Here is a 55,932-nt window from a genome sequence, read left to right as displayed (position 1 = left end):
TGATCGTCCTGGAGATCAACACCCGTAAAGCCGCCGGTCGCACCGAGCGCGTGGACGACCTGGCCGAGGGCCTGGCGTTCGCACGGCTGCACTTCGCCGCCTCGTCCACGGCGTGATCTACTCGTCGCCATGAGCCATGAGGTGTTCGACCGCGTCGCCGAGTACTACGACGCGGCCAGGCCGGGCTACCCCGACGGGGTGTACGACGCGGTGGCTTCGCTGTGCGAGATGTCGCTGGAAGGCGCCGTGGTGGTCGATGTCGGCGCGGGCACCGGCATCTCGACCAGGGGTCTGCTCGCCAGGGGTGCGCGGGTGACGGCGATCGACCCGGGGGAGCGCATGCTGGCCCGGCTGGTGTCCCATGCGGCCCGGCCCGGTGTGGTCGTCGGGGACGGCAACATGCTGCCGTTGCGTGAAGGCGTCGCCGACCTGGTGTGTTACGCGCAGTCGTGGCACTGGCTGCGGCCCGCCGACTCGATCGCGGAGGCCGTGCGGGTGCTGCGGCCCGGCGGCGTGCTCGCGGCGTGGTGGAACACCGTCGATCTCGGCGCCACGCCGGACGACGCGCAGGGCACCGGCGCCGACTGGCTGGTGGCGTTCGAGCGGCGGCTCGCGGCGAGCTGTCCGGCGTACTGGGGTCCGGCGCTGCCGCAGTGGCGGGTGCCTCAGGTGGCACGTGCCATGGGGGAGGCGGGTCTGTCGGTCCAGGAGGCCTGGATCCACTGGGTGCGGCGGATCAGCGTGGACGACATGCTGCTCGACCTGCGTTCCCACGCGTTCGTGGCGTCGCTCGGCGACGAGGCGGCCACCGCCGTGGTGGTGCGCGAGCGCGACGAGCTGCGCAAGGCGGCCCCGGACGGTGAGCTGGAGGTTCCCATGCGCGTCTACCTCGCCATGGCCCGCACACCGGAGGACGGCGATGGCTGAGGGAGCGGAGCGCCGCCGGCCCGGCCGCCGTCCGGGGCTCACCGACACGCGCAACGAGATCATCGCCGCGGCCCGCAAGGTCTTCGCCGACAAGGGTTTCGACAAGGCGACGATCCGCGGCATCGCCAGGGAGGCCGGGGTGGACCCGGCGCTGGTCCACCACTATTTCTCCACCAAGGAAGGCATCTTCGTCGCGGCGCTCAGCCTGCCCGCCGACCCGTCCAAGGTGCTGCCGTTGATCCTGCAGGGCCCGCGTGAGGAGGTCGGCGAGCGCCTGGTGCGTTTCCTGCTCACCCTGACGGCCGACCCCGCGGCTCGCGAGCCCGTGCTGGCGCTGGTCCGTAGCGCCACCACCAACGAGCAGGTCGTCGCGATGACCCGGGAGTTCCTGGCGCGGGCGATCCTCGACACGGTGGTCGAGACGCTGGGCATCCCGCCGATCCGCATGGAGGCGGCCTTCGCGCAGATGTTCGGCGTGATCATGTTGCGGTACGTGCTGCGTGTGGAGCCGATCGCGTCGGTGGACGTCGAGGAGCTGGTGGAGCTGCTGGCCCCCACGATCCAGCGCTACCTGGGTGAGCCATGATCGGCCCTGCCGGGACGGCGACCAGAGCACTCTTCTAGTATCGGTTCCGGTGGTGGTCGACGCGGAGTGAACGGACTGGCACACCCATAAGTTACCCATGGGTAGTATGCGAGTGCCGGCCGTACGCGCGCCGGAAGGCCGGCGCCGGGAACAGTGCCGCGTGGACAGCGCCGTAGACAGGGAGGGCCTGTGCTCCTAGTAGCGATCATCGGGCTGGTCATGACCGCCGCCGCGCTGGCGCTCGCCGCGCGCCGGGTGAACTTTCTGCGGCGCCTCGCCATGAGCGGTCAGCCGGCGCCTGAGCGGGTGGCGTACGCCAGGCGGAACGCCGGTGCGGAGCTGAAGGCGCAGCTGGTGGAGGTGTTCGGTCAGCGCAAGCTGCTGAAGTGGACGCCGTCGGGTGTGGCGCATTTCGTGGTGTTCTGGGCTTTTGTGATCCTGGCGACGGTGTACCTGGAGGCGTATGGCGCGCTGATCCAGGGTGCGGTGACCGGGACGCCGGACTTCCACATCCCGCTGGTCGGCACCTGGCCGGTGCTGGGGTTCGCGCAAGACCTCATCGCGGTGGCGTGTGTGGCCGGTCTGGCGGCGTTCGCCGTGATCCGGGTCCAGAACGCGCCGAGGAAGCTGGGCCGTGCGTCGCGGTTCAGCGGGTCGCATCTGGGTGGTGCGTGGCTGATCCTGTTCATGATCTTCAATGTGATCTGGACGTTGTTCCTGTTCCGGGGTGCGGCGATCAACACCGGGAACTTCCCCTACGACAGCGGCGCGTTCGCCTCCCAGGGTGCGGCGGCGCTGCTGCGGCCTTTGGGGGAGGGTGCCAACGAGGTGCTGGAGCCGGTAGGGCTGCTGCTGCACCTGGGGGTGATGCTGGTGTTCTTGGTGATCGTGGTGAACTCCAAGCACCTGCACATCTTCACCGCGCCGCTGAACGTGCTGTTCTCCCGCCGTCCCGACGGTCTCGGCGCGGTCCCTCAGATGCGCAGCAACGGCGAGGTGCTGGACTTCGAGGAGGCCGACCCCGACACCGATGTGTTCGGCCGGGGGACGCTGCAGGACACCACGTTCAAGGGGTTCTTGGACTTCTACACCTGTACCGAGTGCGGCCGGTGCCAGTCGCAGTGCCCGGCCTGGAACACCGGCAAGCCGTTGTCACCCAAGATGCTCATCCTGGACCAGCGCGACCACGCCTTCGCCATCGCCCCCTACCTGCTGGCGTCCGAGGCCGAACGGGAGGACCTGCCGCAGGACGTGCTCGCGCTGGCCGGTAAGCCGCTGGTCGGGGAGCAAGGGGTGATCCACCCCGATGTGCTGTGGTCGTGCACCAACTGTGGTGCGTGTGTGGAGCAGTGCCCGGTCGACATCGAGCACATCGATCACATCATCGACATGCGCCGCTACCAGGTCATGATCGAGTCCAGCTTCCCCTCCGAGGCCGGGGTGATGCTGAAGAACCTGGAGAACAAGGGGAACCCGTGGGGGGTGCCGGAGGTCAAGCGGGCCGAGTGGATCGAGGAACTGGCCTCCCGGCAGGTGGATCCGATCGAGGTCACCTTGATCGAGGACACCGTCCCCGACGGCATGGAGTACCTGTTCTGGGTCGGCTGCGCCGGCGCGCTGGAGGACCGGGCCAAGAAGACCACCAAGGCGGTGGCCGAACTGCTGCACATGGCCGGGGTCCGGTTCGGGGTGCTCGGCCCGATGGAGGCCTGCACCGGCGACCCGGCGCGGCGGCTCGGCATGGAGTTCGTGTTCGACATGCTGGCCCGGCAGAACATCGAGACCCTCAACGAGGCGGGGGTGACGAAGATCGTGGCCACGTGTCCGCATTGCTTCAACACTCTGGCCAACGAGTACCCCCAGCTCGGGGGCACCTACGAGGTCGTGCACCACACCCAGTTGCTGGCCCGCCTGGTCGAGGAGGGCCGCCTGACGCCGGTCACCCCGATCGAGGAGAAGATCACCTACCACGACCCGTGTTTCCTGGGCCGGCACAACAAGGTGTACACCCAGCCGCGCGACATCATGGCCACCGTCCCCGGCGTCACCACCCAGGAGATGCACCGCTGCAAGGACCGCGGGTTCTGCTGCGGCGCCGGCGGCGCGCGCATGTGGATGGAAGAACGCATCGGCAAACGCATCAACACCGAACGCGTCGACGAGGCCCTGACCACCGACCCCGACCGCGTGTCCACCGCCTGCCCCTTCTGCCTGGTCATGCTCGGCGACGCCATCAACGAGAAGAAGAACACCGGCGAGGCCAAACCCACCCTCGAAGTCGTCGACGTCGCACAGCTTCTAGTGACGTCTGTGAAAGGTGGGACGACCTCGGCCTGAACGCACGACGGCGGGCCCGAAACCGTTTCTCCACATTGCGACTAAATAACGGTAACCTCAACGTCGCGGCTCAATCGACGGGGAGGGGGCGCCGGTGCGCGTCGTCGTTACCGATGCCGAGGTCACGATGGCCGACGTCCTCTCGCTTCGCCTTGCCATCGAGGAGCCCCTCCCCGAAGGCACGCGGCTGGTGTTACGGCGGCGTGGCGGCGGCCCGGAGAGCACGGTGGTGCTCGGCACGCCGGGGGCGGAGGCGCACGACGTCTCCGTGGCGGTCTCCCTGGGCCCGCTGGCGCTCGGCCCCGGCCGCTGGGACACCTACCTTGAGCAGGGAGAACAAGGCAAGGGGTCCCGCACCCGAGTGCAGTGTGTGGACCCCGGTTTCTCGCTCGACCGCCTGGACGCCTACGCGCTGAGCCGCCGCACCTTGGCGTACCGCGCCTACCGCACGCTCAACGGCTATCTCGCGCTGCGCGTCGCCTCGGCGGACCCGGTGGCGGACGTCCGCGCGGTGTGGCTGCGTGAGGGTCGTTTCGAGGTGACCGGCCTGCTGGCGTACACCGGGATCACCGACGACGACGCGCACCGGCCGGCCCGCCTGGCGCTGCGGCCCCCCGCCGGTCCGGACGGCGTGGTGACCACGGCGGCCACGGTGCAGGGTGTGCGGTTCCACGCCGCGCTGTCGCTGTGCGACGTGCTCGCCGCCACACCTCACTACGAGGGGTTGTGGGAACCGTCGCTCGAAGTGGACGGCCTGGCCGAGCCGCTGCCGCTCGGCGCGCGCATCGACGACGTGGACGGCAAACGCCGCAGGGTGCAGTACCCCGACACCGAGGTGGACGGCGTGCCGATGCGACCCTGCTACACCGCGGACGACGAGCTGCGTCTCGAGGTGGGGTGATGAGGATCTGTTTCCTGCTCGCCTCGGCGTACGGGATGCGCGGCGACACCAGGGCCGTGGTCAATCTCGCCGGCGAGCTGGCGACGCGGCACGAGGTGCAGATCGTCAGTGTCAGGAGGGTCAGGGAGACGCCGTTCTTCCCCGTCGACCCGCAGGTGGCGGTGCGCTGGCTGGTGGACGCGCGGCCCGGGGTGCGTCACCTGCTGCCGCGCGGCCAGATGCGCACCGAGATGGCTCTGTGGCGCACGCTGCGCGGCCTGCGGGCCGACGTGCTCGTCACCACCCGCGCGAGCCTCGGCGTGCAGGCCGCGAGGCATGTGCCACGTGACGTGCTGCGCATCGCGCGCGAGTGGGGCCGGCCGTCCATCCCCGGCGCGGTGCGACGGTTCTACCCCAAGCTCGACGCCGTCGTCGCGTCCACCGAGACCACCAGGGGAGAGTTCCAGCGGCTGCTCGACGACGACGGCGGCCCGCCGGTCGAGGTCATCCCCGACTCCTTGCCGCGCGGCCCGTGGCCGAGGTCGCGCATGGACAACCGGGTCGTGGCCGCGGGTGGCCGCTGGCTCCCCGGCAAGGCGTTCGACACGCTGATCCGCGCGTTCGCCATCGTGGCCGACAAGCGGCCCGACTGGCGGTTGCGCCTGTACGGCGGCGGGCCTGAGGAGAAGCGGCTGCGCGCGCTGGTCGGCGACCTCGGCCTGCACAACAACGTGTACTTCATGGGGACCACCCCCGACCTGCAGGGAGAGTTCGCCAAGGCGTCCATCGTGGCCGTCACCTCGCACGCCGAGACCCCCGGCATGACGGTGATCGAGGCGCTCGCCTGCGGCGTGCCGGTGGTGGGGTTCGAAGGCACCCGCGGGCCGGGGGAGTTCGTCACCGCGGGACGGGACAGCGTGCTGGTCTCCCGCGGTGAGCAGGAGCTCCAGGCGTACGCGTCGGCGTTGCTCGCGTTGATCGACGACGAGCGGCGCCGCATGATGCTGGCGGCCGGGGCCCGGGAGGCCGCGACCGCGCACGAGGCGTCCGCCGTCGGCGCGCGCTGGGAGGAACTGGCCGGACGTTTGCGCGTCCGCTGAGATACCCCGAAGAGGTATCGTGGAGAACATGCATGGGTACAGCGCCGACAAGCAGGCCTATCTCACGCGGCTGCGCCGGATCGAGGGCCAGATCCGGGGTCTTCAGCGCATGGTCGAAGAGGACGCCTACTGCATCGACGTGCTGACCCAGGTGTCGGCCGCCACCCGTGCCCTGCAGGCTGTGGCGCTCGGTCTGCTGGAGGACCACATCGGCCACTGCGTCACCGACGCGATCAACGCCGGCGGCCCGGAGGCCGAGGCGAAGGTCAAGGAGGCCTCGGCGGCGATCGCGAGGCTGGTGCGCTCCTAGCCGTGACTGGTCCGGGGGCCGGTCCGGTGGCTAGTTCGGTGCTGACACGGCGCTAGTCCGGCCGTAGGGTCCGCGTGCGGTCCGGCGGCCCGTACGGACTAGTCCGGGTGCGCGATGACGACCTCGACGCAAAACCGTCCCGAACTCCGGGGAGTCCGGGACCAGTTCTGCGAGCCTCTTCAGTGACTCACCGAAGTGCGCAATCCGAGCGCGTTGTCGAGTTCATCCAACGTCAGCTCTCGTTCGCTGACAGCGACGGCGCTGAGCACCTCCGCGTAGAGCGCGATCTCGTCCAACGCGACACGGTCATGGACTCGTGAGTCCAGATTGTCGTGCCCCACCGCGTCGTCCTTCCTTCCGCAGCCCACACCCACTTCGAGGTTACGACCGGTCGGCAACCGACGACATGGCCCATCGTGACCATTCGCCAGACCCTCCCGTGTCCCTGTGGAGACCATTTCCCGCTAGCGAGATCACAATTCCGTCAAAACGCCTGATAGTAGGGCGGGGAATGATATACGCGAAGTAAGTAAAAAATAGCCCAATAACCTGTTTGCCGAAGGCCGGGTTCGTCAGGAGTGACGTATCCATTCCACAGAGACATCTGGGACTGCAGGTAATGGGTCGGCGGGGTCGTCCCGCTCGTGGATCAGGCACCTGACCGTGGCGGCGGACACCGGGAAGCCGTGCGCCGGAGGCTCGGTGCCGGTCAGCCTGCACCACGCCAGGCCCGTGGCGTACCCCGCGCCGAGCAGCGCCGCCGCCGACGCGCGGTCAGGCGGCAGCAGATCAGGGGCCGGCTCGCCGGCGCGCGGCCAGCAGTCGCGCAGCGGATCGTCCGGCGCCGACAACGCCGTCCGGTAGGTGTGGCGCGTCTCGGCGTCCAGCCACGGGTCCAGCCGCACCGCCGCGGCAGGCGCGACGGTCTGCACGTCGGCCGCGAGCAGAGCCGCCGCCGTCGCACGGGGATCGCCGCCACGGCCGCCGACGAACGCGAGCGCCTGCACCAGGTCGTACAGCACATGCCTGAAGTGCTCACCCGGCGCGGTCTCCGGCAGCACGGAGGGGGCCAGGTGCGCGGGGCAGCGGGCCAGCCACGTGCGGTGCAGTGTGGTGGCGTCCCTGGCGTGGTGGTCCAGCCACGGCCGTGCCGCGAGCGGCTGCGCCATCGCGAGCAGGGCCTCGGCGCGCGGCGCGAAACGCGGGTCGGCGCGCAGCACCTTCGCCGTCGCCGCGGCGAGCCCCGCGAGGCGCAGCGCGGCCCCCTGCGCGCCTTTGGCCAGCGGTTCGGCGTACATCTCGATCAGCGCCGACAGCGGCACGGGTGGCAGCCACCGCACCCAGTCGTCACCGGGCAGCGGCCGGGACAGGAACTCGCCGAACATCGACAGCAGCACTTCGTTGCCGTCGAACGCCGGCGCGTAGGCGCACCACATGATCGTGCCCCACACCATCGCCACACCGGCGGGGACGTCGTTGTAGAACGACTCCTTCAGCGCACCCGACACCCCGAGGAACTCGCCGTCGCGGCCACGCTGCGCGTCGAGCAGCCCGCGGATGCCCTCCGTGACCGCGCGTGGCACGTCAGGCCCCACGAACGCCTGCACCGACCCCCGGTCGAAGGCGAGGTGCACGGCACGGGGCAGCAGGTGCTCCGGTACGGCGGGGGCCGGGTAGGCGGGCCGGGCCGCGGCGCGCGTGTCGACGGAGAACGGCGGGGCCGACAGGTGCCACAACCCGTCTGAGGCGTCGTGGCGGTACCACCGCGCGTGCGCGCCGAACAGCCAGCACGCGCCGTCCGGTGTGGTGAGCAGCCGTGCCGCCATGGCCTGTGCCTGCGTGGGAGCCGGGACGTCGGCCCACCGGGGGTCCGCCACCATGACACGGACGTCCCGTTCGATGGCGTCGAAAGGGTCCCACTGCACGGCGGCAATGTTACTGCCGGAGGGGCCGCCGATCCGGGTGCCGTGGCATGTGGCGGAGATGCCGGACATGCTGGAACATGTGCGCGGTGGTCAGTCGCCAGGCAGGGGCCGCGCCGTGCGGTGGAGCGCGGCCTTGGCCATGTAGTTGGCAGGAGTGTCCGCGAACGACGCGCGGTCGGCGTCGGTGAGCTCGCGCACGATCTTCCCCGGCACCCCGGCCACCAGCACACCCGCCGGGAACACCTTGCCAGGCGGCACCACGCAGCCGGCCGCGACCAGGGAGCCCGCGCCGATGCGCGCGCCGTTGAGCACGATGGCGCCGATGCCGACCAGAGCGCCGGTCTCGACGTGCGCGCCGTGCACCATGGCCCGGTGGCCGAGGCTGACGCGGTCCTCCAGCACGGCGGGCAGCCCCGGGTCGGCGTGCAGGCAGCACAGGTCCTGGATGTTGCACTCCTCGCCGACGTCGATGTCCTCGTCGTCGCCGCGCAGCACCGACCCGTACCAGACGCTGGTGGCGCGGCCGAGCCGCACCCGTCCCACGACCACGGCGGTCGGTGCCACGTAGGCCTCCGGGTGCACGGACGGCACGGCGGCGCCGAGCGCGGCGACGTACGGCACGGCGGGCCCGGCGGTCCCGGGAACGGTCGGCTCGGACACGCTCGTCATGATGTCACGAGGCCTCGGCGCCGCCGCCACGCGGTCTCATGCCACATGACTTGGCGGTACGTCGTGCGTTCAGGTTGCGGAGTGCGGCAGATGGCAGGAAAGTCGTGTCCTGACGTGAACACCCCCAGACACCCGCATCCAGAATCCCAGGGCTCAGCCATGACGAACCAGCACGACAGCTTTCCCGACATGATGCACGAGGACCTCGGCTTCGAGGTGGTGATGCGCGGATACAGCCGCCGCCAGGTCCACGACCACATGACCCGCATGCGCAACCAGATCCGCGACCTCGAGGAGCGTCTGGCACGTGCCATCGATCAGGCCGAGCAGGGCCGGGTGGAGCTGGCGGAGGCCCGCCGCCGTCTCGCCGAGGCCCCGCAGGACTACGACGAGATCGGTGAGCGGCTGAGCGCCATCCTCAAGCTCGGCGAGGAGGAGGCCCGCGCCAAGCGCCAGACCGCCGACGCCGACGCCGCCAAGGTGCGCGACGACGCCAACGCCGAGGCCGAGCGCATGCTGTCGGCCGCGCAGGCCGAGGCGGAGCACCGGGTGCACGAGGCCACCACCTCGGCCGAGCGCCTGCTGGCCCAGGCCGGCGCGGACGCCGAGGAGACCCTCGGCACGGCGCGCCAGGAGTCGGAGGAGACGCTGCGCGACGCGCGCGCCGAGGCCGAGCGCACCCTGACCACCGCGCAGCGCGACGCCGAGAAGCTTCTCGCCGACGCCAACGCGGAGGCCGAGTCCACGCTGGCCTCGGCGCGCGGCGAGGCGGAGTCCACGCTGAAGGCCGCCAAGGCCGAGGCGGCGGACATGCTGAGTTCCGCGCAGCGGCGTGCCGAGTCCCTGGACGAGCACACCGGCCGCCGGGTGACGTTCCTCACCGACACCCACACCGAGGTCATGCGGCGGCTCAACGAGATGGGTTCGGTGCTGACCGACCTGCTGCAGCGCGAGACCTCCGCGGGTCAGCTGATCGACGAGGCCTCCGTACTGCCGCCGCGGCCGGTCATCGGCACGGTCGACGACCCGGGTGACGAGGACGCCGCGGCGCGTGAGAAGGCCGCCGGCGCCGACGAGCCCGCCGACGAGGACCGCGGCAAGACCCCCGAGACCCCTGAGCCCGCCGAGACACCGGCGGACGCACCGGCCGGCGAGCAGGACGGCAAGCCCGCCGACGACCACTTCGGCGGTCTCACCGTGGACGAGCCGGACTTCGGCGAGCACGACCAGGTCCACGTGAACGACGCGCCGTCCCCCGCCGCCGGCACCCCGGCCGACTCGGTGGTCCGCGGCCCGTTCGAGTCGCTCGGCTCAGGCGACGACACCAGGGACGTCCGCGACTCCTTCTACGACACCCCGGTCACCCCGTCCGACTCGCACGGCCGGGTCCGGAGCTTCTTCGACAAGCCCGACCTGCCCGCGTCCGGCGACGGCACGCGTCCGTAGGCGGTTCCTCAGACGCCGAGGGCCCACGGGAAGACCCGTGGGCCCGCGGCGCCGCGGAAACCTTCGCCCCCGATCGGGTCGGAGGTTTACGCGCCTGCTCGTCCGCACACAGCGGCCGGCCAGGTTCAGGGAGGCGTCGCCGTGCCGTCCGGCACGGCGTCGTCGCCGGGCTGGTCCTCGTCCGTCCCGGCCACCCCCACGGCGGCCGGCCCGGTGACCGGCGGGGTGGGCGGCGGCGGACGGGACGTCTCGACGGCGGGCTCGGCAGGGGCCGGCTCGTGGTAGGCGGCCGCCATGCATTCCTGCTGTTCGAGCAGCCCGAGGCGCAGGCCCGCCGGGTCGTCGGCGTCGATGGTCATGGCGCAGCCGGACTTGCGCTCGGCGTCGGTGAGGGGACGATGCCGGGTGGCCCACCACCTTCCGGCATCGCTGCGCCAGATGGTCCAGTCAGGGAACTCCCGGGCGATTTCGGCGAGGTGCCGGTCGAACGACATCCCGTCCACCCTTCCCTAGGGCCTGGTTTGCACCGTTCCTCTCACGTTGCGGGACATCTCTAGAGAAATCAATGTTCGGGGTGGACAGGTCAACCTAACGCCTGGCCGACGACCTTGACTCAGGCGTCGAAGTCGTACTGAAGTACGTAGGACGCCGCATCCATGATCATCTTGTTGAGCTCCACGGCCGTGCCGCCGGCCGCGTACGCCGCGCGGCACACCACGATCACCGGTGTCCCCGCCGGCAGGCCGAGCTGCTCGGCCTCCTCCGGCGCCGGCATGCGGGCCCGCACCTCCTCGGTGAAGTGCGCCGGCGCGTGGCCGAGGTCGCGCAGCCGCGCGTACACGCCACCCGGGCCGGTGTCCGGCAGCACGATAGAGGTGTCGCGGACCAGCGGCGCGGGGAAGTGCGACGCCGCGAGCTGCACGGGACGGCCGTCCACCGAGTACCGGCGGCGGCGCACCCAGACCTCGTCGCAGTCGAGCACCCGCTTGGCCTCGTCCGCCGCGGGCTCCAGCGTGATGGTGAGGTCGTCCACCGTGTACGGCCGGCCGCCGGCGTCGGAGTCCCAGATGGCGCGGCCCGCACCCCACTGCTCACGGGACAGGCGGCGCGAACCGTGCCGGCGGATGGGCCGGAACCGTCGCACGTAGACGCCTGAGCCGCGCTTCGGGACGGCGAGCCCTTCGTTGATGAGGACGGCCAGCGCCTGCCTCGCCGTGGCGCGTGCGATGCCGTACTCGGACATGAGCGCGTTCTCGCCCGGGAGCCGGTCCCCGTCCCGCAGATCGCCGGCCAGGATCGCCTGGCGCAGACGATCCGCGATGCGGCGATAGATCGGGGGTTCATGTGGTACGGGGGACTCCATCACGCTCTATCACCCTCAGTCACGAACGCGGTTCCGCGTCTCCAGAGAACTTGCCCCGCCTTGTCCACGATCGCACAGATACTCAAGTTGGTCCCGTGCATCTTTTGAGCGGATCGTGCCTGTGTGGTGATCTACGGGGGTTTCGCTGAGCCGTTAGCCTGGACCGGTCCCGGCCGCTATCTCCACCCCCGCTCGCGCCGGTCGTCCCCCGCCACGTCCACGTCCCGCCTCTCCGGAGTCCGCACCCATGCGGACCTGCGGCGACGACGCACCACCCTCCATGTGACGGCCATCTCAGGCCAGAGAAACCTGGCCGTCGGGTCACATCCGGGAACCCGCCTGAGCCTTGTTCCGGTGACCGTCTTCCCGGCGAGACGCGCCGCACCTGACCCGGCCCCCGATCGCGTACCGGAGGCGCGGGTTACGGGAAGGTATCGCCGAAGCAAGGGTCGGTCATGCCGTACCGGCATACGACGACCGTGACACAACGTGACCATGGCCTCCGGACGGCGGGCCGGAGCGGCGACCCCGCCGCTCCCACAGCCTCACCCCGCGGCCAGCCGCCGTCCCTCCTCGAAGAACCCCCTCAGATCCTCCACCTGCGACAACGGCCGCGCGGCTCCGAACGGCGCGTTCCAGAACTCCCCGTCCCGCGCCTGCCACGGTCCCACGTACGCGTACGGCTCCCCGAGGTACCCGTCCCCCAGTGAAACCCCGTAGTTGACCTCGTCCACCGTGATCCCGAGGTCGAAGTGCTCCGGCCACAGCACCGGTGTCACCCCGGACGCGAACTCCCGCAACGCCGCGTCCCCCCGCCGGAGCGCCTCGGCCAGCACCCCCGCCGCCTCCGCGTCCACTCTCACCGCATCGTCCGGCGAAGCCCCCGACCCGTCGTGGTACACCCCCTCGGGCTTCCAGGCTCCTTCGCCGGTGGCCTCCCCAAGCTCACGCAGCGTACGTCCGTCGAGCTCCGTCCGGCTGTCCCCCGCCACGAGCACACCCCCCTCGACCCGCAGCGCCGGCTCGGCCACGGTGGCGAACCCACCCGGCGTAACCCGCAACCGAATCGTCCCACTACGCCGATATTGCGGCCCCGCCATCACCACCTCGGCCACCGCGTGCAAAGCCTTCCGAGTGGCCACTGTTCCCTGTGCGTCCATAGGGACAAGCCTGCTGGACCCGCCACCGACTCCGCCATACCTCCTCACGCTGGTGACTCTTCGTGATTGATTAGCTACCCTGAAGTGACTACCCTTTGACCCATGTCCACCGCACCCATTCCCCCGCTGACCGGGGTGACCCGTTGACCCCCATCACCATCACCGAGCTCAACGCCAAGTACAGCCGCCGCTGGCTGGTCTCCGACGCCGTAGGCGGCGGCTGGTACGCCGTCCGCCGCCAGGGCCTCTCCCCGGCGCTCCTCCGCCACGGTCTCTCCAACGTCCGCTGCGCCGCCACCCTGGAAGAGCTCGCCACCCACCTGGCCACCGAGTCCCAGCTGGAAGCCACCCTCTCCCAGCCCGGCGCCACCCAAGGCCGGCCCTCCTCGTAGTATCCGCGGCCACCCGGCCGGTTCCCCGCGATATCGTCACCCTTCAGGCTCGCCGAAGGAGATGACATGACCGGCGCTCCCCGCCTCACCCTCACCTCGACCGTGCTCGACGCTCCCGACGCCGGTGAGCTGGCCGCGTTCTACCAGCGGCTTCTCGGCTGGCAGGTCAAGGACGACGAAGGCGACTGGGTCACCCTCCGGCCTCCCGGCGGTGGCACGGGCCTGTCGTTCCAGACCGAGAAGGCCTACGTGCCGCCGACCTGGCCCGCCGGGCCCGGCGACCAGCAGATGATGACCCACCTGGACATCGAGGTCGACGACCTCGAAACGGCCGGTGCGCACGCCGTCGCGGCCGGCGCCACACTGGCGTCCTACCAGCCGCAGGACGACGTCCGGGTCTACCTCGACCCGGCCGGTCATCCCTTCTGCCTCTGGATTCCTTAGGGCCAGGTGGGGAAGCGCGGCTCGGGTGGGTTCTGCGCGGCCAGGTGCCGTTCCGCCTGCTCGACGCACCTCGGGCACACCGGCCGACGCTCGGCCCGCCGTACGGACTCGGGTGCCGGATCGCGCTGACCGCCGAGCACCGTCATACCGGGTGGGAAACCGGTCTCGGGGTCGACGAGGAACATCGTGACGGTCGCGGGGTCGTAGTGGAACGTCCGTTTGCACGCGTAGCAACGGCCGATCGTCGGGAGCCGTTCGTCCGGCATCTGATCACCCCTCACCGATACCGTACCTTCCGGACCGGCCGGCAGGGCCACCATGAGCAGGCGCGGGAGTACGGCTACGCGTCCCGCTCGTGCGACGGTGCCGGGGTGACGGGCCGGAGAGCCTCGACGGCGTCGGACAGGGACTCCAGGTTGTGGCGGCCGTGGTACCTGGTGCCGTTCAGGAAGATGGTCGGGGTGCCGCGGACTCCGCTCGCGCGGCCGGACTCCTCGTCCGCGGAGATGTGCTCCAGATGGCCCGGCACGTCAAGCCACGGCTCCACGCCGAGTTCGCGCGCGTAGCGCTCCAGGTCGGTGTCGGTCAGGTGGCGCTGGTTCGCGTACAGGGTGTCGTGCATCTCCCAGAACCTGCCCTGAGCGGCGGCGTCCTCGGCGACCAGCGCCGCCGCAGCGGCGTGGGGGTGCAGTTCGCGGAGCGGGAAGTGCCGGAAGACGAGGCGCAGATCGGGGTGGCGTTCCCGGAGCTGTTCCAGCACCTCGTGCAGCCGTCCGCAGTAGGGGCACTCGAAGTCGCCGTACTCCACCAGCGTCACCGGCGCGTCGGCGGGTCCGCGCACGTGGTCGCCTTCGTGGACGGGGACGGCGAGCGTCTCGGGGAGCGTCTCCTCGGGCTCGGTGCGCGGCGGCGCGCAGACGCCACCCTGGTCCCACGCCATGCGGAAGATCAGCCAGCCGAGACCGGCGGCGACGAGTGAACCCACGATGATGCCGATCTTGGCATCGGAGCGCAGCACAGGGTCGGTGAAAGCCAGGTCCACGATGAACAGCGACACCGTGAACCCGATGCCGGAGACCGCCGCGCCACCCAGCATCTGACCCCACACCAGGTTTCCCGGCAGCACACCCCAGTTGAGCCGCAGCGGCAGCCACGTGCCGAGCGTGATGCCGGCCAGCTTGCCGAACACCAGACCGAGGATGATGCCCCAGGTGACGAGGGACGCCGCGGCGTGACTCAGGGACGGGCCGTCCATCCGCACGCCGGCGTTGGCGAGCGCGAAGATCGGCACGATGACGTAGCTGCTCCACGGGTGCAGCCGCAGCTGCAGGCGTTCGTTGACCGACACCGCCTGCTGTACCGTGCGCGCCGCCTGCACCGCCAGCCTGGCGTTCGGCATGCTGGTGAACTCCTGCACGGCCTCACCCGCCAGCATCACCTGGTGCTCACGCGGCGCGTACACCAGCACCAGAGCGCCGAGCGCGATGCCGACCAACGTGGGGTGCACGCCGCTGATCAGTGCCGCCAGCCACAGGGCGAGACCGAGGATGACGTACGCGGGTGCTCGCCAGAACCGCAGCCACCGCAACGTCACGATCAGCGCGAGCAGCACCACGGCCCAGATCAGCGCCGTCACCGACAGGTCGTCGGTGTAGAAGATCGCGATGACGAGGATCGCCAGCACGTCGTCCACGATCGCCAGCGTCAGCAGGAACGCGCGCAACGGCTCGGGACACCGCGCTCCGACGACGGCCAGCACACCGAGCGTGAACGCGGTGTCGGTGGCGATCGGCACCCCCCACCCCGCGGCCCCGGCCCCGCCGGCGTTCAACAGCAGGTAGATCCCGGCCGGCACGAGCAGACCGCCGAGTGCCGCCACCGCGGGTACGGCGATGAGCCGCCGGTCCCGCAGCTGTCCCACGGTGACCTCGCGGGAGATCTCCAGCCCGATGACGAAGAAGAACACCGTCATCAGCCCGTCGTTCACCCAGTGCCGCAGGTCCAGCGAGAACTCGTTCCCGTTGAACGACAACCCGAGCGTGAGGTGCCAGAACTGCTCGTACGTGTCGGCCCACGGCGAGTTGGCCCACAGCAACCCGAGCACGGTGGCGCCGAGCAGCACGCTGGTGCTACCCACCTCGGTCTTGAAAAAGGTACGCATCCTGTCAAACCCCCCGGCGAGTCTATGAGTCCTCCCGCAGGAGACGTACATCATCCAGCAACCCGGCACCCCCGCCGGTCTCTTCCCACGACACACGACGGCGTACGCGATCAGTAGTTGATCGGTGACTCTCCGCTGTGGAATGGTGCTGGGGTCTTGATCAACTCCTGAAGGAGGCAACCATGCGCACCCGGTACCTGATGACCGCCGCCGCCGTCTGCGTCGCCGCACACATCCCCATGCCTGCGACGGCCTCCGCCGACCGGCCTCCCAGCCCCTCCGCGCGGATCGGCACACCGATGTGCGTCGACGTCAGCAACAACCGCGGCAACGGCATCCTGATCTACCAGTGGCAGTGCGGCGGCACCAACACCAACCAGAAGTTCTCCATCGAGAACGGCCTCATCAAGGTGGCCGACACCGTCGGCAAGATCCCGCAGATGTGCCTGGACTCCTCCAACGCGCGCACCAACGGCACCCGCGTCTACCAGTGGCAGTGCCTGAGCAACGCCAACCAGCTCTGGACCGTCAAGAACGGCGTGATCATGCTCTCCTCGACCCAGAACACATCCAACCAGCTGTGCCTGGACGCCACCAACAACCGCGGCAACGGCACGCAGATCTACCTGTGGCAGTGCAACCCCGACAACACCAACCAGAAATTCGTCATCCAGGACGGCCAGATCGCCCTCAAGGACACCTTGTCCTGACCTCCCGCGCGGCCACCATCCGCACGTGGCACGACCCCCGGACGGCACACCGGACGACACGGCAGAAATGAGATGGGGCCCGCACCCGAAGGCGCGGACCCCATCTGCGATGCTCAGCGTCAGGCGGGAACGATGTTCTCCGCCTGCGGGCCCTTCTGGCCCTGGGTGACGTCGAAGCTCACCTTCTGGCCTTCCTGGAGCTCGCGGTAACCCGAGGCGGCGATGTTCGAGTAGTGGGCGAAGACGTCAGCGCCGCCACCGTCCTGCTCGATGAAGCCGAAGCCCTTTTCCGAGTTGAACCACTTCACTGTGCCTGTAGCCATTTTTGCATCTCCTTCGGGGCAGTGCCCGTAAGGCTCGCACCGTGCGAACCCCCGCGTCGCTGCGATGATTACCCCGTCCGGAAAAGCACCGGCAAAACAAAAGTGCCGCTACCGGCAGTGGAACACCGGTGAGGGCACTTGAAGTCTCTGGGAACCACAACTGCAACTCTGCCGAGCCTACCACGGTGCGTCCGTGCGCAGGGGACCACCGCGATACCGGCACGCGCCGAGCGTCTACGACAGGTCACCGAAACCCCGGCCCCAGCGGCCGATCCGTCCGGACAGGCCGTTGTCGGGCCACTTCACAAGGCTCGTTCGAGCGCCGCGAGCACGGCGTCGTCCAGCATCTCGACGCGGCCCCCGACCAAGTGGCGCTCCACGATCTCGACCACGACCGTCTCGCTCTCCGCGATCTTCCGTGCGACCTGGCCGGCCCCCACTCTCGTGGCGGCGTCACTGCGCAGGTAGGTCAGGTCGGCGAAGTAGGGGAGGACCCACGGCAGGGAGTTGCGGGTGAACGAGTCCCCGACGAGCAGGGTCCTCGGCCGGTACAGCGATGCCAGGCCGGAGGTGTGCACGGTGCGGAACGACACCGGCAGCTCATGGTCGTCCTGCCTGAGCCGCCGCACCCCGTCCCGGTCCAGGCGCCACCGCTCGACGGTCTCCTCCAGAGGCATCCCCAGCAGTCCGCCGAGGTCGCCGGCCCGCACCGCCGTGCCGGTCCTGACGAGCCGGCTGTGCCGGGACAGGCCGGGGTCGAGCGCACGGGCCAGCTCGGCGCCGTACAGCCCCGCGGAGCGCTCGGTCCAGTGGCTGTCGGTCCGCCAGTACGCCGCCATGCCGGAGTCACGTTGCGTCCGCTCCAGCGGGCCGAGCAGATCCACGTAGCCGGGCAGGCGCGCGGCTTTCAGCGCGGCCCAGAACTCACGTTTGCGTTCGTCGAGACAGTGCCGGCCGGGAAAGCGTTCCGGCAGCCGATCCGGTGACACGGTGGTCTTGTCGGGGGCGACGGTGACCACGAACCGCCGGCCGGACCCGCGCACGATCCCGGCCAGACGGCGCAGACGTCCGATCGTGTCGGCGACCAGGCGCCGCGGCCGGCACGCCTCGGTCACGTCGTCGCCGAAGTAGAGCCAGCCGTCGTGCCCCTCCACCACCCGCGGATAGTCAGGCCGGCCCGCCGTGGCGTGGGACGGCGCGTGCCCGAACAGCAACTCCGACATCATGGCGTTCCCGCGTACCGCGTACAGCCGCAGCGGCAGATGAGCGGTGGCCCATCCCTCCGCCTCGGGGAAGAAGTCCCAGCCCCGCGACAGCGCCGGGAACTCCGGCAGCCTCCGGTTCTCGATCCGCGCGGGCCGGTCACCCGCGACGAAGGCAAGTGCGGGGCCGAAGAAGAACAACGCCGCCGCCAGCGGCGCCACCGTCCGCCGTACCGCGCCGCGGCGGCCATCGGCCCGAGACGACGCCGGCCGGGCCCGTACAGTGATCACCGAAGTCCTCCCAGGTCAGAACTGGTAGTAGAGGAAAGGGCTGAACGTGCCGGCGGCGACGAGCACCGCGGCACAGGGAGCGGCGACCCACGTCACCGCGGCCCGCGCGGCCCGTGCCGCACGTCCCCGTCCCTCCTCGATCAGCGAACCGAGCGCAGGCCCGGCCGGCGCCACCACCACGGCGAGCGCCACCGTGAAGACGACCACCCGCTGGCGGTTCGCGGCGTACGCGACGAACTCGTCCAGTTCCCCCGGACACCACGTGAACATGGCCCGCAGCATGTTCCACGCCTCCGGCATGCTCTCCGCTCGGAAGATCACCCAGCCGACCAGGACCAGCAGAAGCGTGGCGCCGCGGCGCAGCGCGACCGACCACGCGGCGGCAGGCGGACGGTCCCAGCCGAGCAGCCGTTCCGCCACCAGCAGAGCGCCGTGGTACAGGCCCCACACCAGGAACGTCCAGTCGGCGCCGTGCCACAGACCGCAGAGCGTGAAGACGACCAGCAGGTTGCGGTACGTCCTCGGCGCGCCGCACCGGTTGCCGCCGAGCGGTATGTACACGTAGTCGCGGAACCAGCGGGACAGCGACATGTGCCAGCGCCGCCAGAAGTCGGTCACGGAGTACGCCGTGTACGGCCGGTCGAAGTTCTCCGGAAGCCGGAACCCGAGCATCGTCCCGAGGCCGACGGCCATGTCCGAGTAGCCGGAGAAGTCGAAGTAGATCTGCAGCGCGTACGCCGACGCGCCGAGCCACGCCGTCGGGGTGTTGATCTGGCCACCGGCCTGCGCGAACGCCGCGTCGGCGATCGGGGCGAGCGAGTCGGCGACGACGACCTTCTTGGCCAGCCCCAGCGCGAACCGCGGGAAACCCGACGCGAGGTCACCGAAGCGGTCGCGCCTGACGTCGCCGAGCTGCCCCGCCATCTCGTGGTACCGGACGATCGGCCCGGCGACAAGCTGCGGGAACATCGCGATGTAGGTGACGAACCGCACAGGACTGCGCTGGGCCGGCGTGCTGCCTCGGTAGACGTCCACCACGTACGACAGGTGGTGGAAGGTGAAGAACGAGATCCCGATCGGCAGGGCCAGGTCCACGACAGGCGTGTGACCCAGCCCCAGCGCCTCCGCCAGCGCGTCCACCTGCCTGCCGGCGAACCCGGCGTACTTCCACACCGCCAGCACCGCCACGTCACACCCGACGGCCGCCAGCAGCACCCCGCGGCGCGCCTCCGGCCGGTCGCGCCACCGGTCCGAGCCGAGCGCGAGCCCGGCGGCGTAGTTCACGGCGACGGCCGCGAGCAGCAGCAGCGTGTACGGCCCGGCCCCCCAGGTGTAGAACACCAGGCTCGCCGCGGCGACCACCGCGTTGCGCAGCCGCGGCGGCAGCAGCCAGTACACGGCCAGCGTGGCCGGCATGAAGAACCACAGGAACAAAGGGGAGGCGAACGACATCTGGGTCCCGAGAATGTCCAGGAAACGGCGACAGAGGAACTCCAGCAGGCGGACGATCAAGGTGACGTAACCGCATTTGGTTACGCTCGCGTTATCCGGCCGCTGCCAGCCTGGTGCGCGCGGAGCGACTGAGAAGGGGGCCGCGATGCGGGTCCTGATCGCCGAGGACGAGCGGATGCTCGCCGACTCGATCGCGGCGGGCCTGCGCGGCGAGAGCCTGACCGTGGACGTCGCCTACGACGGAACGGCGGCCCTGCGGCGGCTCGCCGCGCACCGCTACGACGTGCTGGTCCTCGACCGGAACCTGCCGGGTCTCCACGGCGACGACGTCTGCCGCGAGGCGGTCGACGCGGGTGGCGTGGTACGGATCCTCATGCTCAGCGCCGCGGGCGACGTCCGCGACCGGGTGACCGGCCTGTCCATCGGCGCCGACGACTACCTGAGCAAGCCGTTCGCCTTCGAGGAACTGGTGGCCCGGATCCGCTCCCTGGCCCGGCGCGCCACCCCCGCCGACCCGCCGGTCCTGCGGCGCGGCGACCTCACCCTGGATGCGGTCCACCGCCAGGTGTTCCGCGGCGGCCGGTACGTCCCCCTGGCCCGCAAGGAGTACGCCATGCTGGCCGAGCTGCTGCGCGCTCGCGGCACCGTCGTCTCGGCCGAGACGCTGCTGGAGAAGGTGTGGGACGAGCGCATCGACGCCTTCACCAACACCGTACGCACCACGATGATGAAGCTGCGCCGCAAACTGGGCGACCCGCAGCTCATCGAGACCGTCCCCGGCGTCGGGTACCGCATCCCATGAGGACCACCATCCGGACGCGCTTCGCCTTGCTGTCGGCGGCCATGTCCTTCCTGATCGGCGCCGCGGTGCTGGCCGCCGTCCACCTCGCCGTACAGCGAAGCCTCGGTCCTCTCGCGATCTCGATCCCCGAAGGCCCATGGGAGTCCAAGAAGGACATCTTCCAGTTCGGCTACGAGCAGGGAGTCCAGCGAACCTACCTGACCGGGACCATCGACGCCGTGCGCCTCTGGGGAACCCTGGCCCTGCTCTGCGCCACCGCCGTCGCAGCCGCGGCCGGCTGGTGGGCGGCCCACTGGACACTCCGTCCCGCGCGAACGGTCACCCAGGCCGCCGGACGCGTGGCACAGACCCACGACCTGGCCGAGCGCATCCGCTACGACGGCCCCCACGACGAGATCAAGGAACTCGCCGACACCTTCGACGGCATCCTCGGCCGCCTGGCCCATGTCGTGGACGGCCAACGCCGTTTCATCTCCAACGCCTCCCACGAACTACGCACCCCCCTGGCCGTGAACCGCACCCTGGTGGAGGTGGCCGTCCGCGAACCCGGCGCACCCGAGCAGGTCCGCCGCCTAGGTGAGTCACTGCTGCTGGTCAACGCCAGGCACCAGCGCCTGGTGGACGGCCTGCTGGCCCTGGCGGAAGGCGAACGACCCGTCCTGGACCGCAGCCGCTTCGACCTGGCCGACGTGGTGGACCACGCCGTGGACCAGGCCGCCGAGGAAGCGGACCGACGCGGCGTGACCATACACAGCACCCCCCGATACGCACCCACCACCGGTGACCCCGTGCTGATCGAACGCCTGGCACAGAACCTCGTGGAGAACGCGATCAGACACAACCACCCGACCGGCGAAGCCCACGTGACCACCCGTAGAACCGGCGACACCGTCGAGTTGGTGGTGGAGAACACCGGCCCTCCCGTACCCCCCGCCGACCTGGAAGCGATCTTCCACCCGTTCCGCCGCCTGCACGCGACCCCCCTGGACCTCGACCAAGGCAACGGCCTCGGCCTCTCCATAGCCCACGCCATCACCACCGCACACGACGGCACCATCACCGCCGAACCCCGCGACCAAGGCGGCCTGACCGTCACGGTACGCCTGCCGTACGAAGAGTGACCCCACTCGCCGAGGGTTGTCCCGCACCCCGCCGATCGTCCGCCATCGGTGTGCTGACGGCCGTGGCCGTACGACTTTCGTGGACAACCGGATGCCGCCGCTGTTCGTCACCATTGCGCTACTCCCTGTGAATCTCTAACGTCTCAGGCCGAACGCACGCACGTCTGGTGAGAGGTGACAGTGAAACGCAAGCGGGGAGTCAGAGATTCACAGGGAGAGTCCACGGGCGGGAACGGCCGGGCCGACGAGGACAGCCAGGGCAGTCAAGGCAGCCAAGAGGGCGGTACGCGCAAGAAGCGGCGCGTCGGGGTGCGGTACGCACCGCTCACGCCTCGCCTGCACGACACCGTGCCCCCGGTGCGCATGCGTCCTCACATCGAGTTCGCCGACGGTCAGATCACAGCTCTGGTGTTCAGCCGCCTGCAGCGCACCCCCTCCCCTCTCCCCGGAAGGATGGGGGACCACACGGTGGCCTGGCAGGCGATCGTGGACGCGCTGCGGGCCGATCTGTTCGGCCTGGACCTCGCTGCGGCGGTCGAGAAGCTGGCGGCGCGGCAGGAAGAGGCCGGCGCTTGGATGACGGAACCGCAGGCCGGCAGGCTGGCGATGCTCTACATGCTGGACGACAAGCTGGGTCGTGCGCACCGATTAAAGCGCGCCAAGCTGCTGGAGGACGCGGCACAGCGCACCGCCGATCACCTCGAGGCCGCGCGGAGGAACCTGCGGAACATGGCGAGCGACGAGGACGTCACCGCGAAACTGCGGGCCGCGATCGCCCACCACCTGGCGTATCTGAACTATCTGCCTTTCGCGACGGTGCCGGCGGAGAGCGCCGGCGGGTCGAAGTCCTCCGGGGAAGGACACGCACGCAGGAGCATCGTGGAGTTCGAGAGTTCCGGACAGAGGCAGCTCCACGTGTCCGTCACGGACACGACGGCGCAGATGGAGACCGATGACGAACCCGCGCCGGGCGAACAGGGGCCGAGCGGGGCCGGGAACACCACGAGCGGGCAGTCCGGCCACCGGGACAAGGGGAAGGACCACCTCGACGAGGCAGAGGAGGACGAGCCCGGCGAACCTCTGAACACCTCCGTGATCACGGCCAAAGGCCTTCGCGCCGCGTTATGGGGGCTGTTCGACTTCAAGGCGGCGTTGCGCGAGTCAGGCGCGCAGGAGGCGCTGTTCCCCGGTGGACACACGGAGATCACTGCCGACTACGAGACGCTGAACACTCTGTTCGAGAAGCTCAAGAAGGTCAAAAGGTGGGAAGGAGAGAACGGCGGCAACTCCATCAAGGAAGGTGCGGACAAGATCTCAAAAGAGACATACAGAGAGGTGTCTCGGGTGGCCGGCCTGATCCGAGAAGGAGTGGACACCGCACTGGAGGCGGCGTTGACCCCGGCGGCCGTGAGACGCAGGGACAAGAGGGCCGCCGAACGGCACGTAGAGATCGGGAAGGCGTTGGCCGAGGTGGCGGCGCTGTCCACGAGCGTCGCCGAGGCGGAGAACGGCGCCATGCCGCGGGCGGCCGTGGTGCTGGCGCATCTGCTGCGCGAGCACCAGCGAGCGGTGTACACCGCCTACCCGCGTACCGTCACCGAGAGCGAATTCCGGGGCCAGGACACGACGGAAACCCTCATCGAGCGTCTGAACCTGATGATCGGCGTGCACTACTCCGGCTTCCGTCCACAGGACCGTACGGCCATGCTCTCCGCCGTGCGCTTGGAGCTCGCTGAGCTGGCCGAGCCCGATGTGGCCGAGCCCAATGACTGGAGCACGCAGGCGGCCGGGGAGATGCTGGTCGTCACCTACGACGCGGCCAAGGGAGCCCTCACCGTGCATGGCCGCGCTCCGGCGCCTGCCGGTGTCGGCGGCATGGGATCGCACATCACCGCGTGGGTGGAGGAGGTCGACGCGATCAAGAGGGTGGTCGCACGCGCGAGTGAGCCGGCGCAGGCACTGGAGATGGTGAAGGACCTGGTGTCCGCCGACCTGCGGTCCGATGTCATGCGCCTGCACCCGTACCTCCCCACCGACCAGATCGAGGCCGACCAGCACATCCACCTGTTCGACGCCGCGTGCGACGCCTTCGAGGCGACCGACGTGCGCAGTGCCGTCACCGCCTACCTGTGCTTTCGCAACCTGCTGCCGTTCGCCACAGTGGACGTCGGCGACCGCGCCGGCCACGGCGAACGCTCCGGCGCCTCAGACAAGAAGAACTTCGACGCCGAAGCACTACACCACGCCGCCGGCCTTCAACAGGACATGACCGACGACGAGGAGCGCCGCGTAGAGGCCGCCGATGCCCTGGAAGCAGCCGCGAAGTCCCTCCACCCCACTCCCACAGCCGGCGTCCGCTGGCACGTACACCAGCCCCTCAGAGAAGCGATCGTGGCCGCCACCGATGAACTACAGAAACACGCCGAACTCCTACGCCGCGCCGGCCACCGCATCGAGACCCAACCCGACACGTCGCCCACCGACGTCGACGACCTCGACGAGGACGAGGCCGAAGACGAGGTGGAGCGGTACGAGGTACCGGAGGTGTACAAGCCGATCGTGACGGCACGCATCCAGGAGCACCAGAGGGTACAGGCCTTGGCAAAAGACACCTGCCGCGAACACCGCGAGGCCAACGGATGAGCCACACCGAACCGAGATCAGCGCTGGGGTCGATTCGTAGCGCCTGTTAGCAGAAGCGCCGGCGAACACCCTCGGATGATCGTGCGTCCGGGGGTGTCTTCGCTGGTGGGCCGCCAGGGATTCGAACCCTGAACCTACGGATTAAAAGCTCGGACGATCATGGTTCCAGATGGTTCAATGCAGGTCAGCGGGCATGCGTGGTCCATCCTGAACGGCTCTGCATCACCCTGAACTGCAACCCAAACTGCAACCCTCGGTCGGTCGTAAGGCAGGGGTTGACCGTCTGCTGGTCAGGAGTAAGCGTCGTACTCGCTGATCTTTGGTCTGGCCTTTGACGTGCCCTCTATGTGGTTGCCGGGTTGTGGATAGATGAGGGTGCGTGGGGTCGGGTTGATGAAGCGGTTGATGTACTGGGTCACGCCTCCGATCTGTTGCCTGGCCCGCCGACCTGAATATTGTCACTGTTTAATCACAGTGTGCGATGCTGCGCGATGCCTCTCCCAGGATGGTGGATATGGGTGGTGGGTGGGGTCTGGCTCCTGCGGGTTGGGGCGTGGGGCTGGCTGCGTTGGGGGCGGCGTTCGGGCAGTTGCTGGGTACCACGCCCCTTGCCGTACTGGGCGCGACGGTGGGCGCGGTGTCAGGCGCTTTCGCCCCCACGATCTACGACGCGGTGCGCGATCGAAACCGCAAGCAGGACGCATTGCCCGCGACAGCGGAGCTGGTCAGCACCCATCATGGGCCAGCGAGTCTGCTGGCTCCTGATCGCAGAGTGGTCAGTTTTGCGGGCCGTGAGGCGGAGTTGGCGGCGCTTGAGGCCTGGTGCGCGGACCCGGTGGGGGCACCGATGCGGTTGGTCACCGGGCCGGGTGGCGTCGGTAAGACGCGGTTGATGCTGGAGTTGGCGGCTCGCCTGGGTCACCAGTGGGGCTTTGTCGTGGTGACAGAGGACCAAGAGGCAACCGCGTTAGCCCACTGGCGAGAGGTCACCGATAAGCCTCTGCTGCTGGTGGTCGATTACGCCGAGACCCGGGAACGGTTGAATGTGCTGGTGCGCTCTGTGGTGGGTGACGGCGGCGGCCGGGTGCGGCTGTTGCTGCTGGCGCGGAGTGAGGGTGAGTGGTGGGATCGGCTGGGGTCGGGAGAACGGCCGGTGCGGGAAGCACATGCCCGGGCCACCGTGGAACAGATGGTGCTGTCAGCGGATGTGGCTGCGGGCGTGTCCGATGCCGATCTGATTGATGCCGCTGTTGGGGATTTCGCGCGGGTGCTGGGGGTGGAGCCTGCGCCCAGCGTGGTGGTAGATGCCGATGAGGGCCGGGGACGAATGTTGGATCTGCATGCGGCTGCGTTGGTGGGTGTCCTGACGGCGGCTCAGGAGGCGGGGGTCGGCGCGGTGCGGGTGGATCTTGGTGTGGTGCTTGAAGATTTGTTGTCGCATGAGGTGCGGTTCTGGTTGGGGAGTGCTGAGGCGGCGGGGTTGTGTGCGGGGCCTTCAGGGTTGACGGTTACCGCGTTGGGGCAGGTGGTGGCGGCGGGGACGTTACTGGGGGCGGCCGATCGTGCGAGTGGGGTGGCGTTGCTGGGTCGGGTGCCGGGGGTGCCGCAGAGTGTGAAGGTCGCCGAGTGGTTGGGGGGCTTGTATCCGGCTGAGCCGGGGCAAGGCTGGTTAGGAGGGTTGCGGCCGGATCGACTGGCGGAGCTGCACGTGACCCGGCAACTGGCCGAGTCGCCGGAGTTGGCCGCAGGGTGTTTGACGGATCTGGATGAGGGTCAGGCGCGACAGGCATTGACGGTGCTGGGGCGGGCTTCGGCCGATTATGAGCCGGCGCGGGAGTTGCTGGGGCGTATCTTGCCGCTGATCTCAGGAGTAGCCGCGAGTTTGGAGGCGCCTCGGGAGACGTTGGAGGCGATTTCTGCGGCGATTCCTTTCCCGTCGCTTGCGATGGCTGAGGCCGATGCCATCATCGTGGGCAAGATTCTTGCGACGTTCCCAGCGGGAGATCGAAGCGGTGAGTACGCGCGGTGGCTTTCGCTGTCGGCCAGCTTGACAGCTCAGTTAGGGCGACCCGGTGAGGCTTTGCCGGTAGAGCAGCAGGCGGTGACCATCCGCCGGGAGCTGGCCGAGCTGTACCCCGACCGGTACCGCCCCGACCTGGCCGACTCACTGTCCAACCTCGGCATTACCTTCTCGGAGCTGGGCCGCCCGAATGAAGCCCTGCCAGTCACCCAGGAAGCGGTGACCATCTACCGCGAGCTGGCCGAACTGTACTCCCACCTGTATCGCCCCGACCTGGCCGCATCGCTGTCCGACCTCGGCATCCGGTTCTGGGAGCTGGGCCGCCCGGATGAAGCCCTGCCGGCCGCCCAGGAAGCGGTGACCATCCGCCGGGAGCTGGCCGGGCTGTACCCCGACCGGTATCGCCCCGACCTGGCCGACTCACTGTCCAACCTCGGCATTACCTTCTCGGAGCTGGGCCGCCCGCGTGAAGCCCTGCCAGTCACCCAGGAAGCAACGACCATCTACCGCGAGCTGGCCGAACTCCACCCCGACCGGTATCGCCCCGACCTGGCCGCATCGCTGTCCAACCTCGGCGTCTACTTCTCGCAACTGGGCCGCCCGGATGAAGCCCTGCCGGTCACCCAGGAAGCGGCGACCATCTACCGGGAGCTGGCCGGGCTGTACCCCGACCGGTATCGCCCCGACCTGGCTGGCTCGCTGTCCAACCTCGGCATCCGGTTTTCGGAGCTGGGCCGCCCGGATGAAGCCCTGCCGGCCACTCAGGAAGCAACGACCATCTACCGGGAGCTGGCCGGACTCTACCCCGACCGGTATCGCCCCGACCTGGCTGGCTCGCTGTCCAACCTCGGCATCCGGTTTTCGGAGCTGGGCCGCCCGGATGAAGCCCTGCCGGCCACTCAGGAAGCAACGACCATCTACCGGGAGCTGGCCGGACTCTACCCCGACCGGTATCGCCCCGACCTGGCTGGCTCGCTGTCCAACCTCGGCGTCCGGTTTTCGGAGCTGGGCCGCCCGGATGAAGCCCTGCCGGCCACTCAGGAAGCGGTGACCATTCGCCGGGAGCTGGCCGGACTCTACCCCGACCGGTATCGCGCCGACCTGGCCGTATCGCTGTCCAACCTCGGCGCCTGGTTGTCGGAGCTGGGCCGCCCGGATGAAGCCCTGCCAGCCACCCAGGAAGCGGCGACCATCTACCGCGAGCTGGCCGGACTCTACCCCGACCGGTATCGCGCCGACCTGGCTGGCTCGCTGTCCAACCTGGGCGTCTGGTTGTCGGAGCTGGGCCGCCTGGATGAAGCCCTGCCGGCCACTCAGGAAGCGGTGACCATTCGCCGGGAGCTGGCCGGGCTGTACCCCGACCGGTATCGCGCCGACCTGGCTGGCTCGCTGTCCAACCTGGGCGTCTGGTTGTCGGAGCTGGGCCGCCTGGATGAAGCCCTGCCGGCCACTCAGGAAGCGGTGACCATCTACCGGGAGCTGGCCGGGCTGTACCCCGACCGGTATCGCGCCGACCTGGCCGTATCGCTGTCCAACCTCGGCAACCGGCTCTGGGAGCTGGGCCGCCCGGATGAAGCCCTATCGGCCGAGCAGGAAGCGGTGACCATCCGCCGGGAGCTGGCCGAACTCCACCCCGACCTAGCCGACTCACTGTCCAACCTCGGCAGCACCTTCTCGGAACTGGGCCACCCGGATGAGACGGATGAGGCAGCTAGAGAGGTCTCTGAAGATCTCGGGCTCTGAGCTGGGAACGCTGACCTTGGGATGTGGGAGTGATCAGGCCCCGGGGGCGTCTGTGGCGGAGATCGGGCGAGCAGCACCCGGGTTACGGTGGGCTGGGGCTGAGGAACGAAGTCCCAGACCTTCGATCGCCCCCGACCCCGTATGGTGGCCGGCCATAATCAGGTTGCGTCCACGGAGGTGGTGTACGAGTTTCTGCTGGTAGTCAGCGTGGCGTCGTGAAACGAGGACGGCCATCGCGTGATCCTTCAGGTCGGTGAACCAAGATCGAAGGAGATCGGTGCGATGGCCGTGAATGACAGTGTGGACCCTGCTGCCTGGCTGGCGGAGCAGCTTCGGACCCAGGATCCGGATCTGTTGCGATCCATGGTGCAGACCATGGCCGAGACGTTGATGTCGGCCGAGGCCGACTCGTTGTGCGGCGCCGGGTACGGCGAGCGCAGCAGCGAGCGGACCAACCGGCGCAACGGCTACCGGACGCGGGAGTGGGACACCCGCGCGGGAACCGTCGAGCTGGCGATCCCCAAGCTGCGGACCGGGTCCTACTTCCCCCATTGGCTGCTGGAGCGTCGCCGGCGGGCCGAACAGGCGCTGATCAGCGTGGTCGCGACCTCCTATCTGCTGGGAGTGTCGACCCGGCGGGTGGACAAGCTGGTGGAGCAACTGGGCATCAAGCACATATCCAAAAGCCAGGTCTCGGAGATGGCCAAGGTGCTGGACGGCCAGGTGGAGGCGTTCCGCACCCGGCCGCTGGACGCCGGCCCGTATGCGTTCGTGTGGCTGGACGCCCTCACCCAGAAGGTCCGAGAGGGCGGCCGGATCATCAATGTGCACGTGCTGGTCGCCACCGCGGTCAACAACAACGGCAACCGGGAGATCCTGGGGCTTGAGGTGACCTCGGCCGAGGACGGCGCCGGCTGGCTGACCTTCCTGCGCGGCCTGGTGGCCCGGGGACTGTCAGGAGTGCAGCTGGTGACCTCCGATGCCCACACCGGGCTGACGACCGCGGTCGCCGCCGCGTTGCCCGGCGCGTGCTGGCAGCGCTGCCGCACCCACTACCTGCGCAACCTCCTCACCTGCGTCCCCAAATCCGCGCAGCCGTGGGTGGCAACCCTGGTGCGCACCATCTTCGACCAGCCCACCGCCGAACAAGTACGCACCCAGCACGCCTGGGTCATCGACGCCTTGTCGGCCAAGTACCCCGCCGCCTGCGACCACCTGGACGCAGCACGCGAGGAACTCCTCGCCTTCGCTGCCTTCCCCCGGGAAACCTGGAGACAGATCTGGTCGAACAACCCCCAGGAACGACTGAACAAAGAGATCCGCCGCCGAACCGACGTCGTGGGCATCTTCCCCGACCGTGGTTCCATCGTCCGACTGATCGGCGCGGTACTGGCCGAACAAACCGACGAATGGACCGAGGCCCGCCGCTACATGGGACTGGACGTGCTGGCCAAAACCCGGCTCCGGCTGATTCCCGGCGACACACCCCAGCACAACCCACTCCCACAACCACTCACTGCTTAACCTGCAGAAACAGGATCACGCAGAGATCAACTCATACACCACTCCGCTGGACGTGACCCATAATCAGGCGATCGTCGTGCTGCATTGGTGTGGCGGCAGCGCGCCACCTGCGACGGTGGGTGGGGTTTGGTGCGGCGGGTGCTTGGTGCGGCGGGCGGCCCGCGTTCCCGCCGCCGGCCGGGACCGGCGTCCACGCCGCAGCCCGGCCGGGCGGAGCGGGCGGCGGGCCGTGCGGCGGCGCGGAGCGCTGCCGCCTTGATACCTAAAAGCGGAATTCGGCAAGATCTTCGGTGGGTCTTGGGCGACTGCTTCAGAGCAGAGATGTGCCGTCGTGGTGGCGGATGGCCGGCGTGAGGTCCTCGCGCATGGCGTCCAGGACTCGGACGGCGAAGGCTTCGGATGCGAGAGCGCCGACCTCGTCGGCGGTGACCCAGCGGAACGAGCGGGCTTCGTCGGTTTCGGTGAGAGTGCCGCTGATGACCTTGCAGCGGAAGACGAGGGCGATGATGCCTCGGGTCATGTTCTTGTAGACGCCGGTGAGGGTGATGGGGTCGATGCCGAGGCCAGTTTCCTCGCGGACTTCGCGGCGTAGGCCGGTGAGGATGTCCTCGTCGTGTTCGAGGACGCCGCCGGGGGCTTCCCAGTGGCCGTTGTCGCGGCGTTGGGTGAGGAGGGCTCGGCCTCGGTCGTCGATGATCACGCCTGCCACGCTGACGGAGTGCGTGTTGTGGTGATCCATCGGGACTATCTCCGGCGGTGCGGGTGGCTGATTCGTCGAGTCAGGGCGACTCCTATGAGGACTACGAGCATGCCGGCGGTGACGGGGGTGGTGAGAGGTTCGCTCAGGACGACGGCGCCGAGGATGACGGCGACTACCGGGAGGAGGTAGTTGACGGTGGAGGCGGTTGTTCCTTCGTCGGTGATGAGGCGGTAGTTCAGGACGTAGGCGGCGCCGGTGCCTAGGGTGCCGAGGGTGGTGAGGGCTAGTAGGACGTCCCAGGTGAGGTTGGGTGGGTGGAGGCCGCCGGTGAAGGGGGTGATTATGGCGAGTTGGGTGGTTGCGGTGATGAGTTGGGCGGTGGAGAGGGTCAGGGGTGGGTGGCCGCGGTTGGTGAGGTGGCGGGTCATGTAGACGTAGCTGATGCCGTAGCTGGCGGCGGCGGTGAGGGCGGCGAGGCCGCCCCAGGTGGTGATCTGGGTGGCGGATTGCCAGGGGGAGAAGATCAGGAGGGTGCCGAGGAAGCCGGTGAGCAGGCCGGTGAGTTTGAGGGGGGAGGGGTGGCGGTCGGTGGCGGTGGTGATGGCGAAGAGGGCTGTCCATATGGGGGTGGTGGCGTTGATGACGCCGGTGACGCTTGAGGTGATGTGTTGTTCGGCGATGGCGAAGAGCGTGTAGGGGATGACGTTGGCGAACAGTGCGGCGATGGTGAGGTGGAACCATAGGGCCGGCTGTTTGGGGAGTTTGAGGTGTTGTGCGCGGGTGACGGCCAGGAGGACCAGGGCGCCTAGTGCGAGGCGAGTGAGGGTGATTTGTGTGGGGGTGGTGCCGCGTAGGGCTATGGCGATCCACAGGAAGTTCGATCCCCACAGCAAGGCGAGGGCTGCCAGTCGTAGCGTGCTGGCCGTGCCTATGGGCATGGTGGCGGCTCGGGGTTATTCGATGGGGGTGTCATAGAGCAGGCCGGTGAGGTCGGCTCGCATGACGAAGCGGGTGAGTTCGTAGGGGTTGTGGTCCTGGTCGATGCTGAGGTGCAGGACGTCTAGGACGGGGACGGCCGGGGGTAGGTGGAGGTAGCGGGTTTCTTCGGGTTTGGGCATGCGTGCGCTGACGCTTTCGCGAAGGCGGGTCATGGTGTGGCCGCGTTCTTCGAGGATGCCGTGTATGCCGTAGGGGTGGCCTACTTCGGGGTTGAGCAGGCCGGTGCCTTCGGCGATGGTCCATGGGATGTAGGTGGTGACGCGGTGCACGGGGTCTTGGTCGGCGTAGAAGACGTTTTCGCGGACCAGGACGGAGGGTTCGCTCATCGGCAGGCGTAGGTGACGGGCCACCTCGGCGGATGGCTGGGCCTGGTCGATGCTGAGTACTTCGAAGCGGCCGGTTTTTCCTTGTTTGGCGCATTCCAGCAGGAATGGAGAGAGGCCGGATTCACGGTACTTGTGGGAGTAGCGGTCGTTGCCGAGTCGGATGAGGGGGGATTCCCGGCGGACGAACACGCCACGTCCGTGCTCGGGGATGACCAAGCCTTCGTCGGTGAGCAGGCGGATGGCTTCGCGTGCGGTGTTGCGCGCGGTGCCGTATTGGCCGGCTAGTTCGCGTTCGGAAGGCAGGCGTGCGCCGGGGAGGAGTTCGCCGGTTTCGATGGCCTGGCGTAGGTCGTCGGCGATGCGGCGGCTTGGGAGTTGCCGCGCGTCGGGCCGTTGGGTGCTCATCAGTGCTCTCCCCGTCTTGAGGTAGCAGCAGGCTACCGGATGGCTCATGCCATCTACTCAACAGGCTTGAGCCAGTAGGCGGTCATGTGCTCTACTGGCCACAGAGAGAAACTGGCTTGAGCCACTTTAACAGGTGGCTCAAGTAGGTGCAAGCGCTCTGGCTCCTCGGGTCCGTTGAAGGCGGTGAAGCGTGATGGTCGATGACACCCCGTGCCCGTCATGTAAGGGACGGAGGTGGAAGTACGTCAGCCCTCGCCGTGGGTTACTCGCCGTGGCCGGTGCGGTCGCTTCCTCCGCTCGGGTGAAGCAACCGTGCTCCTCGTGCTGGGATACCGCAGCGTCCGCCGGCGTCGATGAGGTGGCGTCGTGAGCGGCAGGCACCGGCCCGTGCAGGAGATCGGGTCGCAGGGGCGTCCGGTGGGGCGGCATCGGTCGGGACGGCGGCCGGAGATGGTCACGCGGCGGAGGTTCGACGCCGATGCCATCGCTCAGGCGGCGATGCTCGACCAGCTCGAACCCGGATGGTTGGTGTGGTACGGGACCTACTTCCGGCAGTTCTACGCCGTCGCGATGAGCGGCAAGGTGGGGCCGTTGTGTGTGACGGCGCAGTCGTGTGAGGCGTTGCGGACGCAGATGCGTGAGGCGGAAGCCGCGGTGCGGGTGGCGGTGCGGGTGGCGGTGCGGTCATGACCCTTCCTGAGGAGATCACCCTGCGGCGGGCTGTCGCGCATCGCAGTGCGCTGAGCAAGCTGAGCGTCACGTTGCTGGCGGCCGGATTGCGCTGCCTGCTGGTGGAACGCGTGCATCTGACGATCACCCGGTCCTACGGCCCTCGGGCCTACCTGTCGCCGTACCTGGAGGTGCGGAACAATCAACGCTTGGTGGCGACGGTCCGGGTGCACGATCGGATCGGGAAGCGGTCGCACTTCGTGATGACGTTGCCGGGGGGACTCGATGTCCAGATGGGTGAGGCCAAGGATGCCGACTCCCTCGCCGGCTATGTCCTTCAGGTCCCCGGCCTGCAACAGAGCGTGGACGATGCCGCCACACGGTGATGACGTGCCGGTGTCGCTGGCTGGGTTGACGGAGATCTACGGCCGTCACTGGGAGATCATGGATTCTGCCGGTGGCGGGTGGATCGCGGTGCGGCGGCATGGGGTGGCCGGTAGTGCGCTGGCGCGCGGGCTGTCCAACGTGCGGTGCGCCGAGACGCTGTCCGAGCTGGCCGGGTATCTGGCGAAGGAAGCGGAGTTGGAACAACGGCCCCCGCGCTTCGCCGGGACGTCGGCTGTGGTGGTGCCCTCGCCTCGGAGGTCATCCAGCAGGGGGTGAGCGCAGAGCGTTCTAACGATCTTCTCGGGTTCGGCTAGGCAGGACGGGTGCGGCTCAGTATCCTGACGATAAGTCGAGTAGTGGGGTAGTCATGTCAGTGTCCGATGGTGAGTACGCGCCGCCGAAGTACGCGCAGATCGTGACCGCGATCCGGCGGAAGATCGAGGACGGCACCTATCCTCCGGGGTCGCAACTGCCTTCGGAGACTCAGCTCGTGCGGGAGTTCGCGGTGAGCCGGCCGACGGTGGTGCGTGCGCTTCAGGTGTTGCAGCTTCGCGGGATCATCGATCGTGAGCATGGCCGGGGGTCGTATGTGAAGGCGGCCCCGCCGGTCGGCCAGGGTGAGACGTCCCGGCCGGGTCGCGCGGTGCTCGATCAGGTCGAGACCGAAGAGGGCGCGGCGGTGCTTGCCGCGGGGACGGCTCCGGCGCCGGCGAACGTGGCGGGGATGTTCTCCTTCCCTGCGGGGACGCCGATGGTGCGGCGTCAGGTGTTGCTGAGCGCGGCCGATGAGCCGTGTGAGCTGGTCACGTTCTGGTGCCCGATGGAGATCGGGCAGAGTACCGACCTTGGTGGTGAACGGTCGCTCACGGTCAATGTGCGGCAGCATCTTCAGGCGGTGGCGGGGGTGCGGCTGGAACACGTGGTGGAACGCCTGGCGGCGCGTCATCCGATGGCCGACGAGGTGAAGGTGTTCGACCTGAGCAAGACGGCGGCGGTGCTGGGGGTGGTGGCGCAGGTGTATGACTCGGCCGGCCGGTTGGTCTTGGTGGTGGAGATCGCGCTGCCGGGGGCGTTGCATGAACTGGAGGACTCATACCCGCTGTGATGTGAGGTAGGTCACACGGCTCCGGCGAAACCTGTTCGTCCGCTCAGGCGTTGCAGGAGTTACCATCAACTTGACAGTACGAGTTAGCGACAGAACGACAGGAGATCAAAGGCTATGGCCATCCCGCACAACTTCCGCGTCACCTTCGATGAGGCGTTCCCGCACGGCTGCTACATGGTCGGCGAGGTCGAGCAGATCAAGGACTTCGAAGCATCCACCGCGAGCAAGCCGGTGTTCGCGCGTGACAAGGCCACCGGTGAGTTCGTCTGGCAGGTCACGGTGGTCGACTGCGACCCTGACGCGCGCGACAAGACCGTGAAGATCAAGGTCAGTTCCCCGGTGCGGCCGGTTCCTCCCGCGCCGCTGGCCGGGCTGCCGTTCATCCCGGTCGAGTTCGACGGCATGACCGTCACCCCCTGGCTCAACGGACAGCGCATCGCCTACTCCGTCCGCGCCAGGGAGATGCGCGCTCCGCGTGCGGCCGGCAAGCCCTCGACCGCCTCGGCCGGTTCGGCTGCTGGTAAGGACGCGGCGTGACCGGGGCGGGCAGGCGGGTCAACGGGTCCTGGCAGGCCACCACGTTGCACATCGACGGCCGGGGACGCGCGGTGTGCCTGGCCTACCCGCATCGCACCCCGATCTTGGAGGTCGGGGCCGGTAACTCGATCGTCAAGCTCACCGTGCACGCCAACCGCGTCGACCACGCCACCGTGACGTTCGCGCGGGAGTTGGCCGAACAGGCTGAGGTCTTCGCGCGTGAGGTCGAACGGCTGCATCACCTTCACCCCGCCTCGACCGCTCTCCGGCAGGAGGACACGTTATGAGCGAGGACCCGAGCAAGCACGGTGACCAGCTCGACCGGTTCGGCGCGTCGGCGCCTGAGGCTGCGGCCTGAACCGGACCGGTGTGGTGGGGCCGCTGGAAGCGGCAACTTCCGGCGGCCCCCAAACCCCTCTCCCCAACGACTCTCACATCACGAGAAGAGGCACCCAGCTTATGTTGCGCAAGCTCCCCGGAGACCACACCCGTGACCTCGTCTCCACCGTCCCAACCCAGGTCGTGTTCCGGCCCGTCGTCGTCCCCACCCCCGCCATCGTCACCATCCTCGTCGCGCTGTTCCGTGCCCTGGCCGGGGTGGTGCGCACGGTGTGGCGTCACCCGGTTGCTTGCCTGGCCGCCGCTGTTCCGGCCGGGTTATGCCTGCTGTATGGCTGGCGTACCGGCCTGCTGACCCCGGTGGCCGTGCTGTCAGGGCTGACCGGGTGGCGCTTCACCCACCCCGCATCGTTCTCGCGCTGGGTGGGCCTTCGGCTGCGGGCCTGGTGGGTGCTGGTGTGGGTGTACCGGCGGCACTGGCAACCGGTCATGGTCGTCTCCGGCCTGGCCAAACACATCGGCGGACGCGAATACCTCCCCCGGCTCCTCAAGGTCACCTGCACCCCCACGGCTGACATGGTCGCCGTGAAGATGCTCGCCGGTCAGTCGGCCGACGCCTGGCAGGAACGGGCCGACAACCTCGCCCACGGCTTCGCTCGGCCCCAATGCCGCGTCACTGTCGGTTCCCCCGGCCGTGTGGTGCTGACCTTCCCCCGGCGTGACGTGCTCGCCACCCCGATTCCGGCGCTGCCGATCCCTTCGGTTCCGGTGGTGGCGTCGGTGCCGATCGGGCTGCGCGAAGACGGCGCGCCGTACCTGCTCAAGCTGCACGGAACCCATGTCCTGGTCGCCGGCGCCACCGGTGCCGGGAAAGGGTCGTGGCTGTGGTCGGCCGTGCGCGGGCTGCTGCCTGCTGCGGCGGCCGGGCTTGTGGAGTTGTGGGCTTTGGATCCCAAGCGGATGGAGCTGTCCTACGGCCGGTCCCTGTTCGGGCCTCGGTATGCGGCCGATCCGGCGGACTGCGCCGACCTGCTCGAAGCGGCCGTCACGATCATGCAAGGTCGCGCGGACCGGTACGCCGGAGTGCAACGCACTCATGTCCCGACTGTTGATGATCCGTTCGTGGTGGTGCTTGTGGATGAGGTGGCGTTCCTGACCGCCTACCAGACCGACCGCAAGCTCAAAGAACGCACCCTTGCCGCACTGGCGACCCTCACCACACAAGGCCGCGCGGTCGGCATCGCGATCGTCGCGGCCCTTCAGGATCCGCGCAAAGAAGTGCTGTCGATCCGCAACCTGTTCCCTGACAAGATCGCGCTGCGGCTCGATGAGCCGTCACAGGTGGATCTCGTGCTCGGTGACGGTGCTCGTGACCGGGGCGCGCTGGCCGATCAGATCTCGTCCTATCCACAGGTCGGGGCCGGCGTCGGGTACGTGCGACTGGAAGCCGACCCCGAACCGGTCCGGGTCCGCGCCGCCTACGTCACAGACACCGACATCCTCGCCATGGTCCGCTGCTACGCCGGAACCGGTGAGGCCCGATGACGACACTCGCGCACCTGCTGACCGGCCTGCGGTGCGAGGTCTGCCGCTGCCTGGACGTGCTGTGGCTCGACGTGGTGCGCGGCATCGTCGAGTGCCGCAACTGCCACCAAACCGCCCTGGTCGCCGTCGATGAGACCACAGGTGAGGCCCGGTGACCCACCCCACAGACCGCACCATCCCCCGCGCCGTACGCGCAACCATGCCGATGGCCCTGGACGTCATCGAAGAAGTAGCCCGCCAACACGGCGTGTGCGTGCGGCCGGTCCCGCTCAAGCGCACCGACATCACCACCGGACAGACCGAATACGTCAACATCCCCTGCGGCGCCACCCTGGAAGCCAAATGCGAACCCTGCGCACGGCGAGCCGTTCAACTACGCAAGGCCCAGTGCCGGGAAGGCTGGCACCTGGACGATGAACCGGTCGCCGAACCGGCCCCGCCGACCGAACGGCAACGCTGGCTGATCGAAGAACGTGCCGACGCGCACACCGGCCGGGAGATGGCTCAACAGTGGGGCGATGACCTCACCTACTGGGATGAGGCCATCACCATCATCGAAGACGAACTCGCCAACAGCGGGGTACGGGGGAGCGTGCTTCCGGCTGAGGGGAAGCCGCGGCGGTCCCGCTCCACCAGGCGCCGTCAGGACGCACCTGATCTGCCCAAGCGGCCTCGTGAGGATCGGACCGTGGGGCAGACGTTCGCCGCACCGGACGGCAGGGTGTACCGGCCGTCGCTGTTCATCACCCTCACCTGCGACACCTACGGCAAGGTCCGGCACGACGGTACCCCCGTCGATCCCGCCACCTACGACTATGTCCGGGCTGCTCGGGATGCGATTCACTTTCCCAAGCTGGTGGACCGGTTCGTGCAGAACCTCCGCCGGGTCGCCGGGTACGACGTGCAGTACTTCGCCACCGTGGAACCGCAACGCCGGCTGGCTCCGCACCTGCACATGGCGGTGCGCGGCGCCATGCCACGAAGCGAGGTCAAGGCCGTCGCGGCGGCCACCTACCACCAAGTGTGGTGGCCTGCTTGTGACCGGGTCCGGTTCGACGGCGAACACCTGCCGGTCTGGGTGCCGGACCCCGATGCGGCCGATCGTAGCGACGGGCAGGCCGGCGACTACCTCGACCCCGACACCGGCGAACTCCTTCCCACCTGGGAACAGGCACTCGACCAGCTCGGCACCGACCCCGATGCCGAACCGCTGCACGTGGTGCGCCTCGGCCCACAGGTCGACGTCAAGGGTGTGCTTGCCGGGTCCCCTGGCGCGGACAAGGGCCTGAGCTACCTGACCAAGTACCTCACCAAGTCCCTGTCCACCTGCCACCAGGTCACCAGCGAGGCCCAACGTGCGCACGTGGAACGGCTGATGGCCGTGCTGCGCTACGAGCCGTGCGCACCGACATGTCCGAACTGGCTGCGCTACGGGGTCCAGCCCAAGAACGCCAAGGCAGGCATGCGGCCGGGGGCATGCCGGGGTAAGGCGCACCGGTCCGAACACCTCGGCTACGCCGGACGCCGGGTCCTGGTCTCCCGCAAGTGGTCCGGCAAGACCCTGTCCGAACACAAGAACGACCGCCGGGCCTGGGTGCTGGAACAACTCGGCCTTTCGGCAACCGACGACCCCGACACATCCGCTGACCTCCACCGGTACCTGTGGCGGCCGGTCAGCCCTGCCGACCACGACGTGCCACCACTGGCCGCACGCCTGCTCAAAGAGATCAGCAACCGGCAACGCTGGCGCGCCGCACTCGACCACGCACGAGCACGCGCGGACGGACAACCCATCGACGAACTTTCGGCAACCCGAGAGGCGGCGTGAACATGGACAAGCTGTTCTACCGTCCCAAAGAGGCCGCTGACGCGCTCAGCATGAGCCGTACGGCGGTGTTCCGGTTGATCAAGACGGGTGAGTTGCAGTCGATCAAACGGGACGGTTACCGGCTCGTTCCCGCTTGGGCGCTTCTCGACTTCGCTCGTGCCTTGGAGGCTGAGGCCGGCCTTTCCGCTCGCGAGGTGGCCTGATGGCGACGCGGAAGCCCAACGGCCGTTCCTCCATCTATTTCGGCAAGGACGGTCTTTGGCACGGCTGGGTCATGATGGGCGTCAAGGACGACGGTTCACCCGATCGCCGGCACCGTAAGGCGGCGACTGAGACCGAGGTGACGCGCAAAGTCCGAGAGCTGGAAAAGCAGCGGGATTCCGGCAGGGTGGACAAGCCGGGACGGGTGCCGACCGTTGAGGAATGGATGCGCACGTGGCTGGACACGATCGCGCCTCGGACGGCGAGTCAGCTCACTCTGATCAGCACGTACCGGCCCAAGGTGGAACGGTGGATCATTCCTGGGCTCGGCAAGCATCGGCTTGATCGCCTGCGTCCCGAACACCTGGATGCGTTCTACGTGTGGTTGGGCCAACAGGATCTCGCCGAGAACACGGTGTTGCAGGTGCATCGGATCCTGTCGCGAGCGTTGAAGGTGGCTGTGCGCCGCGAGGTGGTCGCCAGGAACGTTTGCATGCTGATCGATGCTCCTACGGGTGAAGACGTCGAGATCGAGCCGCTGACGGCCGCTGAGGCGCGTGCCGTGCTGGCCAAGGCTGTGGATCACAGGAACGGCACGCGGTGGTCGGTCGCGCTCGCGCTGGGTCTGAGGCAGTGTGAGGCGCTCGGGTTGCGGTGGAAGTACGTGGACCTGGACAAGGGCGTGATCCGGGTGTTCTGGCAGATCAAGCGACAGCGTTTCCGTCATGGCTGTGAGGACCCGCACGCTTGTGGAGAACGACTGCACCGGTACCCGTGTCCGGCCGACTGCCCGAAGGCAAAGCGGACGTCCGGTCGGCGGCACCTGTGCCGTCGTCCATGTCCTCCGCGGTGTCGGCAACATGGCGGGAAATGCCCGGTCTTCTGCGCGCCGGACTGCGTCGGGCATGCTCCCTCGTGCCCTGATCGCATTGGCGGCTGGGAGTTCGTAAAGCCCAAAGGCAAGGGCCGGCGGACGGTGCTGATCCCGCCACCGTTGATCCCTCTGCTCAAGCTGCACAGAGAAACCCAACAGGCTGAGGAGAAAGCGGCCGGCGAGAAGTGGCGCGGCATGGGTCTCGTTTGGAGCCGGGCCGATGGTAGCCCTATCGATCCCGGTGACGACTGGGACGAATGGAAAGCGCTCCTGAGGGATGCCAGGGTCGGAAAGGATGCCAGGGTCCACGACGCACGTCATACGGCGGCCACGTTGCTGCTGGAACAGGGTGTGGACATCAGCGTGGTGCAGGAAATCCTTGGTCACTCGCAGCTCACCACGACCAAGCGCTACACCCACGTGACGTCCAAGCTGGCGAGCGATGCGGCGGCGCGGATGGGCCGGGCACTGTGGGATGACTGAGGCCGGCGACTGCAACCCCGTGCTGACAACTGCAACCCGAACTGCAACCCTGGGCAGGCTTCCCGATCTTGAGATCTGGGAGTCTGCCCTGGTCATTGAGGGTGGGCCGCCAGGGATTCGAACCCTGAACCTACGGATTAAAAGTCCGCAGCTCTGCCGTTGAGCTAGCGGCCCGCATGGATGCAGAGTACTGAGCGTACCGTGAGTTGCGCGACCGGCTTGCCGGTCAGGGGTCAGGGGGTGGCCAGGGTCGGGCCAGGGGGAATCCCTATGTGCCTTTGGCGGGCTGGGGGGCAGTCTGGAGGTATGAACGAGATGAACGCTTATGGGAACCGGTCGGGCAAGGAACTGCGGCGCACTCGCCAGGGGAAGATCATAGCGGGGGTGTGCTCTGGAGCGGGGGAGTTCCTCGGGGTCGACGCGAACATTCTGCGGCTGGGGCTCGCGGTGGCCACCTTCTTCGGGGGGCTGGGGATCGGGATCTACGCGGTCGCGTGGCTGCTCATCCCTGAGGAGGGGAAGAGCACCTCCATCGTCCAGGACCTCATCAACCGGCAGAAGAGCGACTCGAACTCGGTGTGGCACCAGGCTTCGGGGCACTGGCAGCAGGCGTCGAGCAAGTGGAAGGCGGGGGGCGAGCAGGACGCGCCGCGGCGGTCGCCGGTGGATGAGCCGCCGGTCAAGTACTAAGGGACCGGGGTGCGGGGCCTGGTGATCGTCTCGGTACGGGATTCGGTCCAGACGACGGCCAGCAGGACGGCGGTCGCGAGCCCGGCGGCGCCTGAGAGGGCGACGACGGGCTCGGGGCCGAGGGTTTGGGCCGCGGCGCCGCCGATGAGGATGCCTATGCCTTGGACGCCTAGCAGGCCGGACTGCACCAGGCCGAAGGCTTGGGCTCGCCGGTTGGCGGGGACGCTCTGGACGAAGGCGGCGTTCGCGGCGAGTTGGTAGGCGCCGCCTATGCCGGCGAGCACCCAGAGCACCAGTACGACGGCGGCTGGGGGGCGGGTCGCGCAGCCGATCAGGGGGGCGCAGCTCAGCATCGCCATCCAACCCATGGCGCGCAGGCGCCTTGTGGGGGTGACGAAGCGGCCGAAGATGAAGGCGCCGAGCACGGTGCCGGTGGGCATGGCGGCCATCAACAGGCCGGTCAGCAGGGTGACGGTTCGCGGGTCGGTGGTGAAGGTCGCGGCGTACGGCACGGCGATGCCTTCGGGGAGTACGTAGAAGCCGCAGAGCCAGGCGAACAGGACCAGGACGCGCAGGCGGCGGTCGCCGAAGACGAGTCGCGCGCCGTTCTTGGTCATGGCCCACATGGAGACCGGCACGCTGGTGTCCGGTTCCGGCGGGAGGCGGCGGCGTACGCCTAGTGCGATGATCAGAGCGGACGCCAGGAAGGTCGTGGCGTCCAGTGCGAGGCCGTAGTGGGGGCCGATCGCCGCGATCATGCCGGCGCCGGCGGCGAAGCCCAGCATCTGCACGGCCTGGTTGGTCATGTTCTGCAGTGCGGAGCCGACGACGTACCGGTCGCCGTCCAGGATCTCGGGAAGCAGCGCGGCGCGTGCGGCGGTGAACGGTGAGCTGAGCAGGACCACCAGGAAGACCAGGACGCACAGAGCGGAGAACGGCACGCCGGGTACGGCCATGAGGGCGACGAGGGCGGCTCGTGCCAAGTCGCAGGCGATCATGATTTGACGGCGAGCGTACTTGTCGGCCAGTGCGGCGAGGAACGGACCGCCGATGATCGGCGGGAGGTACGTCAAGGCGTACACGCCGGCGGTGGCGAGCGGGGAGCCGGTGCGGTCGTAGACGAGCAGCGCCAGCGCGACCTGAGCGAGTTGGTCGCCGAGCAAGGAAAGGCATTGGCCGCCCCACAAGGCGCGAAACTCGCCGATGGCGATGACTTCGCCGTACGTCGCCTGGCTTTCTGGCGGGCGGCGGTGCCGCCCGGGCAGCCGGCCTGGCCTGGTGGCCGCCATATGTCTCCGCTGGGCTCGCTGGGCCGTCCTGACAGAGTGTGTTCAGTACGTCACCTACAGTGCCCATCGCGGGTATGGTTGCGCAAGCCCAATGGCAGGACTGGTTCTGCTCACCACCCGATATGCGGGTGTTCGACCCGGTGGAAAGAGTTACGGCCCGGTGCCAGCGATCGTCACCGGCGAGTGCGCGGTGCAGGCGTCGCCGCCGCGCTACCAGCCCAGTTCGTGCAGGCGGTCATCGTCGATGCCGAAGTGGTGTGCTATTTCGTGCACGACAGTGATCTTCACCTCCTCCACGACCTCGTCCTCGGTGCGGCACATCTCGCAGATGGGGTTCCGGTAGATCTCGATCCGATCCGGAAGCACGCCGGAGTACCAGTCTCCGCGCTCGGTCAGCGGGATGCCCGTGTAGAGACCGAGCAGGCCAGGTTCGGGTGGATCGTCCACGACGACCACGACGACGTTGTCCATCACTTGGGCCAGTTCAGGCGGAACGGTGTCCAGAGCCTCCGCCACGAGCTCCTCGAACCTTCCCCGCGAAACCTCGATCACCCTGACATCGTGTCACCGCGCCGCGCCGTCCGCGCACACCGTCCGCCGCGCCGACCTCGGCAAGCTTTACCAAGACATGAACCCCGGCTGACTCGTGTCGGCTATGAATTGTGCGGGGAAATCGGGTAGCAAGTCCAACGATGAATGCCACACGGTGGAGGGACGCGGGGCGGCGATTCGCCGGACGGCGCGCCGTACGACGTACGACGTCCATCCTGCTCGTCGGGGTGGCGGCCGTGGCCGGCGCCTGGCTGGGCCTGGCCATAGGCGCTCATGTGAGCACGGCGGTCGGGCCGGCCGAGATCGGCATGAGCCTTCAGCCCTCGTGGCGGGGACAGACCGTCCTGGACGTCCGGCCGCTCGGCACGCTGCGCTTCGAGTCCCACCAGGGTCCGTTACAGCTCCAGCTCAACCTGAACGGCATCCACACCGACGTCGCGCAGAGACTTCTGGAGAGCCCGCGGTGGGCCGAGACGCTCCCCGGCCTGATCGAGGCCGATCTGCAGTCAGGGCTGCGTGAGCTGCTCATCCGGTCGGTCGTGTGGGCCGTGGCCGGCGCGTTCGTGGTGGGTCTCGTCGTCTTCCGCGCGTGGCGCAAGGCTCTGCTGACCGGCCTGACCAGCCTGTGCGGACTGCTCCTGGCGGGAACGCTGGCCGCGACGACGTTCAACCCCGCCTCCATCTCCGAGCCCCGCTACACCGGTCTGCTCACCGGTGTGCCGTCGCTCATCGGCAGCGCACAGTCGATCGTCAGCAGGTTCTCCGAGTACCAGGCGCAGCTCGCCAAGCTCGTCACGAACGTCTCGCAGCTGTATCACGCGGGCAGCACCCTGCCGGTGTACTCGCCCGACCCGAACACTTTGCGCGTGCTGCACGTCTCGGACATCCATCTCAACCCGGTGGCCTGGAGCACCATCCGCTCGCTCACGGAACAGTTCCAGATCAATTTGATCATCGACACCGGTGACATCGCAGACCACGGCACCAAAGCCGAGAACAAGTTCGTCGAAGAGATCGGCAAGCTGAAGGTGCCGTACGTCTACGTACGCGGCAATCACGACTCGACCGACACCGAGCGAGCCGTCGCCCGCCAGAAGAACGCCGTCGTCCTGGACGGCGCCGCCAAGAACGTCGAGGGCCTTCGCATCTATGGCGTCGGCGACCCCCGCTTCACCCCCGACAAAAGCGTAGAAGTCGACTCAGACCCTGCGGCCCTCGAACGCCTCGGCGCCTTCCACGCCTCCCGCCTGGTCCCCCCTGCCGTCCCCAAGACCACCAAGAAGCCCTCACCGTCCGCCTCCAGGGCCAGCGGCACCGAGGCCGCCGCGGCGAAGCTCCCGGTCGACGTGGTCGCCGTACACGACCCCACCATCGGACGTGCCTTCGACGGCGCCGTCCCCTTGGTCCTCTCGGGCCACGTCCATGCGCGCTCGACCGAAATGCTGCGCTCCGGCACCCGCCTGATGATCCAGGGCTCCACCGGCTCCGCCGGCCTGCGCGGCCTGGAACATGACGAACCCACCCCCATCCAGGCCTCTGTTCTGTACATCGACCGCAAGACGCAACGCCTCCAGGCCTGGGACGACATCACCCTCGGCGGCCTCGGCGAGCAGTGGGTTCAGATACAGCGTCACCTGGAGAGCGACCCTGGCCGTACAATTCTTCCGGAGCGGTCTTCCATCCCGACCCCATCGGGGGAGGAGCCCACCCCAACCGCCACGCCGGTCAGAAGATGACCGCTTTGGCATAGGGCCCCATGGTCCCCTATGCTTCAGAGGTCCCCGACGGACGGCGTCACGGAACCAGAGCGAAAGCCCTGAGCCCCCATCGTCTAGCGGCCTAGGACACCGCCCTTTCAAGGCGGCGGCACGGGTTCGAATCCCGTTGGGGGCACGCGTGAGCCAACCGCTCACCGGAACGACCGGAGGTCACCGACCTCCGCCGAACTGGTAAGCTAAGCGAGCGCAACCGGGAACCAACCCCCGGCAAAGCAAGACAAGGTCCTGTAGAGCAGTTTGGAGTGCTCGCCACCCTGTCAAGGTGGAGGTCGCGGGTTCAAGTCCCGTCAGGACCGCTCTGGTAGGTGCCCGTCACCACCGAGGTCAGGTAGCTCAGTCGGTACGAGCGTCCGCCTGAAAAGCGGAAGGTCGGCGGTTCGACCCCGCCCCTGACCACATCATATGAACAGCCAAAACGCCCCGAGCATCCGTGCTACGGGGCGTTTTTGATCTCCAATGACAGTCGAGCGCCTCTGTGAGTCCGGCCAACCGCTGATCATCGTCAATCGAGGACGATCCTGGCCGACGCGCTCAGGACTTCGCCGACCTCCAGCGCAGTCCCCGCCTCGATGGACCGGGCCGTCAACGGCCGGTTCGAGGGGCCGCCGCTCAGATCCAGCCGCGTTGGACGGCGCGGGCGCCGGCCTGGAAGCGGCTGCGTGCGTCGAGGCGGGCCATGAGTGTGGACATCGTGCGCCGCACCGTACGCAGCGACACCCCGAGCCGGCGCGCCGCGCCCTCGTCGGTCTGCCCGTCCAGGAGCATGAGCAGCAGTTCGTGCTCGAACGGCGACAGGCCGTGCTCGTCGACCCGAGCCTCCCCGAAAGGCACGGCGACCGCCCAGACCTGCTCGAACAGCGCGCACAGCGCCGTGACGATCCCGTCGGCGCTGACTTCCATCGCGCCAAGACGGGGATCGCGCGGGTTCAGCGGGACCATGGCCACGGAGCGGTCGACAATGAGCAGCGACATCGGCAACGTCGGGCTGGAGCGGGTCTGGCCGCCGAGTCCGGCCAGCCACTGGGCGTACCGGAGGGTGTCGGCGTCGTTGCGGAAGCTGTCCTGGTAGATGGTGCGGATGCGCACCCCGCGTTCGAGCGCCTGCCGGTCGAGCGGCTCGCTGGCCTCCATCGCCTCCTGCGTCTGAGCCCCGCCGGGCATGAAGGACATGCACTCGTCCTGGGCCGCGTAGGCGAGTTCCTCCAGCCGGGAGCGGACCTGCTCCAGCCCTTCCAGGCGCTCGAACGACCCGCGCTCGCGGTCGTGGATCGCGTCGTACTCCATGGCGATGGCCGCGATGGCCGCCCGGGTGTCGACGATCTGCTGCTGCCTGCGCTGCAGTTCCGCCTCGGTCTGCGCCAGTAGGGACGCCAGGCCGACCTCCGGCCTCACCGGCCGGAACAATGTCGGGTGATTTCGGGAGGGGCGGAGCAGGGCCATGTCGGCCAGCAGGTCGAATGCTTCCCGTACTCGCTCCTCCGGCACTGAGAGATGCCGAGCGATGTCCCCTATGCCCCATTCGGGATGCTGGAGCAGTGCCCGGTAGACATCTGCGGTAGAGGGATCCAGCGCACGTGGATCGAGCATCCCTTGTCCCCCACGCCCCCTGGCTTCACCTGTTGCACCGATTTTACGGCTGGCGGTCAGGGTCGTTTCAAGACATAACCGGAAATATCGACCACCTTGGCACCTTCATGCCACGTGCAGAGGTGGCCTCCCGGCCCGTAGTGACACGGCCGACTCGGTGGGCGAGGCTGGCGAATCAGAAACAGAAACACATTCCGCGCGGTAAAACAAGTGTTACAGAAAAGGAAAGGGGCCACTGAATGTTCGCGAAACTCGCCGCGTCCGCTTCGATCCTCGTCGTCCTGTTCGCCGCCCACGCACTCGTCGCCGGCGCCGCCGGCGCCTCGGCCGCCGTGCCCTCCGCCGGCAGCACCAACGTCAATCAGGGATTCTCCTGGGGCTGACGTTCGTGCAGGTCATAAGAATGGACCTGTGTAGAGGCGAGGTCAGTGAACGCTGGTCCCTGTCGTCCGCCGCGTTCACCGATCTCGTCTGGGCCCACACCAGGCAGGACGAGGGGCTGGAGCACCTCAGGGTGCGAACGGCCCCCGACCGGATCGACATCGTGCTTTTCATCTGCGCCCCACAGGACGAGTCCGTCGAAGAAATGGCCTGGCGTATCTGCGGGCGGGTCGTCCGGCTCGTTCCCGCGCTTCGGGGCTGGCTCGCCGGGGCGCCTTACCAGGGGGTGCAGATTTGAGTAAGGCTCATGATTGACCCTGGGGGATGCAATGCGTAGTCCCGAAGCCCTAAAACCCGAAGAAGACTCAGTGGTGAATCCCGCTCTGGGGACCGTCATCGGTCGTGACATCGAGCTCGACGCGCTCCGCGGGGCCTTGCGAAACCCCGCCCTACGGCTGCTGACGATAACCGGACCGCCCGGAGTCGGTAAGAGCCGCCTCCTGACCGCGCTCTACCCCGAACTGGTCGCCGAGTTCGGGGAAGGCGTACGTTTCCTCGATTTCGCCGCACGCATCGGACATGGCGTCCAATTAACCGCCGATTCCGCCTCCTTGTGCGTGGGCGGGCTGACCGAGTCACGACCGGCGGAGCGCGACCACGCGACACTGAACCTGTTTCCATCCGGCGGCGAGCCGATGTGCGGCCAGGAGCGGGAGCGACCGGTCGAAAAAGGTCCACTGGTGCTCATCGACCATGCCGAGCCCGTGCTGGAGGAGATCGCGCGGGTCGTCACGAAGTCGCTGGCCGCGCATCCGGACCTTCGGGTGGTGCTCGCCTGTCGTGAGCCGTTGCGTGTGTACGGGGAGCGCCTGTTCCCTGTGCAGCCACTTGCGGTGCCCGGTTCCCGGCCCCCGGCCGAACTGGCGGAGCTCGGGCGGATCGCCTCGGTGCGGCTGCTCCTGGAACGCGTCACGGCCACCAGGCCGGACGTCGTGCTCACCGGCGACAACCGCGAGGTCATCACCGAGCTCTCCAACGGCCTCGACGGGCTGCCACTCGCCATAGAGTTCGCCGCCGCGCGCCTGCGGCTCTTCCAGCTGCGGGCGCTGCGGAACCGGCTGCGAACCGGCCTGGACATCCTGTACGGCGGCGCGCCGCACACGCTGTCGCACCACCGCAGCATGAAGGCGGCCATCGCGTGGAGCCATGGACGTCTCACCGAGCACGAGCGTGACCTCCTGCGCCGGCTGGCGGTCCTGACCGCCGGATTCGACATGGCCGCCGCCGAAGCCGTGAGCGACCTCGACGGCGGCGCCCTGCACGACGCGTTGCAGAGGCTCGCCGAGCGGAACCTGATCACCGTGGCCGGCGGGCCGGACGACGAGCCCTGCTTCTCGCTGCTCAACACCATCAGGCTGTACGTCCTTCAGGAACCGGCCGGGACGGGCGAGCCGGAGGCGGCCGCCCCGCCCGGCCCCGTACCCGTCCCGGTCCCGGTCGCCGGAAGTCCAGGTGAGCCGGAGTCGGGGCTGACCCGCCGGGAACACCAGGTGGCCGTGCTGGTCGCCCAGGGGCTCACCAACCGTCAGATCGCCCGGCGGCTGGGGATCGCCGAGTGGACCGCCGTGAACCATGTCCGCAATGTGATGCGCAAGATGCGGTGCTCGTCCCGCGTACACGTGGCGAGCATGATCACCCAAGGCGGCGTACGGGAGATGCGGGAGGTCAGTCGAGGGTGACACCCGAGCAGTGATCTTCGTCCTGTGTGCGCCGGAGCCTACGAGGACCGGTTGAAAAGGTTCAGTGGACGGTGACGGCAGGCCTCGGAGCATCGTCGTCGTCGAGATCCACCTCGACGCCCATCTCCTCGGCCAGGCGCAGGGCCTCCTCGATCAGCGTCTCGACGATCCGCGATTCGGGGACGGTCTTGACGACCTCGCCCTTGACGAAGATCTGCCCCTTGCCGTTGCCGGACGCGACGCCGAGGTCCGCCTCGCGCGCCTCGCCGGGGCCGTTGACCACGCACCCCATCACCGCGACCCGGAGCGGCACCTTCAGCCCGTCCAGCCCGGCCTGCACCTGCTCGGCGAGCGTGTACACGTCCACCTGGGCCCGCCCGCAGGACGGGCAGGACACGATCTCCAGGCCGCGCTCCCGCAGGCCGAGCGACTCCAGGACGGCGACGCCGACCTTGACCTCCTCCACGGGCGGCGCCGACAGCGACACCCGGATGGTGTCCCCGATGCCCTCGGCCAGCAGCGCGCCGAAGGCCACCGCCGACTTGACCGTGCCCTGGAACGCCGGTCCGGCCTCGGTGACGCCAAGGTGCAGCGGATAGTCGCACCGCTTCGCCAGCAACCGGTAGGCCTGCACCATGACCACGGGGTCGTGGTGCTTGACCGAGATCTTGATATCGCGGAAGCCGTGCTCCTCGAACAGCGAGCACTCCCACAGCGCCGACTCCACCAGCGCCTCGGGGGTGGCCTTGCCGTACTTGGCGAGCAGCCGCGGGTCCAGCGAGCCGGCGTTGACGCCGATGCGGATGGGCACCCCGTGGTCGGAGGCCGCACGCGCGATCTCGCCCACCTTGTCGTCGAACTTCTTGATGTTTCCGGGGTTCACCCGGACGGCCGCGCACCCCGCCTCGATCGCCGCGAACACGTACTTCGGCTGGAAGTGGATGTCGGCGATCACCGGGATGCGGGACTTGCGGGCGATGACCGGCAGCGCGTCCGCGTCGTCCTGCGAGGGCACCGCCACCCGCACGATCTGGCACCCGGACGCGGTGAGCTGCGCGATCTGCTGCAACGTGGCGTTGACGTCGGCGGTGAGCGTCGTGGTCATCGACTGCACCGAGACCGCGGCCTCGCCTCCCACCGGCACCGTCCCCACCATGATCTGACGCGAGCGTCGCCGCGGCGCGATCGGAGTCGTCCGGACGGCCGGCATGCCCAGCATCGTCGCACTCACGAAAGTGTCTCCCTCATCGTCGCGGCCGCCAGGACCCCTATCGGCTCCAGCTCGGGATGGTTCCGGGTGCCGAGACGGGTCATGGTCCCGGCCACGTTCCGTACGATTTGCTGCGGGGTCAGGCCGCACTCCTCCAGGACCTCCGCTCGCAGGCCCTGGTCGAGGAAGCGCTGCGGCAGGCCGATGCAGTGGATCGGGACGGTGACGCCGGCGTCGCGCAGGGCCAGCGTGAGCGCGCTGCCGAAGCCGCCGGACCGGCCGCAGTCCTCGACCGTGACCACGAGGGTGTGGCCGGCGGCGAGCCCGGTGAGCGCGGGGTTGACCGGCTTGATCCAGCGGGGGTCGGCCACCGTCGTCGCGATCCCGTGCTCGGAGAGCAGCCGGGCCGCGCGTACGCAGGTGTCCGCCATCGCGCCGACCGAGACGAGCAGCACGTCCGGGTCGGTGTCGCGGTGCAGGATGTCCACGCCGTTGACCGTGTCGACGGCCGGCAGGTCGGGTCCCACCGCGCCCTTGGGGTAGCGGATCGCGGTCGGGCCGTCGTCGATCGCGACCGCCTCACGGAGCGCCGCCCGCAGCGTCCGGCCGTCGCGCGGCGCGGCCATCGCCAGGCCAGGCACGACGTTCAGGATCGACAGATCCCACATGCCGTTGTGCGAGGGCCCGTCGTCGCCGGTGACCCCGGCCCGGTCGAGGACGAACGTGACCGGGCAGCGGTGCAGCGCGACGTCCATGAGCACCTGGTCCAGGGCCCGGGTGAGGAAGGTGGAGTAGACGCAGACCACCGGGTGCAGACCGCCGAGGGCCAGACCGGCGGCCGAGGTCACCGCGTGCTGCTCGGCGATCCCGACGTCGAACAGCCGCTCGGGGAAGCGTTGCTGGAACGGGTGGAGCCCGGCGGGCTCCACCATCGCGGCGGAGACGGCCACCACGTCCGGCCGCTCGGCCCCGATGCGCACGATCTCGTCGGCGAACACGTCCGTCCACGACCTGCGGCGCTGTGCGGCCTGCCGGCCGGTGGCGGGATCGGTGACCGGGACCGCGTGGTGCCGGTCCAGCTCGTGGCGTTCGGCGTGGCCGTAGCCGCGGCCCTTGGTGGTGAGGCAGTGCACCACGACCGGCCCGCCGCTCTCCCGGGCCGTGCGCAGCGCCGACTCCACCGCCGCGATGTCGTGCCCGTCGACCGGGCCGAGATAGCGGATGCCGAGCTCCTCGAAGAGGCTGCGATGAGCCCGACCGCCGCGCAAGGCGGACAGGTGGTCGGCCAGCCCGCCGATCGTGAGCGCGTACGACCGCCCGTTGTCGTTGAGCACGACGACCACCGGCAGCCGGGACGCGGCGATGTTGTTCAGCGCCTCCCAGGCCATGCCGCCGGTCAGCGCCCCGTCGCCGACCACGGCCACCACCGGCCGAGGCTGTCTGCCGGACACGCGGGCGGCCTTGGCGATCCCGTCGGCGTAGGAGAGCGCGGTCGAGGCGTGTGAGTTCTCGATCACGTCGTGCTCGGACTCCGCCTGGGACGGGTACCCGGACAGGCCGCCGCGCCGGCGCAGCCGGTCGAAGCCCGCGGCACGGCCGGTGAGCAGCTTGTGCACGTACGCCTGGTGGCCGGTGTCCCACATGATCGGCTCCGCGGGCGAGTCGAACACCCGGTGGAGCGCGATCGACAGCTCGACCACGCCCAGGTTCGGCCCCAGGTGGCCGCCGCTGCGGCACACCCGGTCCACCAGGAAGTCGCGGATCTCGCCGGCGAGGGTGGGCAGGTCCTCGGGCGGCATGGCCCGCACGTCGAGCGGGCTGCGGATGCGTTCGATCATGCGTGTGCGCCTTCCTCGATGTTCGCTTCCTCGGTGTGCCAGGCGGGACGGAACGTGAAGGTGATGTTCTCCGTGGCGGCGTGTTCGATCTCCAGCCCGTCGTAGCCGTGCTCGACGAGCCGGTCGACCAGACGGTCGACGAGGAACTCGGGGGTGCTCGCGCCGGCGCTGACGCCGACCGAGGTGACGCCGGTGAGCCACGCCGGGTCGAGGTCCTCGACGTTCGGAAGGAGGTGCGCGTCGGCCCCCGCGCCGCGCGCGACCTCGACCATGCGGACGGAGTTGCTGGAGTTGGCCGAGCCGAGGACCAGCACCAGCTCGGCGTGGGCCGCGATCTTCTTGACCGCGTTCTGCCTGTTCTGGCTGGCGTAGCAGATGTCCTCGCTCGCCGGCCCGGCCAGCGCGGGGAAGCGGTCGCGGAGCGTGCCGACGATGTCGGCGGTCTCGTCCAGGGACAGCGTGGTCTGCGTGAGGTAGACGGGGGAGGCGTCCGGCGGAAGTTCCAGTTCCTCGGCGTCCTGGACCGACTCCACGACGATCGTGCTGGCCGGCGCCTCGCCGTAGGTGCCTTCCACCTCCTCGTGGTCGGAGTGCCCGATCAGCAGGATCGTCCGGCCGTCCCGGGCGAAGCGCCGGGCCTCCTGGTGGACCTTGGACACCAGCGGACAGGTGGCGTCCAGCACTTGCAGTTCCCGCGCGGCCGCGTTGCCGCGCACGGCGGGTGAGACGCCGTGCGCGGAGAAAACGCACACAGCCCCCTCGGGAACCTCCTCCTCCGTTGAGGTGAACACCGCGCCCCGCTTTTCCAGCGCGCGGATGACGTGGTGGTTGTGGACGATTTCCTTGCGCACGTAGACAGGCGGCCCGTAGTGGTCCAGCGCTTGTTCAACCATCGAGATCGCCCGCCGCACTCCGGCGCAGAAACCGCGCGGCTCGGCGAGGATCACCTTCTTTTCGGCCATGGCTCTCCAGCCACTCGGTGGTCGTTCTTTTCTGTCGGCAGGCCGGGAGGATCAGGCGTGACCGATGATTGCCATTTCCGGCTCCCAGGCGACCACGACGGCCTCGGGGGCCTGCGCGGCGGTGTCGCTGGTCCACGGCACCTCGTCCTCAAGCACGGCCAGGCGCAGCCGCGGCGCCCGGCGCAGCAGGACCTCCAGGGCGATCGCCATCTCCATCCGGGCCAGGGGGGCGCCGAAGCAGAAGGCCGGGCCGGCGCCGAAGGTCAGGTGCTGGTTGGACGTGGGCCGCCGCACGTCGAACGTCTCCCCGTCGGGGAAGTGCTCCTCGTCCCGGTTGCCGGAGTGCCGGGCCACGATCACGGTCGAGCCCTTGGGGATCACCACGCCGCCGACATCGAGGTCCTCGGTGGCGTAGCGGGTGATGCCGACCCCGGCGCCGGGTGGGGAGTACCGCAGCAGCTCCTCGACGGCCGAGTCGATCAGCGAGGGGTCTTCGACCAGCGCGGTGAGCTGGTCGGGGTACCGGAACAGCGTGAGCAGGCCCTTGCCGAGCTGTGCGGCGGTCGTCTTGTAGCCCGCGACCAGCAGCGTCATCATCGTGATGAACAGCTCGTCGTCGTCGAGCCTGCCGTCGTCCTCGTCCCGCACCTGGATGAGCCGGCTCAGCAGGTCGTCGGCCGGCTCGCGGCGCCTGGTGTCGGTGAGCGCCTTGGAGTACTCGATCAGCGTCACCGCGGCCAGGGCGCGTTCGTCCGAGGTGAGTTCGCTGGACAGCATGTCGTGCACCCAGTCGCGGAAGCGCGCCTGGTCCTCCACCGGCACCCCGATCATCTCGCAGAGCACCGTGATCGGCAGCGGGAAGGCCAGGCCCTCCATGATGTCCGCGGGCGGGCCGGTCGCGATGAGCCGGTCCACCAGCTCCTCCACGATCTGACGGACGCGGGGACGCAGCCGCTCCACCTGGCGCGGGGTGAACGCCTTGGCCACCAGACCCCGCCAGCGGGTGTGGACCGGCGGGTCGGCGAACGGGTTGCCGTAGTTGCCGAAGCCGATCGCGGTGTTCATCCGGGCCGCGTCCGGCCGGTTGAGGTCACGGCTGAACCGGGTGTCGGACAGGACGACCTTGACGTCCCTGTAGCGCGTGACCAGCCAGGCCCGGTCGCCGCTGGGCAGCGTCACCGGGCACACCGGGTCGTGGTCGCGCAGCCAGGCGAACTCCTCGGGCATCGCCATGGGGTCGGCCTTCAGAAAAGGATACGGGCAGGTCTCACCAGCCATGGGGTCCTCCTTCGTTTTGCCTCGCATATCCCCGTGTTCCGGGAATTTAGCGCTTGACAGCGCTCGTGAAAAGAAGGGTATTTTGACCCGGAATCCACACGAATGGAGGCCTGTCATGGACGCCTTACATGGCGCGGAAATAGCAGCTGAATCGCATTTCGCATATGACAGTGATCAGCCATCCGGAATAGCGGTTCTCCATCCCACCGGGGATGTCAATGACAGTTCCTTGCCAGATGGCTACGCCGCCCTCCTCAACGAGGAGTTCGAGCGGCGCTGGCTGAGCGGGGATCGGATCCTGGACGCCGTGTGCCGCCACGCGCTCGCACCCGGCGGCAAGCTGATGCGCCCGGTCCTGCTGCTGGACTCCGCCGTCGCCGTCGGAGGACGGGTCGCCAGCGTGCTGCCCGCCGCGGTCGGCACCGAGTGCGGCCACGTGGCCAGTCTCGTCCACGACGACATCATCGACGGGGACGAGACCCGCCGCGGCCGCCCCGCCGTCCACAGCGCCTACGGCATGGACCAGGCGATCGTGGCCGGCGACGCGCTCATCTTCTTCCTCTTCCAGTGCCTGGCCGACTGCCGGCGCACCGGCGTCCCCGAGGACCGCATCGTCGCCGCGCTGGACGTGGTCGCGCGGGCCGGGTACGACCTGTGCCGGGGGCAGAGCCTTGAGTCGGAGCTGCGGGGCGACGTCTCCTGCAGCGTGGACACCTACCTGACGATGATCCGGCTCAAGACCGCCGCCCTGTTCCGGGCCTCCTGCGAGAGCGGGGCGATCCTCGGGCAGGGCACGAGGGAGTGGATCGGCGCGCTCGCCCGGTACGGCGATCACCTGGGCACGGCCTTCCAGATCCACGACGACCTGCTGGCCTACACCAGCGACGCCGCGACCACCGGCAAGGCCGCGGCCAGCGACGTGCGCAACCGCCGCCTGACCCTTCCGGTCATCCTCGCCTACCAGAGTGCGGACGCCGCCGACCGCGCCCGCATCGAGGACATCATGGCCGGCGCGGTCGCCGTCGAGGACGCCTACACGACGATGGGCGAGATCATCGAGCGTACTCAGGCGGTTCCCGCGTCCCGGGCGATGGCCTGGCGGAACGCCGAGGCGGCCCACGACGACCTCGCCGTGCTGCCGCCGAGCCCGAGCCGCACCCGGCTGGCCCGCCTCGCCACCCTCGCCGTCGACCGGGACCGGTAATGCTGAGGGCGCACCTGGAGACCTGGCGGCCGTACACGCTCTGCTATCCAGGGCTGGTCGGTCTCGCGGGAGCCGTGCTGGCGGGCGACCCCGGTCCGGCACGGCTGGCCGCCGCCTGGGCGGTGCCCACGCTGGGCTGGCTGGCCGGGCTCTACGGCGGCGACTACTTCGACCGGAAGCTCGACGCGGCCGCCAAGCCGCACCGGCCCATTCCGTCCGGCCGCATGCGCGCCGGCACCGCGCTGACCTGCATGATCGTCTGTGTGGTGCTCGGCGCGGTCCTGGCGCTGGTGCTCAACTGGCGGACCTCCCTGCTGGCCGCGGCCGCCCTGGCCATGGGCATCGCCTACAGCAAGGTCTTCAAGGCGCGCGGGCTGTCGGGGAACCTGGTGCGCGGGGCGATCACACCGCTGGCCTTCCTGGTCGGCGCCATGTTCGCCGCGCCCCTGCCGCATCCGGCGCTGCTGGCGGCGGCGGTCGTGTTCTGCCTGCAGGACGCGGCGTCCAACCTCGTCGGCACGCTCCGCGACATCGACGGGGACCGCGAGGGCGGCTACCACACCCTCCCGGTACGGCGCGGGCCGCGGGTGGCCCTCGCCGTAGTGACCGTCCTCGCCGGGTGCTGGGCACTCCTGGCCGTGGCGGCGCCCGCCGTCCTGCCCCGGACTCCCGGCACGGCGGCGTTCTGGCCGCTGCTCGCCGTGGCCTGTGCGCTGGCGGCGGCCGCGATCACCCTGCTGTACCGGGGCATCGACCCGGGGCGTGCGCTGCGCGCGCACGGCGTGCTGGTGCTGGAGCGCACGATCCTGGCCGGGGCCTTCGTCGCACTGGGCACGGGCCCGGCATTCGCGCTGCCGGTCACCTTCGTGTCCCTCGCGGTCACCTGGGCCGCCCAGCACGCCATGCGCGAGCGGTACGAATTCGGTTCCGGCGACCCCCGCGGTGACCACTCGCCTTCGCCCGGTTCCCGTCACGACGTGCTGAGCTACGTGGACGCGCGGCTGGTCGCGCTGGAGGGGCGGCGGCTCACCGCGCTGGACGGCTGGGAGCGGCGGATCGACGTCGAGGTCACCGACCTCGACCTGCGGATGACCCTGCTCGCCGAGCACGGCGCCATCCTCCGCGTCCCGTGCGACGGGGACGACGCGGGAACCATGCCCGCACCCGTGGTCACCGGCGCCAGGCCCCCGGTCACCATCTCCACGACGGCGGGGACGTTCCGCGACATCTTCCTCCTCGGCCGGACGAACCCGCGCCGGGCCTACCTCACCGGGGCGATCAAGATGAACGCCTCCGCCCGCGACATGCTCCACATCAACCAGCTGTTCAACGAGTTCCGGCGGACGGACGCCGGCGCCGTCACGCCGGTGGAGGTGCGCGAGCCCGAGCCGTTCTCCGAGGCGGGCCCTGGCGCACTGCCGCCCATGGTGGTCATCAGCGACACCACGCTGCGGGACGGCGAGCAGATGCCGGGGGTGGCGTTCGCGCCGGAGGA

54 protein-coding genes and 4 tRNA genes (2 of these 58 running past the window's edge) are annotated in these 55,932 nt (G+C 69.0%); 37 read left to right on the top strand and 21 right to left on the bottom strand.

Translation table 11 applies throughout. The features are described from left to right. From BJ992_RS31175 to BJ992_RS31145, 7 genes are all read left to right on the top strand, one after another. On the top strand, window positions 1-116 hold the end of the coding sequence (locus BJ992_RS31175) for a TIM barrel protein (RefSeq protein WP_184987084.1). Its footprint begins 700 nt before the window's first position; 116 of the gene's 816 nt are visible here — the last part of the coding sequence; its start codon lies beyond the left edge, outside the window; it ends in the stop codon at window positions 114-116. 13 nt (window positions 117-129) lie between these two features. Further along, window positions 130-927: a class I SAM-dependent methyltransferase gene (locus BJ992_RS31170; RefSeq protein ID WP_184987083.1), complete on the top strand. Its 798-nt coding sequence runs from the start codon at window positions 130-132 to the stop codon at window positions 925-927. Beyond that, entirely contained in the window at window positions 920-1,513 is a 594-nt protein-coding gene (locus BJ992_RS31165; RefSeq protein ID WP_184987081.1) for a TetR/AcrR family transcriptional regulator, read from the top strand. The genes BJ992_RS31170 and BJ992_RS31165 overlap by 8 nt, the downstream gene beginning before the upstream one ends. Window positions 1,514-1,732: 219 nt before the next feature. Further along, complete coding sequence (locus tag BJ992_RS31160) at window positions 1,733-3,850, top strand: (Fe-S)-binding protein (protein ID WP_221475896.1); 2,118 nt, start codon at window positions 1,733-1,735, stop codon at window positions 3,848-3,850. 94 nt (window positions 3,851-3,944) lie between these two features. Then, window positions 3,945-4,751 (top strand): hypothetical protein, encoded by an 807-nt coding sequence (locus BJ992_RS31155; protein WP_184987077.1) that lies wholly within the window; start codon window positions 3,945-3,947, stop codon window positions 4,749-4,751. Beyond that, window positions 4,751-5,830 (top strand): glycosyltransferase, encoded by a 1,080-nt coding sequence (locus BJ992_RS31150; RefSeq protein ID WP_184987075.1) that lies wholly within the window; start codon window positions 4,751-4,753, stop codon window positions 5,828-5,830. Before BJ992_RS31155 ends, BJ992_RS31150 begins: the two co-directional genes overlap by 1 nt. Before the next feature lie 28 nt (window positions 5,831-5,858). Then, window positions 5,859-6,140: a metal-sensitive transcriptional regulator gene (locus BJ992_RS31145; RefSeq protein WP_184989395.1), complete on the top strand. Its 282-nt coding sequence runs from the start codon at window positions 5,859-5,861 to the stop codon at window positions 6,138-6,140. A 572-nt stretch (window positions 6,141-6,712) separates the two neighbouring features. Here BJ992_RS31145 and BJ992_RS31140 read toward each other — a convergent pair. Then, window positions 6,713-8,065 (bottom strand): hypothetical protein, encoded by a 1,353-nt coding sequence (locus tag BJ992_RS31140; protein WP_184987073.1) that lies wholly within the window; start codon window positions 8,063-8,065, stop codon window positions 6,713-6,715. Window positions 8,066-8,155: 90 nt separating this feature from the next. Next, window positions 8,156-8,734 (bottom strand): gamma carbonic anhydrase family protein, encoded by a 579-nt coding sequence (locus BJ992_RS31135; protein WP_184987071.1) that lies wholly within the window; start codon window positions 8,732-8,734, stop codon window positions 8,156-8,158. A gap of 159 nt (window positions 8,735-8,893) precedes the next feature. On the opposite strand from BJ992_RS31135, the gene BJ992_RS31130 reads away from it, so the two are divergent. Next, entirely contained in the window at window positions 8,894-10,180 is a 1,287-nt protein-coding gene (locus BJ992_RS31130) for a coiled-coil domain-containing protein (RefSeq protein WP_184987069.1), read from the top strand. A gap of 125 nt (window positions 10,181-10,305) precedes the next feature. Here BJ992_RS31130 and BJ992_RS34485 read toward each other — a convergent pair whose 3' ends face one another. The 3 genes from BJ992_RS34485 to BJ992_RS31115 form a co-directional block, all read right to left on the bottom strand. Further along, on the bottom strand, window positions 10,306-10,674 hold the full coding sequence (locus tag BJ992_RS34485; protein ID WP_343072944.1) for a hypothetical protein: 369 nt from the start codon (window positions 10,672-10,674) through the stop codon (window positions 10,306-10,308). 119 nt (window positions 10,675-10,793) lie between these two features. Then, window positions 10,794-11,543, bottom strand: a complete 750-nt coding sequence (locus BJ992_RS31120) for a GntR family transcriptional regulator (RefSeq protein ID WP_184989391.1) — start codon at window positions 11,541-11,543, stop codon at window positions 10,794-10,796. A gap of 545 nt (window positions 11,544-12,088) precedes the next feature. Further along, window positions 12,089-12,604, bottom strand: coding sequence for a hypothetical protein (locus tag BJ992_RS31115; protein ID WP_221475050.1), 516 nt, complete (start codon window positions 12,602-12,604; stop codon window positions 12,089-12,091). Between the two features lie 242 nt (window positions 12,605-12,846). Between BJ992_RS31115 and BJ992_RS31110 the strand changes: the two genes are divergently transcribed. Beyond that, window positions 12,847-13,095, top strand: a complete 249-nt coding sequence (locus BJ992_RS31110; RefSeq protein WP_184987065.1) for a hypothetical protein — start codon at window positions 12,847-12,849, stop codon at window positions 13,093-13,095. 66 nt (window positions 13,096-13,161) lie between these two features. Then, the gene (locus BJ992_RS31105) at window positions 13,162-13,539 is read left to right on the top strand and encodes a VOC family protein (RefSeq protein WP_184987063.1); all 378 of its coding nucleotides are present in this window, start codon (window positions 13,162-13,164) and stop codon (window positions 13,537-13,539) included. Here the strand turns inward: BJ992_RS31105 and BJ992_RS31100 are convergent. Together BJ992_RS31100 and nhaA are read right to left on the bottom strand one after the other, a co-directional pair. After that, window positions 13,536-13,805 (bottom strand): hypothetical protein, encoded by a 270-nt coding sequence (locus tag BJ992_RS31100; protein WP_184987061.1) that lies wholly within the window; start codon window positions 13,803-13,805, stop codon window positions 13,536-13,538. The two genes, BJ992_RS31105 and BJ992_RS31100, sit on opposite strands and share 4 nt — an antisense overlap. Before the next feature lie 74 nt (window positions 13,806-13,879). Beyond that, window positions 13,880-15,700, bottom strand: a complete 1,821-nt coding sequence (nhaA, locus tag BJ992_RS31095) for a Na+/H+ antiporter NhaA (RefSeq protein ID WP_184987059.1) — start codon at window positions 15,698-15,700, stop codon at window positions 13,880-13,882. Between the two features lie 182 nt (window positions 15,701-15,882). Between nhaA and BJ992_RS31090 the strand changes: the two genes are divergently transcribed. Next, complete coding sequence (locus BJ992_RS31090) at window positions 15,883-16,410, top strand: RICIN domain-containing protein (RefSeq protein WP_184987057.1); 528 nt, start codon at window positions 15,883-15,885, stop codon at window positions 16,408-16,410. Window positions 16,411-16,529: 119 nt separating this feature from the next. Here the strand turns inward: BJ992_RS31090 and BJ992_RS31085 are convergent, their stop codons facing one another. The 3 genes from BJ992_RS31085 to BJ992_RS31075 form a co-directional block, all read right to left on the bottom strand. Further along, window positions 16,530-16,733: a cold-shock protein gene (locus tag BJ992_RS31085; RefSeq protein WP_184987055.1), complete on the bottom strand. Its 204-nt coding sequence runs from the start codon at window positions 16,731-16,733 to the stop codon at window positions 16,530-16,532. A 302-nt stretch (window positions 16,734-17,035) separates the two neighbouring features. Continuing rightward, the gene (locus BJ992_RS31080; RefSeq protein WP_184987053.1) at window positions 17,036-18,226 is read right to left on the bottom strand and encodes an alginate O-acetyltransferase AlgX-related protein; all 1,191 of its coding nucleotides are present in this window, start codon (window positions 18,224-18,226) and stop codon (window positions 17,036-17,038) included. Window positions 18,227-18,241: 15 nt separating this feature from the next. After that, entirely contained in the window at window positions 18,242-19,738 is a 1,497-nt protein-coding gene (locus BJ992_RS31075) for an MBOAT family O-acyltransferase (protein WP_246496834.1), read from the bottom strand. A gap of 85 nt (window positions 19,739-19,823) precedes the next feature. Between BJ992_RS31075 and BJ992_RS31070 the strand changes: the two genes are divergently transcribed. The 5 genes from BJ992_RS31070 (at window position 19,824) to BJ992_RS31050 (ending at window position 29,531) form a co-directional block, all read left to right on the top strand. Further along, entirely contained in the window at window positions 19,824-20,480 is a 657-nt protein-coding gene (locus BJ992_RS31070; RefSeq protein ID WP_184987051.1) for a response regulator transcription factor, read from the top strand. Beyond that, entirely contained in the window at window positions 20,477-21,601 is a 1,125-nt protein-coding gene (locus BJ992_RS31065) for a HAMP domain-containing sensor histidine kinase (RefSeq protein ID WP_184987049.1), read from the top strand. The genes BJ992_RS31070 and BJ992_RS31065 overlap by 4 nt, the downstream gene beginning before the upstream one ends. 357 nt (window positions 21,602-21,958) lie before the next feature. Further along, window positions 21,959-24,244 (top strand): hypothetical protein, encoded by a 2,286-nt coding sequence (locus BJ992_RS31060; RefSeq protein WP_184987047.1) that lies wholly within the window; start codon window positions 21,959-21,961, stop codon window positions 24,242-24,244. A 481-nt stretch (window positions 24,245-24,725) separates the two neighbouring features. Beyond that, window positions 24,726-28,007, top strand: coding sequence for a tetratricopeptide repeat protein (locus BJ992_RS31055; RefSeq protein WP_184987045.1), 3,282 nt, complete (start codon window positions 24,726-24,728; stop codon window positions 28,005-28,007). A gap of 282 nt (window positions 28,008-28,289) precedes the next feature. After that, on the top strand, window positions 28,290-29,531 hold the full coding sequence (locus tag BJ992_RS31050; protein WP_184987493.1) for an IS256 family transposase: 1,242 nt from the start codon (window positions 28,290-28,292) through the stop codon (window positions 29,529-29,531). A 310-nt stretch (window positions 29,532-29,841) separates the two neighbouring features. Here BJ992_RS31050 and BJ992_RS31045 read toward each other — a convergent pair whose 3' ends face one another. From BJ992_RS31045 to BJ992_RS31035, 3 genes are read right to left on the bottom strand one after another with little or no spacing between them, the layout of a single operon-like run. Next, on the bottom strand, window positions 29,842-30,270 hold the full coding sequence (locus BJ992_RS31045; RefSeq protein ID WP_184987043.1) for an NUDIX hydrolase: 429 nt from the start codon (window positions 30,268-30,270) through the stop codon (window positions 29,842-29,844). A 5-nt stretch (window positions 30,271-30,275) separates the two neighbouring features. After that, on the bottom strand, window positions 30,276-31,169 hold the full coding sequence (locus BJ992_RS34080) for a DMT family transporter (protein WP_184987041.1): 894 nt from the start codon (window positions 31,167-31,169) through the stop codon (window positions 30,276-30,278). A gap of 15 nt (window positions 31,170-31,184) precedes the next feature. After that, window positions 31,185-31,961, bottom strand: a complete 777-nt coding sequence (locus tag BJ992_RS31035; protein ID WP_184987039.1) for a GntR family transcriptional regulator — start codon at window positions 31,959-31,961, stop codon at window positions 31,185-31,187. A 366-nt stretch (window positions 31,962-32,327) separates the two neighbouring features. Here BJ992_RS31035 and BJ992_RS31030 point away from each other — a divergent pair, with 366 nt between their 5' ends. The 11 genes from BJ992_RS31030 to BJ992_RS30980 all read left to right on the top strand — a co-directional run bounded on the left by BJ992_RS31030 (window position 32,328) and on the right by BJ992_RS30980 (window position 39,929). Next, window positions 32,328-32,651, top strand: coding sequence for a hypothetical protein (locus BJ992_RS31030; RefSeq protein WP_184987037.1), 324 nt, complete (start codon window positions 32,328-32,330; stop codon window positions 32,649-32,651). After that, a complete protein-coding gene (locus tag BJ992_RS31025; protein WP_184987035.1) occupies window positions 32,648-33,016 on the top strand; it encodes a hypothetical protein in 369 nt (122 codons plus the stop codon). The genes BJ992_RS31030 and BJ992_RS31025 overlap by 4 nt, the downstream gene beginning before the upstream one ends. 4 nt (window positions 33,017-33,020) lie before the next feature. After that, window positions 33,021-33,293: a hypothetical protein gene (locus BJ992_RS31020; RefSeq protein ID WP_184987033.1), complete on the top strand. Its 273-nt coding sequence runs from the start codon at window positions 33,021-33,023 to the stop codon at window positions 33,291-33,293. A gap of 91 nt (window positions 33,294-33,384) precedes the next feature. Then, window positions 33,385-34,122, top strand: coding sequence for a GntR family transcriptional regulator (locus tag BJ992_RS31015; protein WP_184987031.1), 738 nt, complete (start codon window positions 33,385-33,387; stop codon window positions 34,120-34,122). 114 nt (window positions 34,123-34,236) lie between these two features. Continuing rightward, window positions 34,237-34,659 carry a plasmid replication, integration and excision activator gene (locus BJ992_RS31010; RefSeq protein WP_184987029.1) on the top strand — a complete coding sequence of 141 codons (423 nt, stop codon included), beginning with the start codon at window positions 34,237-34,239 and terminating at the stop codon, window positions 34,657-34,659. Beyond that, window positions 34,656-34,946, top strand: a complete 291-nt coding sequence (locus BJ992_RS31005) for a hypothetical protein (protein ID WP_184987027.1) — start codon at window positions 34,656-34,658, stop codon at window positions 34,944-34,946. Before BJ992_RS31010 ends, BJ992_RS31005 begins: the two co-directional genes overlap by 4 nt. Window positions 34,947-35,118: 172 nt before the next feature. Then, on the top strand, window positions 35,119-36,543 hold the full coding sequence (locus tag BJ992_RS31000; protein ID WP_184987025.1) for an FtsK/SpoIIIE domain-containing protein: 1,425 nt from the start codon (window positions 35,119-35,121) through the stop codon (window positions 36,541-36,543). Next, complete coding sequence (locus BJ992_RS30995; protein ID WP_184987023.1) at window positions 36,540-36,698, top strand: hypothetical protein; 159 nt, start codon at window positions 36,540-36,542, stop codon at window positions 36,696-36,698. The genes BJ992_RS31000 and BJ992_RS30995 overlap by 4 nt, the downstream gene beginning before the upstream one ends. Beyond that, on the top strand, window positions 36,695-38,371 hold the full coding sequence (locus BJ992_RS30990; protein WP_184987021.1) for a replication initiator: 1,677 nt from the start codon (window positions 36,695-36,697) through the stop codon (window positions 38,369-38,371). The genes BJ992_RS30995 and BJ992_RS30990 overlap by 4 nt, the downstream gene beginning before the upstream one ends. Window positions 38,372-38,373: 2 nt before the next feature. Further along, window positions 38,374-38,574: a helix-turn-helix domain-containing protein gene (locus tag BJ992_RS30985; RefSeq protein WP_184987019.1), complete on the top strand. Its 201-nt coding sequence runs from the start codon at window positions 38,374-38,376 to the stop codon at window positions 38,572-38,574. Beyond that, window positions 38,574-39,929: a tyrosine-type recombinase/integrase gene (locus BJ992_RS30980; RefSeq protein ID WP_221475049.1), complete on the top strand. Its 1,356-nt coding sequence runs from the start codon at window positions 38,574-38,576 to the stop codon at window positions 39,927-39,929. Before BJ992_RS30985 ends, BJ992_RS30980 begins: the two co-directional genes overlap by 1 nt. 102 nt (window positions 39,930-40,031) lie before the next feature. Here BJ992_RS30980 and BJ992_RS30975 read toward each other — a convergent pair. After that, window positions 40,032-40,103 (bottom strand) — tRNA-Lys (locus tag BJ992_RS30975). Between the two features lie 132 nt (window positions 40,104-40,235). Here BJ992_RS30975 and BJ992_RS30970 point away from each other — a divergent pair. Then, entirely contained in the window at window positions 40,236-40,619 is a 384-nt protein-coding gene (locus BJ992_RS30970; protein WP_246496833.1) for a PspC domain-containing protein, read from the top strand. Here BJ992_RS30970 and BJ992_RS30965 read toward each other — a convergent pair. Then, the gene (locus tag BJ992_RS30965; protein ID WP_184987017.1) at window positions 40,616-41,908 is read right to left on the bottom strand and encodes an MFS transporter; all 1,293 of its coding nucleotides are present in this window, start codon (window positions 41,906-41,908) and stop codon (window positions 40,616-40,618) included. The two genes, BJ992_RS30970 and BJ992_RS30965, sit on opposite strands and share 4 nt — an antisense overlap. Window positions 41,909-42,118: 210 nt before the next feature. After that, on the bottom strand, window positions 42,119-42,460 hold the full coding sequence (locus tag BJ992_RS30960) for a metallopeptidase family protein (RefSeq protein ID WP_184987015.1): 342 nt from the start codon (window positions 42,458-42,460) through the stop codon (window positions 42,119-42,121). Window positions 42,461-42,600: 140 nt separating this feature from the next. Between BJ992_RS30960 and BJ992_RS30955 the strand changes: the two genes are divergently transcribed. From BJ992_RS30955 to BJ992_RS30940, 4 genes are all read left to right on the top strand, one after another. Next, entirely contained in the window at window positions 42,601-44,196 is a 1,596-nt protein-coding gene (locus BJ992_RS30955; protein ID WP_184987013.1) for a metallophosphoesterase family protein, read from the top strand. Window positions 44,197-44,280: 84 nt separating this feature from the next. After that, window positions 44,281-44,353 (top strand) — tRNA-Glu (locus tag BJ992_RS30950). A gap of 106 nt (window positions 44,354-44,459) precedes the next feature. Further along, window positions 44,460-44,534, top strand: a tRNA-Asp gene (locus BJ992_RS30945). A 26-nt stretch (window positions 44,535-44,560) separates the two neighbouring features. Further along, window positions 44,561-44,634 (top strand) — tRNA-Phe (locus BJ992_RS30940). A 213-nt stretch (window positions 44,635-44,847) separates the two neighbouring features. Here the strand turns inward: BJ992_RS30940 and BJ992_RS30935 are convergent. Next, the gene (locus BJ992_RS30935) at window positions 44,848-45,825 is read right to left on the bottom strand and encodes a helix-turn-helix transcriptional regulator (RefSeq protein WP_184987011.1); all 978 of its coding nucleotides are present in this window, start codon (window positions 45,823-45,825) and stop codon (window positions 44,848-44,850) included. 239 nt (window positions 45,826-46,064) lie between these two features. Here BJ992_RS30935 and BJ992_RS30930 point away from each other — a divergent pair, with 239 nt between their 5' ends. From BJ992_RS30930 to BJ992_RS34480, 3 genes are all read left to right on the top strand, one after another. Then, a complete protein-coding gene (locus tag BJ992_RS30930; RefSeq protein WP_184987009.1) occupies window positions 46,065-46,208 on the top strand; it encodes a hypothetical protein in 144 nt (47 codons plus the stop codon). 20 nt (window positions 46,209-46,228) lie between these two features. Beyond that, window positions 46,229-46,504, top strand: a complete 276-nt coding sequence (locus BJ992_RS30925) for a hypothetical protein (protein WP_184987007.1) — start codon at window positions 46,229-46,231, stop codon at window positions 46,502-46,504. Window positions 46,505-46,577: 73 nt separating this feature from the next. Then, entirely contained in the window at window positions 46,578-47,945 is a 1,368-nt protein-coding gene (locus BJ992_RS34480) for a LuxR C-terminal-related transcriptional regulator (protein WP_184987005.1), read from the top strand. 61 nt (window positions 47,946-48,006) lie between these two features. On the opposite strand, the gene ispG is transcribed toward BJ992_RS34480, so the two are convergent. From ispG to BJ992_RS30900, 4 genes are read right to left on the bottom strand one after another with little or no spacing between them, the layout of a single operon-like run. Beyond that, a complete protein-coding gene (gene ispG / locus BJ992_RS30915) occupies window positions 48,007-49,164 on the bottom strand; it encodes a flavodoxin-dependent (E)-4-hydroxy-3-methylbut-2-enyl-diphosphate synthase (RefSeq protein WP_184989379.1) in 1,158 nt (385 codons plus the stop codon). 8 nt (window positions 49,165-49,172) lie between these two features. Further along, complete coding sequence (locus tag BJ992_RS30910; RefSeq protein ID WP_184987004.1) at window positions 49,173-50,993, bottom strand: 1-deoxy-D-xylulose-5-phosphate synthase; 1,821 nt, start codon at window positions 50,991-50,993, stop codon at window positions 49,173-49,175. Beyond that, window positions 50,990-51,955, bottom strand: coding sequence for a 4-hydroxy-3-methylbut-2-enyl diphosphate reductase (locus BJ992_RS30905; RefSeq protein WP_184987002.1), 966 nt, complete (start codon window positions 51,953-51,955; stop codon window positions 50,990-50,992). The genes BJ992_RS30910 and BJ992_RS30905 overlap by 4 nt, the downstream gene beginning before the upstream one ends. Window positions 51,956-52,006: 51 nt before the next feature. After that, a complete protein-coding gene (locus tag BJ992_RS30900) occupies window positions 52,007-53,233 on the bottom strand; it encodes a cytochrome P450 (RefSeq protein ID WP_184987000.1) in 1,227 nt (408 codons plus the stop codon). A 229-nt stretch (window positions 53,234-53,462) separates the two neighbouring features. Here BJ992_RS30900 and BJ992_RS30895 point away from each other — a divergent pair, with 229 nt between their 5' ends. Together BJ992_RS30895 and BJ992_RS30890 are read left to right on the top strand one after the other, a co-directional pair. Further along, window positions 53,463-54,437: a polyprenyl synthetase family protein gene (locus tag BJ992_RS30895; protein WP_184986998.1), complete on the top strand. Its 975-nt coding sequence runs from the start codon at window positions 53,463-53,465 to the stop codon at window positions 54,435-54,437. After that, a protein-coding gene (locus BJ992_RS30890) for a UbiA family prenyltransferase (RefSeq protein WP_184986996.1) crosses the window boundary here: on the top strand, window positions 54,437-55,932 show its 5' portion. The gene runs 1,060 nt beyond the window's last position; only the first 1,496 of its 2,556 coding nucleotides appear in the window; the start codon lies at window positions 54,437-54,439; its stop codon lies beyond the right edge, outside the window. The genes BJ992_RS30895 and BJ992_RS30890 overlap by 1 nt, the downstream gene beginning before the upstream one ends.

The sequence above is a fragment of the Sphaerisporangium rubeum genome (assembly GCF_014207705.1).
In the GTDB taxonomy this organism is placed as follows: Bacteria; Actinomycetota; Actinomycetes; order Streptosporangiales; family Streptosporangiaceae; genus Sphaerisporangium; species Sphaerisporangium rubeum.
This window is presented reverse-complemented; position numbering and strand designations above follow the sequence as displayed.

Bases quoted from the DNA above. Each gene is read 5' to 3' on its own strand.
- BJ992_RS31000 (WP_184987025.1), top strand. From the start codon at position 35,119: ATGTTGCGCAAGCTCCCCGGAGACCACACCCGTGACCTCGTCTCCACC.
- BJ992_RS30905 (WP_184987002.1), bottom strand. From the start codon at position 51,955: ATGGCCGAAAAGAAGGTGATCCTCGCCGAGCCGCGCGGTTTCTGCGCC.
- BJ992_RS30910 (WP_184987004.1), bottom strand. From the start codon at position 50,993: ATGATCGAACGCATCCGCAGCCCGCTCGACGTGCGGGCCATGCCGCCC.
- BJ992_RS31065 (WP_184987049.1), top strand. From the start codon at position 20,477: ATGAGGACCACCATCCGGACGCGCTTCGCCTTGCTGTCGGCGGCCATG.
- BJ992_RS31050 (WP_184987493.1), top strand. From the start codon at position 28,290: ATGGCCGTGAATGACAGTGTGGACCCTGCTGCCTGGCTGGCGGAGCAG.
- BJ992_RS30900 (WP_184987000.1), bottom strand. From the start codon at position 53,233: ATGGCTGGTGAGACCTGCCCGTATCCTTTTCTGAAGGCCGACCCCATG.
- BJ992_RS31100 (WP_184987061.1), bottom strand. From the start codon at position 13,805: ATGCCGGACGAACGGCTCCCGACGATCGGCCGTTGCTACGCGTGCAAA.
- BJ992_RS30925 (WP_184987007.1), top strand. From the start codon at position 46,229: ATGGACCTGTGTAGAGGCGAGGTCAGTGAACGCTGGTCCCTGTCGTCC.
- BJ992_RS31145 (WP_184989395.1), top strand. From the start codon at position 5,859: ATGCATGGGTACAGCGCCGACAAGCAGGCCTATCTCACGCGGCTGCGC.
- BJ992_RS31170 (WP_184987083.1), top strand. From the start codon at position 130: ATGAGCCATGAGGTGTTCGACCGCGTCGCCGAGTACTACGACGCGGCC.
- BJ992_RS31085 (WP_184987055.1), bottom strand. From the start codon at position 16,733: ATGGCTACAGGCACAGTGAAGTGGTTCAACTCGGAAAAGGGCTTCGGC.
- BJ992_RS31010 (WP_184987029.1), top strand. From the start codon at position 34,237: ATGGCCATCCCGCACAACTTCCGCGTCACCTTCGATGAGGCGTTCCCG.
- BJ992_RS31015 (WP_184987031.1), top strand. From the start codon at position 33,385: ATGTCAGTGTCCGATGGTGAGTACGCGCCGCCGAAGTACGCGCAGATC.
- BJ992_RS31025 (WP_184987035.1), top strand. From the start codon at position 32,648: ATGACCCTTCCTGAGGAGATCACCCTGCGGCGGGCTGTCGCGCATCGC.
- ispG (WP_184989379.1), bottom strand. From the start codon at position 49,164: ATGCTGGGCATGCCGGCCGTCCGGACGACTCCGATCGCGCCGCGGCGA.
- BJ992_RS30995 (WP_184987023.1), top strand. From the start codon at position 36,540: ATGACGACACTCGCGCACCTGCTGACCGGCCTGCGGTGCGAGGTCTGC.
- BJ992_RS30955 (WP_184987013.1), top strand. From the start codon at position 42,601: ATGAATGCCACACGGTGGAGGGACGCGGGGCGGCGATTCGCCGGACGG.
- BJ992_RS31150 (WP_184987075.1), top strand. From the start codon at position 4,751: ATGAGGATCTGTTTCCTGCTCGCCTCGGCGTACGGGATGCGCGGCGAC.
- BJ992_RS31070 (WP_184987051.1), top strand. From the start codon at position 19,824: ATGCGGGTCCTGATCGCCGAGGACGAGCGGATGCTCGCCGACTCGATC.
- BJ992_RS31105 (WP_184987063.1), top strand. From the start codon at position 13,162: ATGACCGGCGCTCCCCGCCTCACCCTCACCTCGACCGTGCTCGACGCT.
- BJ992_RS31090 (WP_184987057.1), top strand. From the start codon at position 15,883: ATGCGCACCCGGTACCTGATGACCGCCGCCGCCGTCTGCGTCGCCGCA.
- BJ992_RS34485 (WP_343072944.1), bottom strand. From the start codon at position 10,674: ATGTCGTTCGACCGGCACCTCGCCGAAATCGCCCGGGAGTTCCCTGAC.
- BJ992_RS30965 (WP_184987017.1), bottom strand. From the start codon at position 41,908: ATGGCGGCCACCAGGCCAGGCCGGCTGCCCGGGCGGCACCGCCGCCCG.
- BJ992_RS34080 (WP_184987041.1), bottom strand. From the start codon at position 31,169: ATGCCCATAGGCACGGCCAGCACGCTACGACTGGCAGCCCTCGCCTTG.
- BJ992_RS30980 (WP_221475049.1), top strand. From the start codon at position 38,574: ATGGCGACGCGGAAGCCCAACGGCCGTTCCTCCATCTATTTCGGCAAG.
- nhaA (WP_184987059.1), bottom strand. From the start codon at position 15,700: ATGCGTACCTTTTTCAAGACCGAGGTGGGTAGCACCAGCGTGCTGCTC.
- BJ992_RS31130 (WP_184987069.1), top strand. From the start codon at position 8,894: ATGACGAACCAGCACGACAGCTTTCCCGACATGATGCACGAGGACCTC.
- BJ992_RS31045 (WP_184987043.1), bottom strand. From the start codon at position 30,270: ATGGATCACCACAACACGCACTCCGTCAGCGTGGCAGGCGTGATCATC.
- BJ992_RS31135 (WP_184987071.1), bottom strand. From the start codon at position 8,734: ATGACGAGCGTGTCCGAGCCGACCGTTCCCGGGACCGCCGGGCCCGCC.
- BJ992_RS31160 (WP_221475896.1), top strand. From the start codon at position 1,733: ATGACCGCCGCCGCGCTGGCGCTCGCCGCGCGCCGGGTGAACTTTCTG.
- BJ992_RS30985 (WP_184987019.1), top strand. From the start codon at position 38,374: ATGGACAAGCTGTTCTACCGTCCCAAAGAGGCCGCTGACGCGCTCAGC.
- BJ992_RS30930 (WP_184987009.1), top strand. From the start codon at position 46,065: ATGTTCGCGAAACTCGCCGCGTCCGCTTCGATCCTCGTCGTCCTGTTC.
- BJ992_RS31120 (WP_184989391.1), bottom strand. From the start codon at position 11,543: ATGGAGTCCCCCGTACCACATGAACCCCCGATCTATCGCCGCATCGCG.
- BJ992_RS31165 (WP_184987081.1), top strand. From the start codon at position 920: ATGGCTGAGGGAGCGGAGCGCCGCCGGCCCGGCCGCCGTCCGGGGCTC.
- BJ992_RS30935 (WP_184987011.1), bottom strand. From the start codon at position 45,825: ATGCTCGATCCACGTGCGCTGGATCCCTCTACCGCAGATGTCTACCGG.
- BJ992_RS31055 (WP_184987045.1), top strand. From the start codon at position 24,726: ATGCTGCGCGATGCCTCTCCCAGGATGGTGGATATGGGTGGTGGGTGG.
- BJ992_RS30970 (WP_246496833.1), top strand. From the start codon at position 40,236: ATGAACGAGATGAACGCTTATGGGAACCGGTCGGGCAAGGAACTGCGG.
- BJ992_RS31035 (WP_184987039.1), bottom strand. From the start codon at position 31,961: ATGAGCACCCAACGGCCCGACGCGCGGCAACTCCCAAGCCGCCGCATC.